General features: G+C 45.7%; 50 protein-coding genes. 25 read left to right on the top strand and 25 right to left on the bottom strand.

What is annotated here, in order from left to right:
* Positions 1-31 precede the first annotated feature (31 nt).
* From QUA53_RS20465 to QUA53_RS20475, 3 genes are all read right to left on the bottom strand, one after another.
* The gene (locus QUA53_RS20465; RefSeq protein ID WP_445304973.1) at positions 32-211 is read right to left on the bottom strand and encodes a DUF5615 family PIN-like protein; all 180 of its coding nucleotides are present in this window, start codon (positions 209-211) and stop codon (positions 32-34) included.
* Positions 212-214: 3 nt separating this feature from the next.
* Positions 215-556: a DUF433 domain-containing protein gene (locus QUA53_RS20470; RefSeq protein WP_333099550.1), complete on the bottom strand. Its 342-nt coding sequence runs from the start codon at positions 554-556 to the stop codon at positions 215-217.
* Between the two features lie 61 nt (positions 557-617).
* Positions 618-1940 carry a dihydroorotase gene (locus QUA53_RS20475; RefSeq protein WP_333099549.1) on the bottom strand — a complete coding sequence of 441 codons (1323 nt, stop codon included), beginning with the start codon at positions 1938-1940 and terminating at the stop codon, positions 618-620.
* A gap of 89 nt (positions 1941-2029) precedes the next feature.
* Here QUA53_RS20475 and lepB point away from each other — a divergent pair, with 89 nt between their 5' ends.
* Positions 2030-2638 carry a signal peptidase I gene (lepB, locus tag QUA53_RS20480; RefSeq protein ID WP_015174642.1) on the top strand — a complete coding sequence of 203 codons (609 nt, stop codon included), beginning with the start codon at positions 2030-2032 and terminating at the stop codon, positions 2636-2638.
* 107 nt (positions 2639-2745) lie between these two features.
* On the opposite strand, the gene QUA53_RS20485 is transcribed toward lepB, so the two are convergent.
* Positions 2746-4269, bottom strand: a complete 1524-nt coding sequence (locus tag QUA53_RS20485) for a peptide ligase PGM1-related protein (protein WP_333099547.1) — start codon at positions 4267-4269, stop codon at positions 2746-2748.
* Between the two features lie 364 nt (positions 4270-4633).
* Positions 4634-6250 (bottom strand): glycosyltransferase family 39 protein, encoded by a 1617-nt coding sequence (locus QUA53_RS20490; RefSeq protein WP_333099545.1) that lies wholly within the window; start codon positions 6248-6250, stop codon positions 4634-4636.
* 317 nt (positions 6251-6567) lie between these two features.
* On the opposite strand from QUA53_RS20490, the gene recA reads away from it, so the two are divergent.
* Positions 6568-7707, top strand: coding sequence for a recombinase RecA (gene recA / locus QUA53_RS20495; protein WP_333099543.1), 1140 nt, complete (start codon positions 6568-6570; stop codon positions 7705-7707).
* A gap of 174 nt (positions 7708-7881) precedes the next feature.
* Here recA and QUA53_RS20500 read toward each other — a convergent pair whose 3' ends face one another.
* On the bottom strand, positions 7882-8319 hold the full coding sequence (locus tag QUA53_RS20500) for a hypothetical protein (protein ID WP_333099541.1): 438 nt from the start codon (positions 8317-8319) through the stop codon (positions 7882-7884).
* A gap of 300 nt (positions 8320-8619) precedes the next feature.
* Between QUA53_RS20500 and QUA53_RS20505 the strand changes: the two genes are divergently transcribed.
* Entirely contained in the window at positions 8620-10104 is a 1485-nt protein-coding gene (locus QUA53_RS20505; RefSeq protein ID WP_333099539.1) for a NarK family nitrate/nitrite MFS transporter, read from the top strand.
* A gap of 123 nt (positions 10105-10227) precedes the next feature.
* Here QUA53_RS20505 and QUA53_RS20510 read toward each other — a convergent pair whose 3' ends face one another.
* Positions 10228-10947, bottom strand: coding sequence for a hypothetical protein (locus QUA53_RS20510; RefSeq protein ID WP_333099537.1), 720 nt, complete (start codon positions 10945-10947; stop codon positions 10228-10230).
* Between the two features lie 570 nt (positions 10948-11517).
* On the opposite strand from QUA53_RS20510, the gene QUA53_RS20515 reads away from it, so the two are divergent.
* The gene (locus QUA53_RS20515) at positions 11518-11991 is read left to right on the top strand and encodes a Coq4 family protein (protein ID WP_333099535.1); all 474 of its coding nucleotides are present in this window, start codon (positions 11518-11520) and stop codon (positions 11989-11991) included.
* 29 nt (positions 11992-12020) lie between these two features.
* Positions 12021-12245 (top strand): helix-turn-helix transcriptional regulator, encoded by a 225-nt coding sequence (locus tag QUA53_RS20520; protein WP_333036912.1) that lies wholly within the window; start codon positions 12021-12023, stop codon positions 12243-12245.
* Positions 12246-12393: 148 nt separating this feature from the next.
* On the opposite strand, the gene QUA53_RS20525 is transcribed toward QUA53_RS20520, so the two are convergent.
* The 3 genes from QUA53_RS20525 to QUA53_RS20535 all read right to left on the bottom strand — a co-directional run bounded on the left by QUA53_RS20525 (position 12394) and on the right by QUA53_RS20535 (position 15358).
* Complete coding sequence (locus QUA53_RS20525) at positions 12394-13290, bottom strand: alpha/beta hydrolase (RefSeq protein WP_333099533.1); 897 nt, start codon at positions 13288-13290, stop codon at positions 12394-12396.
* Positions 13291-13507: 217 nt separating this feature from the next.
* Positions 13508-14950 carry a D-alanyl-D-alanine carboxypeptidase/D-alanyl-D-alanine endopeptidase gene (gene dacB, locus QUA53_RS20530; RefSeq protein WP_445304974.1) on the bottom strand — a complete coding sequence of 481 codons (1443 nt, stop codon included), beginning with the start codon at positions 14948-14950 and terminating at the stop codon, positions 13508-13510.
* Between the two features lie 81 nt (positions 14951-15031).
* The gene (locus QUA53_RS20535) at positions 15032-15358 is read right to left on the bottom strand and encodes a (2Fe-2S) ferredoxin domain-containing protein (protein ID WP_333099530.1); all 327 of its coding nucleotides are present in this window, start codon (positions 15356-15358) and stop codon (positions 15032-15034) included.
* 206 nt (positions 15359-15564) lie between these two features.
* On the opposite strand from QUA53_RS20535, the gene QUA53_RS20540 reads away from it, so the two are divergent.
* The 4 genes from QUA53_RS20540 to QUA53_RS20555 all read left to right on the top strand — a co-directional run bounded on the left by QUA53_RS20540 (position 15565) and on the right by QUA53_RS20555 (position 19002).
* A complete protein-coding gene (locus tag QUA53_RS20540) occupies positions 15565-16065 on the top strand; it encodes a CBS domain-containing protein (protein WP_333099528.1) in 501 nt (166 codons plus the stop codon).
* Between the two features lie 145 nt (positions 16066-16210).
* The gene (gene nblB / locus QUA53_RS20545) at positions 16211-16885 is read left to right on the top strand and encodes a phycobilisome degradation protein NblB (RefSeq protein WP_333099526.1); all 675 of its coding nucleotides are present in this window, start codon (positions 16211-16213) and stop codon (positions 16883-16885) included.
* A 509-nt stretch (positions 16886-17394) separates the two neighbouring features.
* Positions 17395-18666: a CAP domain-containing protein gene (locus tag QUA53_RS20550; RefSeq protein WP_333099525.1), complete on the top strand. Its 1272-nt coding sequence runs from the start codon at positions 17395-17397 to the stop codon at positions 18664-18666.
* Between the two features lie 108 nt (positions 18667-18774).
* Positions 18775-19002, top strand: a complete 228-nt coding sequence (locus tag QUA53_RS20555) for a hypothetical protein (protein ID WP_333099524.1) — start codon at positions 18775-18777, stop codon at positions 19000-19002.
* On the opposite strand, the gene QUA53_RS20560 is transcribed toward QUA53_RS20555, so the two are convergent.
* Positions 18960-20600, bottom strand: a complete 1641-nt coding sequence (locus tag QUA53_RS20560; protein WP_333249047.1) for a bifunctional diguanylate cyclase/phosphodiesterase — start codon at positions 20598-20600, stop codon at positions 18960-18962. The genes QUA53_RS20555 and QUA53_RS20560 overlap by 43 nt on opposite strands.
* A gap of 441 nt (positions 20601-21041) precedes the next feature.
* Here QUA53_RS20560 and QUA53_RS20565 point away from each other — a divergent pair, with 441 nt between their 5' ends.
* On the top strand, positions 21042-21569 hold the full coding sequence (locus tag QUA53_RS20565) for an adenylate kinase (RefSeq protein WP_333099521.1): 528 nt from the start codon (positions 21042-21044) through the stop codon (positions 21567-21569).
* Between the two features lie 99 nt (positions 21570-21668).
* On the opposite strand, the gene murQ is transcribed toward QUA53_RS20565, so the two are convergent.
* Positions 21669-22583 carry an N-acetylmuramic acid 6-phosphate etherase gene (murQ, locus tag QUA53_RS20570; protein ID WP_333099554.1) on the bottom strand — a complete coding sequence of 305 codons (915 nt, stop codon included), beginning with the start codon at positions 22581-22583 and terminating at the stop codon, positions 21669-21671.
* A gap of 167 nt (positions 22584-22750) precedes the next feature.
* Positions 22751-23125, bottom strand: a complete 375-nt coding sequence (locus QUA53_RS20575) for a DUF3110 domain-containing protein (RefSeq protein WP_333066613.1) — start codon at positions 23123-23125, stop codon at positions 22751-22753.
* A gap of 458 nt (positions 23126-23583) precedes the next feature.
* Between QUA53_RS20575 and QUA53_RS20580 the strand changes: the two genes are divergently transcribed.
* The 5 genes from QUA53_RS20580 (at position 23584) to QUA53_RS20600 (ending at position 32585) form a co-directional block, all read left to right on the top strand.
* On the top strand, positions 23584-30249 hold the full coding sequence (locus QUA53_RS20580; protein ID WP_333099520.1) for a translocation/assembly module TamB domain-containing protein: 6666 nt from the start codon (positions 23584-23586) through the stop codon (positions 30247-30249).
* A 56-nt stretch (positions 30250-30305) separates the two neighbouring features.
* On the top strand, positions 30306-31535 hold the full coding sequence (locus tag QUA53_RS20585) for a clostripain-related cysteine peptidase (RefSeq protein ID WP_333099519.1): 1230 nt from the start codon (positions 30306-30308) through the stop codon (positions 31533-31535).
* Positions 31536-31700: 165 nt separating this feature from the next.
* Complete coding sequence (locus tag QUA53_RS20590) at positions 31701-32066, top strand: hypothetical protein (protein WP_333099518.1); 366 nt, start codon at positions 31701-31703, stop codon at positions 32064-32066.
* A 190-nt stretch (positions 32067-32256) separates the two neighbouring features.
* Complete coding sequence (locus QUA53_RS20595; RefSeq protein WP_333099517.1) at positions 32257-32460, top strand: hypothetical protein; 204 nt, start codon at positions 32257-32259, stop codon at positions 32458-32460.
* 2 nt (positions 32461-32462) lie between these two features.
* Complete coding sequence (locus tag QUA53_RS20600; protein WP_333099516.1) at positions 32463-32585, top strand: DUF4351 domain-containing protein; 123 nt, start codon at positions 32463-32465, stop codon at positions 32583-32585.
* A 133-nt stretch (positions 32586-32718) separates the two neighbouring features.
* On the opposite strand, the gene QUA53_RS20605 is transcribed toward QUA53_RS20600, so the two are convergent.
* From QUA53_RS20605 to QUA53_RS20625, 5 genes are all read right to left on the bottom strand, one after another.
* Positions 32719-33222, bottom strand: coding sequence for a DUF2243 domain-containing protein (locus tag QUA53_RS20605; RefSeq protein ID WP_333099515.1), 504 nt, complete (start codon positions 33220-33222; stop codon positions 32719-32721).
* Between the two features lie 18 nt (positions 33223-33240).
* The gene (locus tag QUA53_RS20610) at positions 33241-33429 is read right to left on the bottom strand and encodes a hypothetical protein (RefSeq protein WP_333099513.1); all 189 of its coding nucleotides are present in this window, start codon (positions 33427-33429) and stop codon (positions 33241-33243) included.
* 116 nt (positions 33430-33545) lie between these two features.
* Entirely contained in the window at positions 33546-34028 is a 483-nt protein-coding gene (locus QUA53_RS20615) for a hypothetical protein (protein WP_333099512.1), read from the bottom strand.
* Positions 34028-34438, bottom strand: a complete 411-nt coding sequence (locus tag QUA53_RS20620) for a hypothetical protein (RefSeq protein WP_333099511.1) — start codon at positions 34436-34438, stop codon at positions 34028-34030. The genes QUA53_RS20615 and QUA53_RS20620 overlap by 1 nt, the downstream gene beginning before the upstream one ends.
* Before the next feature lie 57 nt (positions 34439-34495).
* On the bottom strand, positions 34496-35782 hold the full coding sequence (locus QUA53_RS20625; RefSeq protein WP_333099510.1) for a serine/threonine-protein kinase: 1287 nt from the start codon (positions 35780-35782) through the stop codon (positions 34496-34498).
* Between the two features lie 294 nt (positions 35783-36076).
* On the opposite strand from QUA53_RS20625, the gene ispG reads away from it, so the two are divergent.
* Together ispG and ctpC are read left to right on the top strand one after the other, a co-directional pair.
* Positions 36077-37297 (top strand): (E)-4-hydroxy-3-methylbut-2-enyl-diphosphate synthase, encoded by a 1221-nt coding sequence (gene ispG / locus QUA53_RS20630; protein ID WP_015174611.1) that lies wholly within the window; start codon positions 36077-36079, stop codon positions 37295-37297.
* 336 nt (positions 37298-37633) lie between these two features.
* Positions 37634-38989, top strand: a complete 1356-nt coding sequence (gene ctpC / locus QUA53_RS20635) for a carboxyl-terminal processing protease CtpC (RefSeq protein ID WP_333099508.1) — start codon at positions 37634-37636, stop codon at positions 38987-38989.
* 529 nt (positions 38990-39518) lie between these two features.
* Here ctpC and QUA53_RS20640 read toward each other — a convergent pair.
* The gene (locus QUA53_RS20640; protein WP_333099506.1) at positions 39519-39725 is read right to left on the bottom strand and encodes a DDE transposase family protein; all 207 of its coding nucleotides are present in this window, start codon (positions 39723-39725) and stop codon (positions 39519-39521) included.
* Positions 39726-40024: 299 nt separating this feature from the next.
* Between QUA53_RS20640 and QUA53_RS20645 the strand changes: the two genes are divergently transcribed.
* Positions 40025-42595, top strand: a complete 2571-nt coding sequence (locus QUA53_RS20645) for a heavy metal translocating P-type ATPase (RefSeq protein WP_333099505.1) — start codon at positions 40025-40027, stop codon at positions 42593-42595.
* Positions 42596-42694: 99 nt separating this feature from the next.
* On the opposite strand, the gene QUA53_RS20650 is transcribed toward QUA53_RS20645, so the two are convergent.
* The gene (locus QUA53_RS20650; protein ID WP_190659999.1) at positions 42695-43042 is read right to left on the bottom strand and encodes a hypothetical protein; all 348 of its coding nucleotides are present in this window, start codon (positions 43040-43042) and stop codon (positions 42695-42697) included.
* Positions 43043-43147: 105 nt separating this feature from the next.
* On the opposite strand from QUA53_RS20650, the gene tmk reads away from it, so the two are divergent.
* The 4 genes from tmk to QUA53_RS20670 all read left to right on the top strand — a co-directional run bounded on the left by tmk (position 43148) and on the right by QUA53_RS20670 (position 46946).
* Positions 43148-43816 carry a dTMP kinase gene (gene tmk / locus QUA53_RS20655; RefSeq protein WP_333099504.1) on the top strand — a complete coding sequence of 223 codons (669 nt, stop codon included), beginning with the start codon at positions 43148-43150 and terminating at the stop codon, positions 43814-43816.
* 251 nt (positions 43817-44067) lie between these two features.
* Positions 44068-45030, top strand: coding sequence for a DNA polymerase III subunit delta' (locus QUA53_RS20660; protein ID WP_333099502.1), 963 nt, complete (start codon positions 44068-44070; stop codon positions 45028-45030).
* 27 nt (positions 45031-45057) lie between these two features.
* A complete protein-coding gene (msrA, locus tag QUA53_RS20665) occupies positions 45058-45543 on the top strand; it encodes a peptide-methionine (S)-S-oxide reductase MsrA (protein ID WP_445304972.1) in 486 nt (161 codons plus the stop codon).
* 566 nt (positions 45544-46109) lie between these two features.
* On the top strand, positions 46110-46946 hold the full coding sequence (locus QUA53_RS20670) for a metallophosphoesterase (RefSeq protein WP_333099500.1): 837 nt from the start codon (positions 46110-46112) through the stop codon (positions 46944-46946).
* A 160-nt stretch (positions 46947-47106) separates the two neighbouring features.
* On the opposite strand, the gene rppA is transcribed toward QUA53_RS20670, so the two are convergent.
* The 3 genes from rppA to QUA53_RS20685 all read right to left on the bottom strand — a co-directional run bounded on the left by rppA (position 47107) and on the right by QUA53_RS20685 (position 48907).
* Positions 47107-47793 (bottom strand): two-component system response regulator RppA, encoded by a 687-nt coding sequence (gene rppA, locus QUA53_RS20675; protein ID WP_333099498.1) that lies wholly within the window; start codon positions 47791-47793, stop codon positions 47107-47109.
* A 52-nt stretch (positions 47794-47845) separates the two neighbouring features.
* Entirely contained in the window at positions 47846-48496 is a 651-nt protein-coding gene (locus tag QUA53_RS20680; protein WP_333099497.1) for a glutathione S-transferase family protein, read from the bottom strand.
* A gap of 153 nt (positions 48497-48649) precedes the next feature.
* Positions 48650-48907: a hypothetical protein gene (locus tag QUA53_RS20685; protein ID WP_333099496.1), complete on the bottom strand. Its 258-nt coding sequence runs from the start codon at positions 48905-48907 to the stop codon at positions 48650-48652.
* A gap of 198 nt (positions 48908-49105) precedes the next feature.
* Here QUA53_RS20685 and hisG point away from each other — a divergent pair, with 198 nt between their 5' ends.
* Complete coding sequence (hisG, locus tag QUA53_RS20690; RefSeq protein ID WP_333099495.1) at positions 49106-49750, top strand: ATP phosphoribosyltransferase; 645 nt, start codon at positions 49106-49108, stop codon at positions 49748-49750.
* Positions 49751-49907: 157 nt separating this feature from the next.
* Here the strand turns inward: hisG and QUA53_RS20695 are convergent, their stop codons facing one another.
* A complete protein-coding gene (locus tag QUA53_RS20695; RefSeq protein ID WP_333099494.1) occupies positions 49908-51365 on the bottom strand; it encodes a response regulator in 1458 nt (485 codons plus the stop codon).
* 598 nt (positions 51366-51963) lie between these two features.
* Positions 51964-52161: a hypothetical protein gene (locus QUA53_RS20700; RefSeq protein WP_333099493.1), complete on the bottom strand. Its 198-nt coding sequence runs from the start codon at positions 52159-52161 to the stop codon at positions 51964-51966.
* 184 nt (positions 52162-52345) lie between these two features.
* Here QUA53_RS20700 and QUA53_RS20705 point away from each other — a divergent pair, with 184 nt between their 5' ends.
* A complete protein-coding gene (locus QUA53_RS20705; protein ID WP_333231765.1) occupies positions 52346-52570 on the top strand; it encodes a helix-turn-helix transcriptional regulator in 225 nt (74 codons plus the stop codon).
* 313 nt (positions 52571-52883) lie between these two features.
* Positions 52884-54331 (top strand): DUF262 domain-containing protein (locus QUA53_RS20710; protein ID WP_333099489.1); only part of this gene is annotated, 1448 nt, incomplete at its 3' end.

The raw sequence follows: 54331 nt of genomic DNA on the forward strand, positions 1-54331 counted from the left end.
ATATGTTTTAGCCTATTATACCTTCTTTTGTCTACCCCCCTTGACAATTTGCACTTTTTCTTAACTTGTCACAAATGGCAAAGGCTAATACTTCGGGGTCATCATCTCCGGCATTTCCTGCCTCTTGAATAGTCAGGGCATCGTGACCGAAATTTCGCAGCAAAGCCCCAACAGGAAACGGGAACTGTTCATCTGCATAGAGACGTGCCATAAATTATACTTCCTGCATCATTGCTGCTGCTTCTTCTCGGAGTGCTGTTTCAATTTCTTCGGAGTTAGCCTCAGCATAAGTCCAGACATTTACTAAGTTTGCAGCATTCAACTGGGGATAAAATTGTAGAAGTTCAGCATCACTTGAACCTTGACAGCGCAAACTCACGAACAGCCAAACTGGAAGTCGAGTTTTGGCAATGCAAGCATCGCCGCCACACACGTCGGGAGTTTTGGTAATTCCTGGCCAGCTATTGTTTAAACTTTCGGTTAAAAGCCGGATGGCTTCAGCTTTCTCACTCGGAGTTAAGGCCAGGAGTTGTGTTTTTAGTTCTTCGAGGAGCATGGGTAATATTGCCTTTGCGATGCAGGAATACCCAATTCTAACACTTGAGTTAAATTCAAGCTTACTCAGCGTCAAATGTCAAGGCTTCTCCCCTCACATTTGTATCCAATTTACCCTTCTCAAAAACAACTTTTCCTCCAACAACAGTCACAACTGGCCACCCAGTCAAACTCCAACCTTCAAAAGGACTCCAGCCGCACTTGGTCACCATTTCTTCTCGCACCACAGGTCGATACTTCTCCAAATCTACTAATACCAAATCGGCATCAAAACCAGGAGAAATCGCCCCTTTGTTGGGAATCTTATAAGCCTTAGCAACTGCCGCCGACATCCAATTAGCAACTTGTGCCACTGTACATCTTCCCTCTACTGCTTGCGTCAGCATCAAAGGCAAAGAAGTTTCGACTCCCGGCATTCCAGACGGCGTATTCGGATAATCTTGAGCTTTTTCTGCTAATGTATGCGGCGCGTGGTCGGTGGCGATAAAATCAATTACGCCGTCGAGTAAAGCTTGCCAAAGTATTTCGTTATCGCGGGGTTCGCGCAAAGGCGGATTCATCTGAGCTAAACTGCCAATTTTTTGATAGGCGCTGGTATTTAACAACAAATGCTGTGGCGTAACTTCTGCTGTCACCCAAGTCGGTTTTTCCTGGCGCAACAACTCAGCTTCATCCCCCGTTGAAAGGTGCAGAATGTGCAGACGCCGCTGATATTTATTAGAAAGTTTTAATGCTAGCTGAGTTGCCAATAAAGCTGCTTGGTTGTCTTGAATTTGCGAGTGCACGGCAACATCGGAAATCCCGGCAAATTCCTGACGCCTCTGGTTGATTCTAGCTTGGTCTTCTGCGTGCACGGCAATTAGTCGATCGCCTGCAGCAAAAATCGCCTCTAAAGTTGCTTCTCCATCCACCAAAAGCTGCCCGTGCATCGAACCCATAAACACCTTAATTCCCGGAGTCGGATTTGCAGTCAACAAATCCGGCAAATTCTCAGGCGTTGCACCAATAAAAAAGCCGTAATTCACCAAACACTTCTCGGCAGCGCGACTTAGTTTATCATCTAAGGCAGCTTGGGTTGTGGTCAGAGGTCGGGTATTCGGCATTTCCAGAAACGATGTTACGCCGCCTTTAGCGCAAGCGCAGCTAGCGGTAAATAAGTCTTCCTTGTGTTCTAAACCAGGTTCCCGGAAGTGTACCTGGGGATCGATTACTCCGGGTAACAGAGTTAAGCCTTTGGCATCTATTTCTCGATCGCCAGATTCGACAATTTCTGCAGCAACCTTGACAATTTTGCGATCGCAGATTTGCACATCTCCTACCAAAAACTCACCATTGGGCAAAAGAATGCGAGCGCGACGGATTAACAAACTTGATTTGGGAGTCATAAGATACCATTAATTGAGTAAACAGCGTGCTAGCATGGAAGCATTATTAAGTTTATAATTCGTATCCAGCTCAGTCACTACAATACCCTATGACTCGTCTAGACAAGTCAGCCGACGAAAAACCTCCGCAAGACACCGAAAATCCTTGGATCGAAGGAATTAAGACGATCGGCTTAGCAGCATTTTTAGCCTTTGGTATCCGCACCCTGGTTGCCGAAGCACGCTACATTCCCACCGGCTCGATGCTCCCAACCTTACAAATTAACGATCGATTAATTATAGATAAGGTCAGCTATCGATTCCAAGACCCCCACCGAGGAGATATTATCGTATTTATGCCTCCCGACCCGGCTAGTTTGTGCACGGGACAGCCGCCACCGATCAAAGATGCCTATATCAAGCGAGTGATCGGACTTCCAGGGGACACTGTGGAAGTCAGAGAGGGAAAAGTTTTTATTAACAAGCAGCCGCTACAGGAAAAATATATTGAAGAAATTCCGCAGTATCCCTACGGGCCTGTAGTTGTAGCTCCAAATTCTTACTTGGTGCTCGGCGACAACCGCAACGCAAGCTGTGACAGTCATTATTGGGGCTTTGTACCCAAGCAAAATATCATCGGTAGGGCAATTGTGCGTTTTTGGCCACTCAACCGTACAGGTTCGATCGACCCCACGCCCCTTTATCCCGCTAAAAATTAGCTACAACCCTCAGTAGGGTGCGCTAGGCGCACCTTACTACTACAGATTAATGAAGGTCAAAATTTAAAACTTGCTTAACTTCCGATCGTGCTGCCATTCCAGCAGATTTAGTACGATGTTTCGCGATCGAGAACTTTCACCACTTTGTTATACATCTCCTCTGCCTCTTGCTGCGAATTGCCGATACTCGTCAATCCCAATTTGCCAAACTCCGACAAACAACCCATTAAATGAAACACACTGCCCGTCTCTGTACCGCTGTCAAAGTGCAGTTGATTGTCAGCAATAATATCCATCAAATCGTTGGGTAATAATCCCCGATAGCGCTCTTTTTTCAAATTGTCTGAAGCGACATAATATTTCGGACGGCCCTGCTGGCTGTAAAATAATCCGGTAGTACGATCGTACCGACCGTTTGTTAACAGCTTCAAAGCCATAAAAGGATGAGTTGTGCCTCCTTTTCGTAAGTTAATTTCTATTGCTTGAAGATCCCATTTCCCATCGGATTGCTTTACAGCGAGAAAATCCACTCCAAATCTCTCTAAAGCCCCTTTTTTAGCTAAGTTTTGCCCGACTTTCCATCCCAATTCTTGCAACGCCAGTCGGTAAGATTCGTCCGCCGGAAATCGGCAACCCAAGAAAATTTGGCCGTCTGGGCCTCCTAAAATCTGGTCGTGAGTGGAGAGGATTTCTACTTCGCCACTGGGAATAATTCTGCCTTGAACACTGGGCGAGAACTTTTGTTCTCCTTCGATAAATGCTTCGGCAATTGCCCCTAATTCTGGAATGCGGCTGCTAAAATTTTCCCAGGTTTCGCCTGTGGATTGAAAGCGCAAATTATGGAAGCAATTCCCAATTGCCTTCGCTCTTTCTTGAGGCGCTTTACTTGTCAGGGAACGCAAATCTAGAAGTGCATTTCCTTCTCCCGAAAAACCTTCATTTAACTTAATTACCATCCGCTGCAAATCCGGCTGCCGTTCCCACAATTGAGCGGCAGCTTCTGCTAAATCTTCCGCATTCCAAACCAACTCGGAACCGTCAGGATAAGGCACGCCACATTCTTGGAAAATTTGCCTGCTGCCGCTTTTTGTTCCCCAATATAACAGATCGGGATCGCTGGCCCACAAAGGAATCCCCAATTTCACAGATAACTCGCGTTCTAAGGGCGTCGAGTTATAACAAACCATATAAGATTTTGTCGGCCGTACTGCTTGACGAATGCGCTCCATCAAGCGGGGGCGCTCTAAAATTTTCTGGGTGAGGGATTTGGCAGAAGCATCGTAAGCACTGAACAGCAAAAGCCGATCGCGCGCGTGAGAAAATGGAATTCCCGGCAGCAATTGCAGGTAATAATCCACAATCATCGGGTGCAAGGGCTCCGAGGTAATGTAAATTAAGCGCGTGCGGGGATTTCGCAGGCGAATCAATGAAAATAAATGTCGCTCTTCGTAGTGGTAAGCACCCTCAATTTTTCGCATTTCTTGCTGATCTAAGCTGACAGAAGGAATGATAATAATGTCACAATCTCCGCTGTCGAATTCTTCTATCGCTCGCCAACGTTCGCGTAATTCTGTCTGAAGATTGCGAAACTTCTGCGCCGATTCGGAAGGTGAATTATTTAACTCTTGCATTGCGTTTTATCCTAAGTATTCAAATAATTATTGCTGATGATGTCGGGTGTGTCAGCCCCAATAGTTGAGATAACTCACACAGTTTTTTTTCTAACGCACCTTACCGGGAATATTGACAAAAATGCCCAAATAGTGATTTAAGGTGCGTCAGTCGAAATATTTGAGGCAACTCAAACAGTTTTTTCTGACCCCGCCCAAAAACCTATACCGGACCATCTACTCCTGTCGTGAATATCTAAAAATTTTAGACCAAAGTTTAATCTCCCAGATTCATCTGTGGAATAAATCTAAAATCTAAAATCTAAAATCTAAAATCGACTGACGCACCCTACCGGGGACGATATTCGATTTCTGTCAATCTGTTCTAAGAAGCTCGCCGCGCTCGAAAAAGTCTGGCATACTGCAAAATTGGCTCTAAGCGGCGTTGATTTTGCTTGAGTGCCGATCGCAATTTTTCCGAAGGGCGGAACACAAAGGGAGCTGAATATTTGTTCAGCATCTCCATATCTGGCGACTGGCTCAGCAGCATCAGCCTCACGTCTTTGTCAAGCAAATAACTCAGAGAAAGCAAATCTCCCATGTTCGTAAAATCGTTGCCGCGATCGCTAATTACAATTGTATCTTTAATCGACCGATTAGCTATCGCCTCTTTGTTAATAATTTTCGCAACTTCAGCATTAAAATAGCTCAAGTCTTTGCTCCACCAAGTATCAGAAAAAGCGCTGACCGTACAAGAGGCTACACTTGCTGTAAATACCAAGGCTAAAATGACTTGCCAAAACCGCTGCTGAGTTTTCAGGTAACTGGCGAGCAAGTAAGCAACTGCTAGCTGCACTCCGGGAAAGCAGGAAATCAGATAGCGGCTGACGGCGGAACGTTTGCCACCTATGATTAGATCCGGTAATGCCAGTATCAAAAAAGGTATAAAAATTGATGTTAAAATAAACAGCCAAGTTGAACTGCTAGCCTGGCGACAGATTTTGTAAAGGGCTGCCGCAATTAACAGCAAAAATGGCAATCTCAGCAGATAAGTCAAGATATTATCAAACCCGAAGTCGAAGTCAAAAAATAAGGCTGTAAAGCTGAGTGTCCACAATTTAACAAGATACAGCCAACCCGGAGATACTCGCGTCCAATCTGTCGTAGAGGAGGCACGTTCCAGGTTTGTCGCCAGCACGTAAATCCAGGGGATATACAATATTAAAGCTGCTGTTACTGCTAAGAAAAATTGGGAATTAGTTACGTGACCTGGCAATTTTGTTCTTTTGACAAACAACCAGTAAGAAATTATAAAAACTCCGTGTCCGATGAGTGTTAAACTGAAGAAAGGGTGAGTGTAGAAACCAAAGGCGATCGCCAGCGAGTAAAATACCCAATCTTGCCAACCCCGCAACCGCACTGCTCTCAGCAGCAGCCAACTGCTGCCAATAACTGTCGCTGTCAGCAAACTGTACTGCCTTGCTGTCTGAGCAAACAATATGTCAAAGGGAGATAAAGCCAAAAGTGCTGTTGCTAATAACGCAGCCAAATTCGAGGCGAAAAGTTCCTGAGCTAAAGCGTACATCAAAGGCAACGACAGCAAACTCAATAGTGCTGGCAAACTGCGAGATGCTGTTAGAGAACTGCCAAATTGCTGCATCCACCAACGAGCCATGAGAAAGTATAAAGGCGGATGCTGCGGGTCTTCTAGTGCTAAAGAACGAATTGTGTCTGCTTCTGTACTTCCGGGTTTAATCCTCTGATATTTTTGCAATTCTGGTGCAGGAACAATCCGGTTTTGGAATAGTTCGTCGTCGATTTCTTGGCGTGTGAAACCAGCGGCGCGGATTGATGTGTAAGCTTCGTCGTGCCAGTACAGTTTGCGATCGATCTCAAAAAACCGAAATCCGATACCAAGTAAAATGCCGATCGCCAATAAGTTCATCAGCCAGCGGGAATTTTTGGTATTAACAGATGTGTCTTGATGTGTTGTAGATCCCATGCTTGTCCTAATTGTGGCGATTCCCTCCGGGATAGCTACGCTTCACGGAATTTGGAACTGTAGACCATCGTAAACCGCACTCCCAGAGCGATCGATACCCCGTACAGACCCCAACAGACGATCATTCTACCCTCTGCCGGATGCCGAATACCTCTACATCAGTGCCTTGTGAAAGCTGGCTCAGGCTCAACCACCTCGAAAATCAAGAATCTTCAACCAGATCCTTCCAGAACCTCCAGACCCCAAAAATAACTGCTAACATACGTGTTGTACAGTTAATCAACAAGCTCCGCAAGGGGTCTACCCGCATACCGCAAATGGCAAAAAAAGAAACGTCTATAAAAACTTCCACTGAAAACTCAGAAAAGCAAAAAGCCTTAACTTCCGTACTCTCCCAAATCGAGCGCAGCTTTGGCAAAGGAGCGATCGTCCGATTGGGAGACTCCACTCGCATGAGGGTAGAAACCATTCCCACCGGAGCCCTGACACTGGACATTGCTTTGGGCGGCGGTTTGCCAAAAGGCCGAGTCATTGAAATTTACGGCCCGGAAAGTTCCGGTAAAACCACTCTAGCCCTCCACGCGATCGCCGAAGTCCAAAAATCCGGCGGTATCGCAGCCTTCGTCGATGCCGAACACGCCCTCGATCCCACCTACGCCTCAGCTTTAGGCGTCGATATTGAAAATCTATTAGTTTCCCAGCCGGATACCGGCGAAATGGGCCTAGAAATTGTCGATCAACTCGTGCGTTCCGTCGCCGTCGATATCGTAGTAATTGACTCCGTAGCCGCCCTCGTCCCCCGCGCCGAAATCGAAGGCGACATGGGCGACTCTCACATGGGTTTGCAAGCGCGCTTGATGAGCCAAGCTTTGCGGAAAATCACCGGCAATATCGGCAAATCCGGCTGTACCGTCATCTTCCTCAACCAATTGCGGCAGAAAATCGGCGTAACTTACGGCAACCCCGAAACCACAACCGGCGGTAACGCCCTTAAATTCTACGCCAGCGTGCGGCTCGACATCCGCCGGATTCAAACCTTGAAAAAAGGCACAGAAGAGTACGGCAACCGCACGAAAGTTAAAGTTGCTAAAAATAAAGTTGCTCCGCCTTTCCGCATTGCCGAATTTGACATTGTATTTGGCAAAGGCATTTCTACTTTAGGCTGTCTGACTGACTTGGCCGACGAAATGGGAGTAATTATCAAAAAAGGTTCTTGGTATAGCTATAACGGCGAGAACATAGCTCAAGGACGAGACAAAGTGATCCAACACATGGAGAAAAATGCCGACTTCAAAAATGAAATTGAGCAGCTAGTTAAAAAGAAACTTGAGACTGGTGCTGTGGTTTCTGCTAATTCTGTTGCCCCTGTTGACAATGAGGATGAGGATGCAGAAGATCTAGACAATGTAGAAGATCTAGACAATGTAGAAGATGTAGATGATTTGGAAGAAATCTAAATCTTTTAGTCAATAAATCCGATAGCTGTTAGAACCCCGACTTTTTAAAGAAGTCGGGGCTCTGTTTATTCTGTTTTTTTAAGATGTAGGGGTAAAGCATTTGAGAGAATACAAATAACCCCGACTTCTTCGATGAAGCCGGGGTTCTAAAATAAGAGTATTTCACCACGTTGTTTAATGTTGAGGAGTTTGGTGAAAGGAAATCTCTAAAACTTCTATCTGTTGGTTGAGAGCAGCAGAGCGCTTCTGAGCATATTTGTCGTGCAGAAAAATAGTTAAGCCTACACCCACTGGCAACACAAAATAGATAAATCCCAGCAACATCTGAGCAATTTCTTCTTGCGCTGCTGCATCGATTTGAGGCACAGCATTAGGTTGACTTGTCGTGCTGTTGACTGGCTGCTGATTGGATTGCTCGATCGCCTGTGCTTTTACTTGCGGTTGAGCTTCCTGGGCGATCGCCCCAGAAGCAGTTCCCAAGCATCCAGCCACTGCTACACATACTGTCAGGAAACTAAAAAGTCTTGATTTAACCTTTAATCCGTTGTTCATAGCACTGATTGAGTGGCGAGATCCTTGCTGGGTTTCTGTTTCGGTTAAGCGTACAAGCATTTTTACTTACCTGTTATTAAAATAAATTTAATTTCTGTATTCAAATATACTGTTTTTTTTATTTTAATACAATAAGTATTTATTACTAAAATTGTGTTTAAATGCAATATCTGCATAAATTCCATGCGCCAATAGGGGTTTTGCTCACAAACAGTAACTTTATATACAATTTTTCCTCTGGACATCCACTTGAATTGGAACGCAACATTAAAGCGCGATCGTAAATAAACCGTTACCCCAAACAGTTAGAAAGTCAACTCGAAATTAATAATCTGTATTATTTATTAGGACAAGTTATATATGCTTCAAGGGCTATTATCGTTCAGAGGGCCTTTTCGGATTCTGAACCTGAGTTGGTTTGCTTTTTTCTTAACATTTGTAGTGTGGTTCAACTACGCACCCTTCAGCACAACGGTGCAGCACGATTTGGGATTGACAGTTGGGCAAGCCAGAATCATCAGTCTGTGTAACCTAGCTTTCGCAATTCCTGCACGTATTATTATCGGGATGTTGCTCGATCGCTTCGGACCTCGCATCACCTTCTCTTCACTCCTGGTGTATGCAGCATTTCCGACTTTGGCATTCGCCTTTGCCCAGAACTTCAATCAATTAGTTTTGAGCCGTTTGGCAATGGGAATTGTCGGCGCTGGATTCGTAGTTGGCATTCGCTTAGTTGCCGAATGGTTTCCCCCAAAAGATATCGGCTTCGCTCAAGGTATCTACGGCGGCTGGGGCAACTTTGGCTCTTTTGCAGCAGAAGCAGCGTTACCCGCGATCGCGGCAGGAACAGCTTTTCTCTCAGTCGGACACACAAATTGGCGGCTGGCGATCGCCCTTACTGGAATTGCCACAGCAGTTTTCGGAGTCATTTTTTACTGCAACGTTCAAGACACTCCTCCCGGCAAAGTCTATCAGCGCCCGGCCCGCAACGGCGCAATGGAAGTCACCAGCGCCAAAAGCTTTTGGGCACTGTCGATGACTAATATTCCTCTATTTGGTGCCTTAGCTTTGATTGTGTGGCGCTTGCAGAAAGCAAATTTTCTGACTGCAAATGTGATGTACGCTATTTGGATTAGTTTGACAGCACTCTATTTAATTCAGGCTTACAAAGCCTGGGAAGTTAACCGAGAAGTTGTCACCGGTCAAAAACATTACCCACCTCAAGAACGCTATCAAATCAGTCAAGTATTCGTATTAGAACTAGCTTATGCAGTCAGCTTTGGTTCAGAGCTCGCTGTGGTTTCCATGTTACCAGAATTTTTTGAACACACCTTCAATCTAAATCATGCGATCGCCGGGCCTATAGCTGCTACCTATCCGCTGATGAACTTGGTCAGCCGTCCAGCGGGAGGCTTAATTTCTGATAAAATCGGCAGCCGCAAGTGGACGCTGACAGTCATGACGGGCGGAGTGGGATTGGGGTATTTAATTATGAGCCAAATTAGCGCCAACTGGCATTTAGCAATTGTAATTATCATGACCATGTTATGTGCCTTCTTTGTCTTCGCCGCAGCAGGTGCAACTTTTGGCATCGCGTCCTTAATTAAACGAGAAGTAACTGGTCAAATTGCCGGAAATATCGGTGCTTACGGCAGTGTCGGCTCTGTAATTTATGCGACTATTTATAGCTTTCTGCCCCAAACAGTGGCAGGCAACCGCAGCTTCTTTGAGCTACTCGGAATTGCTGCTGTAATTGTGTGCTTCCTTTGTGTTTTTATCCTAAAGGAACCAAAGGTTATTGAAAGCCAAGATTTGGCAGAAGAAGCTATGCTACTGGGCCACTAAATTGCAAATCACGTTTTAAGTAGAACAAGTTAAAAAAACAGAACACCCAGAAGCTTGACTTCTTTATTTAATTAAGAAGTCAGGCTTTGATATGAGCAGTAGTTTATTGATCGCTTTAGTCACTTACTGTGGCAAAGAAACTGGCTCGATGTACTGAGAATTAGCGCGCACATAACACCCTTGTCTTGTCAGCAACCAGGGTTGACCGTTCGCCATCGTAATAGCATTTGCTCCCCTGAGTTCAGCAGAAACTGTATCTCTATCCGCGCGGTAAACTTGTTGAATTGCTCCGTTTGCGGTCTTGCGGCAGTTGAGTTGTCCATCTCGCGAGGTGACTCGCCAAGCAGGCCAAGTTACAAAACCATTTGTTTGACTCGACCAAGTATTAGCATTGCTAGAAGTATAGTCGCCACTTGCATTAGGACGCGGTAAAGCTTCAACTAAATTTACTTTAAATGTCTGGCCCATAGAAGGACAATTTTCTCCTCCTTTCACCTTCCAAGTAACTTCGGCTCCCAATTGGTTGCTTCTTCCAACTTGACGCCTGACAATGGCAATATCTCCAGAACAAACAATTTTTCTGCCAGGGCCGGTCGCACTGTCTTTGAAAGTCCCATTGTAATAGTAAGAGCCGGCTGCTCCTTCAGAACGGGTAATTAGAATATTGCCCAAAAATTCCCGATTGCCTACTTTTGTCAAGTAAAAACCGCTGCGATTGTTTCCTTTTTCTGACAAGTTTAAAGTCGTTTTACCGTTAGGATTAACATAAGTGGTAGCGCTAGCAGCACCACACCAAATTAAGGAAATAACTCCTGCATAGAACCAAATATTCAGTCGTTTCATGGCAATACTTTTTATGAATTTATACAATTTATACTTTATTATAGCTAGCAGAAAAATACTTCACCAGTCGCTCAAATGAGTGACACTAATCTGAGCGACAGCGCACTCGTCTGACCCTGCGTGCGGACTATCCCCGGCATCAACTCTGCATAACTTCACCTTGCTTCAGATCCCTTCCGTTCTCTTCACTTGTCTGTACCTGCATCACTGGCCTTGCAAGCTTCAACTTCTGACTCATTGCAGGTTCCAATAATTAGCAGCAGAATAAATTTATATACGTAAGTAAAGGAGTTCAAATCACCTCTAGATACTGTGGATTTTACGGCTACTTCCGGGTGGGTCAAGTTGCCGCAAGTAACACTAGCCAGATTTGGGCAACTGGCAGATTTCACCTCTGAGCCTGTTTGTAAAGAAATGTAAAAGCTCCTGAAAGCCAATTACTGTGACAGAAAGTAAGCTTTCTAAGTTGAGTCGGTAAAAAAAGTCGTCTTGATTCAGCGCAAAAATGAACTTGACAAACACAAATTAATTTGCTCGAAACTTAAATCATTGTTGAAGGGATAATAAATTATGGCTGACGGTCAATTAGGAGTTATATTAAAGATGGCTCAAACAATTAATCCTCAAATTGAGAGCGATCGACACTTTGAAATAGACTTGGCAAAATTGCGCCAACTGCCAACAGGAACATTAGGGTGCGAAGTGGCGCGATTTCTAGACGAACAAGGCTTTGAGCCGATCGCATCGGGAGACTGGATTCAGCGAAACCACGACGTTTGGCACGTTCTGACTGGTCTTTCAGCTTCAACAGAAGATGAACTTGTACTTCAAGCGTTTACTCGCGCTCAAGTATTTCGTCCTTCTTGTGCGATTTTAGTGTTAGTTGGACTGATCGGTGGCAAATGCGCGATCGGACAAATTATCAAAGGCTTAAAACACGGAAAATTAGCCACTCGGTTAATTAATTGGGACGTTGCATCTGATTGGGAAACTCCTTTATCGGAAGTTCGAGAAAAACTCGGAATTCTACCCTTAATTGATTAGATTTTAACTCGTTACCTCATTGCAAAAGTATGCAAAGCAAAAGTTACAAACCGGAAATTAGCCTGAGTCCACGGGAAAGAGCGATCGCACAATTAGTAGCCCAAGGGCTGCCCAACAAATGTATTGCCAAAAATTTAAATATCAGTCACTGGACGGTTGCTACTTACGTGAGGCGGATTTTTATCAAACTCGGTGTTTGTTCCAGAACTGCGATGATTGCACTGCTGATCCAAGAAAATTTGCTCTGGGACTGATAAATAAGTAGCGTGCGTCAGCTAGCTGGAATTCTCTGGTAATCCAGAAACTCTAGGCACGACGCACCCTAAAAAAACCTATCCCTAGACAGATGAAAACCCGGTTTAGCTGTAAAACCGGGTTTTCATTTGCAATGTTTAAAACCTTCTATGCCAAAGCCACAGAACGAGAAGAATTTCTCAGAAAACTCAGCAATTCTCGATTCACCGTTTGCGGCGCTTCCTGCTGAATCCAGTGACCGCAGTGAGGAACTAATTTCAACTTAAACGGAGCAGTAATTAATCTGTCTAAACCTTCTACAAGTTTGTGGCTCAAAAACGCATCTTCTTCTCCCCAAAGCACCAAAGTAGGTACTGTCACAGGTTCTAATTTCTCCGCCAAATTCCAAAGCCTCTGCGGGTGAAACATCTGGCGGTAATAATTGATAGCGGCAGCTAATACTCCCGGCTTTTCTAAAGCAGTCTGATAAATCTTAGTTTCCTCAGCACTAAAAGATCCTTTGCGAACAGCTTGTCCTTGGAAAACATTGTGCACAAAATCTTTCAAGTTTTGCCGGATCAACCATTCCGGAATGCCGGGAACCTGAAACGCCAAAACGTACCAACTGCGGCGGATTTGATCTAAATTGCTCGCCATTTCCTGCACGAATCGCTGCGGGTGCGGAGCGTTTAAAATTGCCAAGCGGTTGAGTTGTTCGGGGAATTTTTGAGCTAAGTGCCACGCAATCGCCCCTCCCCAATCATGACCTACAACGTGAGCTTTTGTATAACCGAGGCTCGCAATCAAACCGCGAATATCCGCGCTCAGCGTATCTAAATCATAACCGCTTTCCGGCTTGTCGGAATCGTTGTAGCCCCGCAAATCCGGCACCACAACTTTAAAATGACGCGCTAAAGCAGGAATTTGATGGCGCCAAGAGTACCAAAACTCTGGAAACCCATGCAGGAGGAGAACGAGATCGCCTTCTCCTTGAGAAACGCAGTGCAGGCGGATGTTATTGGTTTCGACAAAAATGTGTTGCTGTTCGGAATCGAAAGAATTCATAGTTGGAAAGTTAGACTTATTTTCGGGAAGTACAGAACCCGCCGACTGGTAGCAGGCTAAAACGGCCCAATGCTGTTAATTTTTCTACTTTTATTGTAGCTGCTTTTCGATCCCCGTGGCTGCAATCTAATGAAACTTAAAACTTGTAGGGTTGTTGGGTGTCCGGTTTTTTAGGCGTAATTACTGAACGCACGTTTTTTACCTTAAATGTACTGTTTTAACAGCGGCGCAGGCGATTCAATAATAGCACAATTTCGTCCGTTGCCGATCGCATTTTTGCAGCCGATAGGTCCGATTGATTGACGATAATGCTAAATACCAACGGCTCGTAATTTGGAACTTCGATATACCCCGACAGTGCCGAAACTCCGCTCAAAGTTCCTGTTTTTGCTTGCAAAACTACGCGGTTTGGTGTATTATTAAAGCGATTTTTCAAAGTGCCGTTCTCGCCAGCGATCGGCAGTGACTGGCGGTAAATCGATGCGGCAGGTGAATTGGCCATAAATCTCAAAGTTTGCACCAAGGCTTCTGGGCTAATTAAATTGTGGCGGGAAAGTCCCGAACCGTCGGCTAATATGTAGCTGTTTGGATTTACTCCTAATTGAGTTAAAGACAGTTTTAACTCTTTCAAACCCATTTCACCTGTATCCTCTTGCTGCAGGGGCATCTTGTCTGTAACTTTTCCCAGCAATCTCAATAAAACTTCTGCATAAAGATTGTTGCTTTCCCGATTAGTTTCTCTCACCAATTGGGCCAGCGGCGGCGATTCAACGGTCGCTAATTCTTGATTTAAATTGCGAGAAGCTGATGCAACTAAAGTGTGTTTAACAGGAATTCCCTCAGCCGCCAGAACTTGCTGAAACTGCTGCAAAAAATTATTAGCGGGGTTGACAACTGCCACATAAGCTGATTCAGGTTCGCCACCAACTTTCAACTGTCCGCTCACTCGAATTATAGGTCGATCGAACTCCCTGCCAACATCAATAAACTCAGATTCGCTTTGGGCGACTGTTACTGAATTGTTCTGAAGTTGCCACTGATTTGCCAGCTTTGGTTCGGCAAAAGTAACTTTCAGAGGTTGCCCGATCGCCTGTGGGGACAAAAGAAGGTCGATCGCGTTTTGATTGAAAATTAAACTGTTAATCGGCGCTCCGTAACCTGCTTGGGCGTCTTCCCATTCCCAATTCGGATTGACTGCACTGCCTTGAAAATAGCTGTCATCGCCAATTAACTCGTTTACTTGGGTGATTCCTCGCTGCTTCAACTGCTGCGCCAAAGATTTCAACTGAGCCTCAGCAATGCTCGGATCTCCCCTGCCGGCAACGTACAAACTGCCATTTTCGCCGCTGTAAACCGATGTCTTAATCCGAAAATCTGCACCGAGTTTCTGCAAAGCAGCGGCTGTAGTTAGCAGCTTGGCATTTGATGCTGGAATAAAATATTTTTGGGCGTCGCGGCTGTAGAGAGTAGTAGTAGAAGATAGAGGTTGAATCAAAATGCCCCAGCGCGATCGGCTAAATTCGGGACGGTTGGCGATCGCATCTACTTGTGCCCCCAATTCCCCAGGACAAATATCCCCAGCAACCGCCGACATTTGAGCCGCAACCGCCGACGGACGCCCCAGCACCAGCACTAACAAACTAAGCGCAATTCCTTGGATTTTCAAAGTGGCAGTTCCTTAACAATAACTATTAAAATTAGATGCGCCAGAGCTTGGAAGTTTCACCGAATCAAGTCAATATTAATAATAATAACGCGCATGAATTCTCGGATTGAACAGCGCTTCTACAGGTTTTCCCTCTGTGAGGTGCTCTTCCACAATTAACGGTACATCACTCGGTTTAACTCGACAATACCAAATTTCGTCCGGGGTAACTCGTACAGTCGGGCCAGTGGTGCACTGTCCCTGACAGCTACAGGCCTCAACTTTCACCCCTGCAACTTGTTGAGCTTCAAAAGCAGCTAGCACTGCTGCTGAACCATTTTTCAGGCAAGATACATACTGGCAAACCAATACACAGCGCGCTTCTGGTTGGGAGTCTGGTTCTCGGGCTGGAGATTCTGGCATTGGTAAGGATTTATCCGCTCTTTAATATATCTTAACAATATTGTCAGGTCGATCGCCCGCTGGAGGGAGGCAAGTGGCAGAATTTTATAGTGCGATCGAAAAAAACAGCAAAATTCTGGCATTCAAACTTTTTCCTTCTTTACTACCTTCAAACCAATCCTTTCAGCAGAGCTGCCTTTCTTCAGTCTGTGTCACGCTTTCCCTATATGATCGATTTAGAGCAACAACTCAATCAACCGCTAATCATGCCAAAAACAGTAGCCGATGTAATGAGCCGCGAGCCGATTTTGGCGCGACCCGAAATGCCCTTGAACGAAGCGATTAAAATTTTAGCCGATCGACGCATTAGCGGTCTTCCCGTCGTAGATGAGAATGACTTGTTGGTAGGAGTCATCTCCGAAACCGACTTGATGTGGCGGGAAACCGGCGTAACTCCCCCCGCTTATATCATGGTGCTTGACAGCGTGATTTATTTGGAAAATCCATCTCGTTACGAGCGAGAACTCCACAAGGCTTTAGGACAAACAGTAGGAGAAGCGATGAGTAAAGAACCTGTTACCATCGGGCCCGATCAATCTGTCCAAGAAGCTGCCAAACTGATGCACGATCGCAGCATCCACCGATTGCCGGTGGTTGATACTGCCGGCAAAGTAATCGGCATCCTCACTAGGGGAGATATTATCCGATCGATGGCTGCCGAATCTTAAATTAACTGTTGCAGTTCCAGGACTGTATCAGAAAATGAGTCGTGAAGCGAAGCTATCCCGTAGGGAATCGCTCTTTCAATCTCCCTCGCTTTTGGCAATTACCAATTACCAAATCTAAAATCTAAAATCTAAAATCTAAAATCCGATGAGCATTACCCCTGAGTCTGTCGAACAATTGCTGAATTCCGAGGATTTTGGCGAAAGACTGCGAGCAGTCAACCAACTGCGGCAACTAGAACCCGCAATCGCCTATAAACTGATTCAAATTGCGATCGGCGATAAAAACGTCCGGGTTCGCTACGCAGCAGTCAGCCAGATATCAACCCTCGGTACGCAGAATCTGCCGAACGCTTTAGAGGTACTGCGAAACAGCCTGAACAACGACCCCGAACCCGACGTGCAAGCAGCAGCAGCCGATGCTTTGGGCGCATTGAAATTAACCGATGCTTTAGAAGATTTGCAGAAAGTTTATAGCAGTACCTCTGAATGGCTGGTGCAACTGAGCATCGTGGCGGCTTTGGGAGAAATGGGAGATCCGAAAGCCTTTCCGATGTTAGAAAATGCCCTGACTTCTGAAAACGAATTGATCCAAACCATTGCCATCAGCGCATTAGGTGAATTGGGAGATAAACGCGCGCTGCCGCTGCTGCTTCCCTACGCTTCCAATGCAGATTGGCAGATCCGTTACAGAGTAGCCCAAGCTCTTGGGCGGTTGGGCGGTACAGAAGCAGAGGAGGTTTTGGAAATTCTCGCCAAAGATGAGGTTGAACAAGTTGCTCAGGAGGCTAAAGCCGGACAAGAAAATAGTTTGAAATCTTGAGATTGCTTTGGCGATCGGGAAGAACTCTGCGCGGTTGTGAATTTTGAATTAATTTAGAATTTTTTGTGCGGATTCTAGTAACAACTTCGTTCGCGATCGCACACAGAATTCAGAAACCCGGTTTCTTCCTATATTGCTCGTTTTTGTCTGCAAAACTCGTAGAAACCGGGTTTCTAGCCAGCCAGCGGGCTGGGTGGAAGGTGCAAAGCTTACTAATCAGGAAAAATCTAAAATCTAAAATCTAAAATTGTATTGATGCCAATGGCGATCGCAAATTCCTTTGAAAATCTCCTTAAAGTCGATCGCACTCTTCCCGATACAAAGCAGAGTCTGCCTCTTGACATCCCCACTTTGACAAAAGCTATAATTAAAATAAAATAAATACAGTAGCGGCAGGGATTAACACAAGTATTGAATTGTACCCCACCAGCTAGCGATCGGGGAAACTATCGTTAAGACGGTAAGCCATCTACCAGCAAAACCAAGTCTTAAAACTCTCGATCATCCCCATGCTTGAACAACTACAAAATTCCGCTTCTCAATCCTCGGACATTTTAACAGGAGAGCGATCTGTCTCTCAAGTCGCACCAAATCCAATTAATCAAAACTTTATTTATAGAGTTTTAGAACTTACGAACTTAGAACGCAGTAAATTAGGTTTGTCCCCGCTAACCTTAAATACTCAGTTACTAAATGCGGCGGAAAATCACAGCCAGAATATGGCACTGCAAGACTTCTTTTCGCATACCGGGAAAGATGGTTCGTCATTAGGAAGTCGGATTTCTGCAACAGGCTATCAATTCTCAACGGCAGCAGAAAATATTGCTGCGGGTTATTCTACACCCGAACAAGTTGTATCATCTTGGATGAACAGCAGCGGCCACCGCGCTAACATTCTTAACCCCAATCTCAAAGAAATTGGCATCGGTTACTATTTCTTAGCCGACGATACTGGCACAGAAAATTGGAATCACTATTGGACGCAAGTTTTTGCGACTTCTCTTGACGGTAGTGTCAATCCCGCACCTACACCGACACCGACTCCCACACCAAACACTATATCTATTACTTCGCCAATACCCAATGCTAGAGGGGACGGCAGCCCGACGACAGCACCAAAAAATACAGCCAGCGACGGCAATTATTTCCTATCAGATAGTGCCGATAGTCAAATACCGACAAATGCTGCGGGATTGCCAATTTTTGCCCTTTCCGGCAAAGACAATTTCACCGGGGGAGAAGGTGCTGATAGCATTAATGGAATGCAGGGTGCGGATACAATTAATGGTGCAGGTGGCAATGACAGCTTATCGGGCGGTAAAGAATCCGATTCAATTGATGGCGGTGTTGGCAATGATTTTATCAGCGGCAATAACGATAACGATCGACTAATCGGATCTGACGGTAACAATACTATTCGCGGCGGCAAAGAAGATGATGTCTTGGTTGGCGGTAACAGCCACGATGTGTTGGCGGGCGATCGCGGTCAAGATATTCTGACCGGCGGTGCTGGAAATGATACGTTTATCCTAGCAGGAGGTTTGTCTGCGGCGGCTACTTTAATTAGTGCGGATGTAATTGTCGATTTTGGGGCTGGGGATAAAATTGGTTTGACCGACGGTATCGGGTTTGCAAACTTGACTTTTGAAGCTGTGAGTTTGCATTTGGATGGAGGGGCAAGCGTCGCTTCTACGGCGATTAAGTCGGGGAACAATTATTTGGGCATCGTGCAAGGTGTAAGTGAAAGTCAGCTTACATCTTCTGTTTTTGTCAACCCCTAAAAAACAGCATACCCTGATTCCCGACTTCTTGGAGAAGTCAGGAATCTAAAAACGAGAGCGCTTTACATTTAACTTTGAGAGTATAATCGGGTTGGCTGTTTTGAGAGATTGATTGTTATAAAGTCCTGGACGGAAAAACACGGCGGTACGATCGCCGTCAACTCAACCGCACGCATGGGTACTGAGTTTACGATCGCATTACCAGTAAAAGCCAACTTTCCGGTCAAGTCAGAGCTTTTTGCAAGCTTCCGTCATACCCTTCGGGTTGACGGCGAGTTCTTGACTGGTTCAGCTTATAAGTGGGTGGCAAGAGCGATAGATGCTGCATCAGACTGAAACGACTCGTTTAGCAGTTTGGTGATTGTATCAGCGTTAGCAGGGCGACTGAAGTAAAACCCTTGACCTTCATGGCAGCCTCGCGCTTGCAGGTAGTCACGCTGCTCCTTGGTTTCAATGCCTTCTGCGGTGATCGTTAACCGCAGACTTTTTGCCAGAGCAATGATGGCATCAGTAATGGTGGCGCTGTCCGGGTTAGACAGTATATCGTTGACAAAGGATCGATCGATCTTGAGCATATTAACCGGAAACCGTTGCAGGTAGTTGAGGGAAGAATAACCTGTGCCAAAGTCGTCTAGGGCGAGGGACACGCCAAGTTCTCGCAGTTGCGTTAAGATTTTGACCGATCGCTCAATGTCAGTCATCAAGGCAGTTTCAGTCACTTCCAGTTCTAAATACGCAGCTTCGAGTTCGGTCTGGGCCAAAATTTGGCGAACCATCTCAACCAGATTCGCCTGCTCAAATTGTCGAGCCGACAGATTCACCGAAATCCGCAGCGCTGGCAGCCCGGCCAGTTGCCAGCTACGGGTTTGAGCGCAAGCCGTTCGCAAGATCCATTCACCAATGGGCACGATCTCGCCATTGGCTTCGACGATCGGAATAAATTTTGCCGGAGAGACCAAACCCTCTGTAGAATGCTGCCAGCGAACCAGCGCCTCCGTTGCTGTCACCTGTCCGCTGTCGAGGTCGATCAGCGGTTGATAGTAAACCAGTAGTTCGTTACGCTCCAGCGCTCCGCGCAGGCTATTTTCTAGGATCAGTCGCTCCTGTAACTGAACGTTCATTTCGGGTGAATAAAACTGATAGTGACTCCGCCCTTGCTGGTTTGCCTGATGAAGTGCGAAGTGAGCTTGCTGAAGAAGTTGCTCTGCAGAATTGGTATTTTCTAAATGGTTCAATGTAATGCCAAGACTGGCGGTGAGGTGGATCGGTTGACCCTCTACAGAGAAAGGTTTTGCTAGCGTACTCAGCAGCAGTTGGGATAGCTTGACCACACTCTCCAGCGAGGGGAGTTCGCTGCGAGCGATCGCAAACTCACCATCGCCCAAACGCGCCAAGATATCTGACCGATCCATGCAGTTTACCACCCGTTGGGAAACGGCTCTAATTAGTAAGTCCCATATCCCCGGCTCCAACGCATGGCGCATTCCCGTGAAATCGTCGATCCCCAATACCAGCACTGCGACCAGGGGTGAGTGATTTTGAGATCGGGTTTGATTCAGGCGATCGCAGAATAAGTCACGATTTGGCAATCCCGTCAGTTCATCGTAGTGGGTAATGTAATGAATCAATTCATCTAGTTTGTAAAGCGTTTGTGAGGAATTTGCCATCAGCGTACCGACTTCATCAGTAAACTCTGTGGGTAAGTTCGGCAAAGTTCTTGTATCGAGGTAGTTTTGTAGAGCCTCCGAGGTTAAGATTACCGGAAGAAGGAGGTAGCGCAGCGTATAAAGGGTTGCTGCCGTACCCGCTAATGTCGCCAGCAGAGCAACCAGCAGAACCCCGACTGATGTCTCTACAGAGTAAGCGTTTGAGGTAAGAAACCAGACCATTAAGGTTAGCAAAGGAACGTGCGTGCCTAAAAATGCAACCACCATAATTTTGGCAGTGTAGCTTTTCTTCAGCCAGGGGAGATACGCCAAGAATGAGTATAGGTTAAGGTTATGTTTTGGTTGCATAGGACTCGGTTTGAAATTTCAAAGTGGGTAGAGTATCCAGCAGTCTGGTACTAGGTGCGTTAGCTTCAGAAACAGCTTTTTTAACTAAGGAGCGATCGCCTTAGATTTGACCGATATTTTACAAATCGATCGACAATACCGAACCGCGACCGCTTGTGTGATAAAATATCCAAGCGATCGCCAAACAACAAATATATATACTGACCCTAATCGCCTTTCTCAAGAACGTCAATGATCCGGGCCAAAAATTACCCAAATAGAGTTTTTTGAAAGCTATAAATTAGAGCGACCTTCAGCTTTTAGTCTGCTACTGATAACTAATGAATAATGACTAATAACTAAATTACTAAAAGGGTAACTATGAAAAAAGTAGCGGTGTTTGGCAACGCTGGAGGTGGTAAATCAACTCTCAGCAAGAGATTATCGGAAATCACTGGTTTGCCACTTTACGTCTTAGATAAGATTCAATATCAATCTGGGGGCGCTGAGGTTCCCAATGAAGAATATAAGCATACCCATGAGAAAATTTTGGCTGCTGACCGATGGATTATTGACGGGTTTGGTTGTATGGAAACCGTCTGGCTTCGACTCAACGAGGCGGATAGTCTGGTTTTTGTCGACCTGCCATTATACGTGCATTTCTGGTGGGTGACTAAACGGCTGATTACAGGTAAGTTTATACCGCCAGAAGGCTGGCCGCAAAACAGTCCGATATTGAAGAGTTCAATTAATAGTTACCGTGCTCTTTGGTTGTGTCACAAGTATTTGACTCCAAAATATCGCGAGTATGTCGATCGCGCTCAAAATACCAAAAGTGTTTATCACATCAGATCCACTGAAGAGATTTCACAATTTTTTGACTCGATCTTGCAAATGACTAATCACTAATGACTTGGGAATAGGGAATGGCGCATGGGGCATGGGGCACGATCGGCGAAAGGCATTGTGCTAACAAATCACCTCTCACTAATCACTAATGACTGATGACTATTGACGAATTGATGCCACAGCCGATCGCAAATTCCCTTGAAACTCGCCCAGAATTCGATCGCACTCTTCCTTTTCCAAATTAGTCCAGTGCATCATCAAAGCTAATTTAACCGACTTGCCGCTTTTTTCGAGCAAAAAACCCGCCTCCTCCCGGCTTAAATCAGTCAAATCCTGCAACATCCGCACAGCCCGATCGCGCAATTTCTTATTAGTCACGGCCACATCAACCATCCGATTGCCGTAAACCTTCCCCAGCTTCACCATTACCCCAGTCGAAATGATATTTAAAGCCATTTTTGTGACTGTACCGGCTTTCAAGCGCGTCGAACCCGCCACTACCTCCGGGCCAACCAACAACCGAATATCAACATCAGCCTCAAAATTCACTTGTTCGGCGGGTACGCAGGCCATAAACACAGTCTTCGCCCCCCGCTGGCGCGCCGCCTGCAAAGCGCCCGCGACAAAGGGCGTCGTACCTCCAGCCGTAATCCCGACAACCACATCTAAGTGGGTAATTTGACGGTGGGCGATCGCCTCGACCCCATCCTCAGCCCGATCCTCCAAATCCTCCGAACTCCGCACCAAAGCCCCCGCACCCCCGGCAATTATGCCCTGTACGAGTTCGGGCGGCGTGCAGAAGGTGGGGGGACACTCGGCTGCATCCAGCACCCCCAAACGCCCGGAAGTACCCGCACCGACGTAAAACAGGCGGCCTCCTAGACGCAGAGACTCGGCTGCAATGTCGATCGCTTGGGCTAACTGTTTGCGGGCACGGGCGATCGCGCTTAAGGTTTGGGCGTCTTCCCGGTTGAACAAGTCCACTAATTCGATCGAACTGAGTTGGTCTAAATTCTCGCTGTTGACATTCACCTGTTCCGTCAGCAGATGGCCCCGTTCTTCCAAATTCTTCATAATTTTTTCTGCGTTATTGGTCATGGGTCATGGGTCATGGGTTATGGGTTATGGGTCATGGGTCATTGATTTAGAGAGAAACCGCAGATAAACGCAGATAAACGCAGATGTTTTTCAAGATTACAGAGCTATTTTTGCAATTAGACTCTACTAATGACTGCTGACTCTCACAAAAGTCCTTCGAGTCGGCGGCGAATAGAATCCAGTTCGTTTTGGGAAACGTCAGAATCTGGATCTGGATCGGGTTCGGGCTCCGGCTGCCACTGAGTCTGTGTTACATTGTCTTCTGGCGGGATCGCCAGCGCGCCTGCAGGCACCAGTTCCCAATCATAATCAACACTGTCGCAGAACTCCTTAATTTCCTCCTCGTCGATCGCCTCAACCGTGGGCTCTGGGAAATCCTGAGCTTCCAACATCACGCCAAAGCGGGTGGCGTCGTCTTCTGACTCAAACATCAGAACTTTATTGCGATCGCCGAGTTGAATGGTATGAATTCCCTCATTCTCGGTGCGGGCATTGAAGAGTAAGACGAACACTCGCATAAGTTTTAAAGACCTTCTTAACCACCGTTTTTTTATCTTAGGAGCGATCGGGCAACCGATTTTAAATTTTATATTTTAGATTTTAGATTGACCACCGATCCTGCACTGGCGGGATCGAAAGGAATTGGGGCATTTGGACGACTTGGTTTGATATTTGAGATTTGAGATTGACCGCCGATCCCGCACAGCGGGGGGAATCTAGGGGATTTGGGGGAGCTGGAGGACTTGGTTTTAGGTGGTATTGCGTGTTTTGATTAAGTTCGGTAAAGGTTTCTGGAGTCTACTCTGGAGTGGGGGCGTGCCTTTTGCGTGCGTTCGACCCGGGGATCGGCACTTCCGACCTCACTTTTGAGTCTACCAAAGGCAGAAGGCACCCTGGCGAATCACACAGATTATACCTGTCTAAAATCGGCTGATTTCCTATAATTCCTGAATTCTCTGATTTTTGAGAAACACCCATGACTAACTCGGACGATAACAAAAATCAACTCGCACCCCGTCCCCATCGCCGCTGGTGGCGTCTGCTGCTGCTTAGCGGTACGGGATTAAGTATTCTCGCCTTGGTGGGGGCGGCCGTAGGATACCAGTGGGTGCGGGAAAAGTTAGCTCCTTTGGTGGAAACGGAAGTCAGTCAGTTGCTGAAGCGACCTGTGCAACTCGGACGTTTGGAGGGATTTTCTCTGACAGGTTTGCGGTTTGGCCGATCGACTTTACCTGCAACTCCTACCGATCCCGATTACGCTTCTACTGAAGCAGTGGAAGTGCAGTTTTCGGTTTTGCCACTGCTGTTCAACCGCACTCTCAAATTAGATATTACCCTAGTTAAACCCAGCGCTTATATCGAACAAGATGCTCAAGGCCGCTGGGTTAATATTCCAACAGCAGAGCGGAAATCTCCGGGTTTATTTAAAACTGAAGTTGAGGCAATTCGAGCTGAAAATGTCGCCGCAGTTTTGGTGCCGAGTCCCGCAGTCGGACAGAAAACTTCGGCTCCCATTTCTGTAAGCTTGAAAAATGGCAGCGCTCTATTTCGCGACCAAAATAAGCGCGTTCTCTACGAACTAAACGGTCAGTTTACTAACAGCGATAACTTTATACTTAAAGCTGATTCTATTTTACCGACCGCTCAAACTAACGTGCAGTTGCAAGGTCAAAATTTGCCTTTGCCCGACCTCGCTCGCTTGCTGAAACTTCCCCGCATTTATTTACAAAAAGGTCTGGCTAATGGCAATTTAACCGTGAAATTGCGAGACAATAAAGTATCGGAAATTACTGGAACCGCTAGTTTTGGAGGAGTGCAAGCGAGTATTTCTCCGCTGAAACAGATCGTACAAAATAGCAGCGGTCAGTTGCGGTTTCAGGGAACTAATGTGATTGTCGATAGTCTGGCGGCTAATTACGGTTTAATTCCGCTTAGAATAGCAGGAACAGTTGCCACTGGAACCAATTTTAATTTGGAGAACGCTAGCTTCAATCTGACAACGAACGTGCAACCAGTCGCTTTGGCAAGTGTTGTCAGTGCGGTGGAGACAGAGTTAGGGAAGAAAGTAGTATTACCCGTGGCTGTGGCGGGGGAAGTGAAGGCGGATGCCAAGCTGACTGGAACAGTTGCAATGCCGGTGCTGACAGGTGCGATCGCCTCGACAAAACCCGCTACAGTCGATCGCCTGCAATTAAACAATATTAGCACTAATTTCAAATTGGAACGGGGGAGAATGGCTCAAACCCCAAATCCCAATTCTCAATCTTCTATTCCCCCGTTTTCCTCTTTAGGTTTGACTTTGAGCGATATTTTGGTAGTGCCGGCGGCGGGTGGTAAAATTGGCGGGAAAGGTGAAGTCGATATTAGGTTGGGAAGTGAGAATTCCCGATCGGGTTTGGTGTTTGACTTGCAAGCTGAAAATGTACCCGGAGACGCGATCGCCCAAATTTACGCTCTCCCAATTCCTGCTGGTGTTAATATTGGCAATGTCTCCGCAAAAGCTCAAATTTTCGGCCCGTTAGACAACATTCAAGCGAGAGTTCAATGGCAAGCACCGCAAGGAACTTTTCCCGCAGCGGGCGAAATTAGAGCCGCAAGGAATTCGGCAGATTTGCAAAATACAGTTGTGAAAATTGGCAACGCTTCTGTTAACGTGGATGCTGCGCTAAAAGACCGTCAGTGGCAAGCTATCATCGAGGGCGATCGCTTGGCCCTCAAAAGTTTGCAGCAAGTTCTGCCAGACCTTAATTTACCTCCTGAAGTAGCGGGTTTGGTCAGCGGAACTGTGGAAGCTGCGGGAACTTTGGACGATTTGAGTTTAAATGCGATCGCTGCGACGGGCAAAGGAACGCTGAATATTGCTGACAGTATTGTTGATGTTAATGGCGAACTAGAATCGGGGAACTGGCAAGTTGTTGGCAACACTGAAAAAGTTGCTGTAAATCAATTAATTGATATTGGCTTGCCGTTTTTAACACGGGAAACGACCGCCAATCAAGACAATCTAAAATCCAAAATCCAAAATCTCAAATCGCTTGGCGGACAGCTAGCAGGTGAATTTCAAGTCGCGGGAAAAGTTGGCAATTTGACTGCTGGCGGAATCAATGTTAATGCCAACGGTAGGCTAAATTTTGCCGACAGTAATGTGAATTTACAAGGAGAATTGGTAGCGGGAAACTGGGAAGCAAAAGCAGAAACAAATCGCACTTCCATCAACCGCTTGGTAGATTTGGCACTGCCGATTTTAGATGTGGCTTCAGCATTCAATCCCGAAAATCAGCAATCGGCAAATCTCAACAATCTCAAATCCAAAATCCAAAATCTAAAATCGATTGACGGACTGCTATCGAGTCAAATTACAGCATCGGGAAGTCTTGACAATTTGACTGCTAGCAGCATCAATGCTAACGGCAGCGGCAGACTCAATCTTGCAGGCAGCAATGTTAATTTAAAAGGAGAATTGGTAGCCGGAAACTGGCAAGCAACAGCAGAAACCGATCGCACTTCCATCAGGCGCTTAGGAGATTTAGGATTGCCCCTGTTAGATGTTGGCTTAGCTTTCACTGCTGACAATCCTCAAACAGTCGCCAACCTCAACAATCTCAAATCCAAAATCCAAAATCTCCAATCGCTTGACGGACAAATATCGAATCAAATTCAAGCCAGTGGCAATCTTGATAATTCAACAGCCGCCGATATTTCTGTCAACAGCAGCGGCCAACTCAATATTGCCGACGGTACTGTTGCTTTTAGAGGTAAATTACAAGACAGACGCTGGCAAGCTTTCGCCGATGCCGATCGAGTTATTCTCAGCCGCTTAGAACAAACTGTTCGCAATCTCCAACTGTTTCCGCTAACGGCGACTTTGCCTAAAGGATTTGACGGCAGAGTTAACGGCGAATTCCAAGCAGCGGGCAGTTTGGATAACTTGACAGCCAAGGGAATTAGTGCTAGCGGAGAAGGACGGATTTTGGTCGATCGACTCGGGGCGATCGATACTACAGCCAAATTAGAAAACGGCAACTTGCAAGCATTGCTGGAAACCAACGGAATTGCCGTCAGTAATTTAGAACAAACCCTCAAACAAACCGGTTTGCTGACAGCGGATTTACCGCCAGAAATTAACGGAACCCTCGACGGCAAAGTCCGCATTTTGGGAACAGTAGACAATCTAACCGCCAACGGTATCACCGCCAACGGCGACGGACAAATTCGACTCGCCAACGGCGGAGGAATTGTCAATGCTAAAGGCCGCGCAGAATCGGGGAATTGGCGGGCGTCTATTGAGGGCGAGCAAATTGCTCTAAGTCCCTTCCAGCAAGCCTTTGAAGCGCAGCGACAAAGCTTGCAAACCGGAGGTGTAGTCTCCGGTGCCCAAAATCTCCCCCAGCTTAAAGGACTGTTTAACGGCAATATCAATTTATCCGGCCCGATTGCCGCTTCCCCACAAACAGTTCGCGCCGGCGGCAGTTTCCGCATCTCGGAATTGCCGTTTTTGAAACAACCTTTTGAGGCAGTATTTAATTGGGATGGCAAACGGGTGGAAATTGAGAACGCCACAACTCCAGGTTTGACAGCAAACGGCTTTGTTAACGTCGAACTCGGAGGTAAAGGAGGGCCCTCAATTTCTAACTTAGATTTGGATGTCAAACTCGCCAACTTTAACCTGGAAGCCTTACCAGCAGAACAGTTAGCATTTTTGTCTGCAATTGCGGACAAAAATTCCTCACAGCAAAACCCACCCCTGCGCGGCAATGTAGATTTTACCGGCAGCCTCACCGGAACCCTCGCCGAACTCAGCTTAGTGGGCGACGTGGAAGTGCGAAATTTAGCAGTAAATCAAATCGCTTTTGACCCGGTACTGGCGGGGAGTGTGAATGCGGATGCTGGGAAAAGTGTAGATTTGCGTTTGGCCGGCGCAAGCGACAAAATTGAAGTAGCTTTAAATCAATCTTTTCTGCCGACATCTTTCTTAATTCAACGCGGGGAATCTGTCGCTAGGGGCCAAACCGAGGGAGAAACTTTGCGAGTTAATTTAAGCGATTTTCCCCTGGCTGCTTTGAATCTCACACCGGGGAAAGAGGCCGGTTTGGGGCCGATAACCGGTACGGTTTCGGGACAAGTAAATGTGCCCGGTTGGAAGATGCCGTTAAATCCGGCGACTTTGCAAGCAAGCGGACAAATTGCGATCGCCCAACCGGCGATCGGCTACATTAAAGGTGACAGTTTCCAAGCCGAATTCAGCTACGCTAACGGCAGCGCCACTCTCACAAATGGCATATTCCGCCAAGGCAGCGGTCAATACTTAATTTCCGGCAATGTTCAAACAGGCGCCAACCCGCAATTTGCCGGGAAAGTTAACGTCCAGCAAGGCAATTTGCAGCAGGTTTTAACCGCTTTGCAATATTTCAATTTAGGTGACTTAGCTAGAGGCTTAAAACCTCCCGTTTACGGTGACAGCGGCGACGTGCAAACTGTAGCAGTCGGAGAACCGGATGCCCCGCTAATCGAACAGTTGCGCCGCTTGGCAGAAATTGAAACTATTTTGCAGCAGCAGCAGGCAGTGAAATCATCAGAAAAATTGCCTCCCTTATCTGAATTGCAAGGCACTTTTGGCGCGGAAATTGCTGTCGCAGGTTCTTTGCAAACGGGCGTGCAAGCTCAATTTAACGTGAAAGGCGATAACTGGCAGTGGGGAAGATATGTCGCTGAAAAGTTCAGCATTGAAGGCAGTTTTCAGGACGGGATTTTAACTGTTTTGCCTTTGGAAATTCGATCGGGCAAAAGTGCGATCGGCTTTTCGGGACAACTCGGGCAAAAAGCTCAATCCGGGCAGTTGCGGATAGAAAATGTGCCGGTGGAAGAGTTGGCAAAACTGGTGGAATTGCCTTTTGTGGATGTCACGGGAAATCTGAATTTGCGGGCGAATTTGGCCGGCAGTTTGGAAAACCCGCAAGCCACGGGAGAATTGAGTTTGGTTGAGGGTACGCTAAACGGAGAACCGATTAAACAAGCCGACGGCAGTTTCAGTTACAGCAACGCCCGCCTGAATTTTGGCGGCAGCGCTTTGGTAACTCAAACCGAACCGATTGAAGTGCAGGGAAGTTTGCCTTTTGAGTTGCCCTTTGCAGCCGTGAAAGCTGATAGCAATCAAATAGATGTGAGGGCGAATTTGCAAAATGAAGGTTTGGCAATTATTAATGTATTGACTCCGCAAGTGGCGTGGGTCAGCGGTCAGGGACAGGTGCAAATTCGCGTCGGAGGGACGCTGCAAGACCCTGTAGCGCAAGGAATCGCGAATTTTGAAAATGCAACCGTCCGGGCGAGAGCCTTCCCAGAACCGCTGACAGGGCTGACTGGGACGGTGCGCTTCGAGGGCGATCGTATTCGGGTAGAGGGAATTCGGGGACAGTTGAGTCAGGGGCAAGTTGTGGCCGCTGGCGTGATTCCGTTGTCTGTGCCCTTCGCCGAGGGCGATGTCGATGCGGATAATCCCCTGGCTGTCAATCTCGACAAGTTGGCAGTGAACCTCAGAGGATTGTACAGCGGCGGCGTAGTCGGTCAAGTGCAGGCAAGGGGCACGGCGAGGCGCCCGCAGTTGAGCGGTAATATTGAACTGTACAACGGCGAAGTATTTCTCCGGAGTCCCGGCGGCGGCACAACTGAGTTAGCTTCTTCCTCTTCTGCTTCCGATTCTGATTCGACATCTTCTGCTTCTCCTGCGACTGAGGTTTCTGCTTCCCCTGCGACTGAGGTTTCTGCTTCTCCTGCGACTCCGACTTCCCCTTCCTTTGAAGTTGGATTGAACGATTTGCGGCTGAATTTGGGCCGGGGAATCCGGGTCACAAGTGCGCCGATATTGAGTTTTCAGGCGACTGGGGGCTTGACGGTGAATGGAACTTTAGATGACCTTCGCCCGGAGGGTACGATTCGGTTGACCTCCGGGTCGGTGAATTTGTTTACGACAGAGTTTAGACTCGATCGAGGATACCCGCAGACTGCGACCTTTGTACCAACACAAGGACTCGATCCGACGCTGGATGTGAGATTAGCAACTTCGGTGCAGGAAGTAACGCGGTTCCGCACTCCCGGCACATCTGTAGCCTCTGAAATCGCAGACGAACCGACAAGTTTCGGCAATGTGCGGAGTGTCCGAATTCAAGCGTTGGTGCAGGGAAGGGCTTCTCAGTTGGCGGAAAGTCTGGAGTTGAGGAGTTCTCCGAGTCGATCGCAAACAGAGATTGTAGCGCTGTTGGGCGGCAGTTTCGTGCAGACTTTGGGACAAGGAGACAGTACGCTGGCGATCGCAAATCTAGCTGGTGCGGGTTTATTGAACAACATTCAATCTGCGATTACTAACGCCACAGGATTGAGCGAATTTCGCTTATTTCCCACTCGGATTAGAGGTAACGAAGCACAAACAGCTAGTTCGAGTTCAGGTGCGGGTTCTCTCGGTTTAGGTTTAGAAGTTGGGTTTGACATCACGCGCAATATTTCAGCATCAATCATTCGAGTTCTGTCAGCCAATCAACCGACAGAATTTACTGTGCGCTATCGAGTGAGCGATAAAATTTTACTCAGAAGTTCGAGTAATTTTCAAGGAGACAACCGCGTCACTGCTGAATATGAATTGAGGTTTTAGTTAGCAAAAAATACCGTTTACAAAAATCTGACTATCCTCAACCCGGAGCAGAGAAGGTGAAAAGAAGGGAAGCCATAAAACTGATAACAGTAAGTATTAGTTCTTTAACAGAGACAATATATCGCTCTGGAGACCAATATATGCTTGGAAGTACGGTAAAAAATCATTATGACTGGATATTACTATACTGGATGCCCTATGACAATAATCTCTCAAGATTCGGACAACCAATTCTTCAAATGCTAAGTAAAGGTGTAAAAAATAATAAGGTTTTGGTAGTCGTACAATCAGACTTTAGTGGAGCAGCACAAGTTTCTAGAAGTCTGATTAGCCAAGGTAAAGTTGATACGCAATACTTAGAAACAGCAGATAGTAGTAGTGCAGAAGTCTTGAGTGAGTATCTGACTTGGGCCCAATCTCAATTTCAAGCCAAACGCTGGGCTATTGTGTTTTTAGGTCATAGTGGAACGCTTATGGAAATCAGCCCCGACGAGCATCCCACGTCCCCTTTAATTTCAGAAATTAGATGGATGAATCTTCAAAAAATAAATCAAGTTATATTGAATTTTAACCGCTCTGTAAAGGGAAATATAGACTTATTATTTTTCCAAAATTGTAATAAAGGAAATATTGAAGTACACCATACCTTCCAAAATACTGCTAAGTATACGCTTTCATCTCAACTGCAACTTGGAGCGCCCAATTACTATTATGAGCAATTGTTAAGCCATTTGAGCGATTATCCAGACATTGATGGTTCTCAGCTAGCTAAAAAGATTATGGATTATGAACAGCCTGATATGTACCATAGTTTGACATTAACTAACAATCATTATTTCCGCTATTTTACCGAAAAAGTTAATGTTGTGATTGATTCTATTTTGCAAGCAGATATTGCGCCAGTGAAAGTTTTTATATCCTCAATTTTAGGACCTGAAGTCAATTTTTCCAATAACACTACTGTAGTAGTTTATCGTAACTTTGGAGAAACCTTTGTTGATTTCGCAAATTTTTTACAAAAACTTACCGAATTATCAGGTGCAAGTCCGTCAGCCTGTAACGATTTATTGTTATTTTTCAATAATTTCCTTATTCAGAGAGTGCAACAGCATGGTGAATTACTTGACTCAAGAATTAGACATAAGTATAAAAGCTTATCAGGTTTAGGCTTGTTCTTACCTAGAAATCGGCAGAAACTGGAAAAGTATTTGTATTTATCGGTTTATTCAGACTTAAAGCTTGTAGAGCTTTTTGAGGCAGTTGTATTCGAGACAAAAAAGAACTAAAGGGATTGGGGATATTTTACTTTTCCGAATTGACAGAAGCAGTCTGGGAGGTAAAATAACAGCCAGCATTCGCTCCCAATTACCACTTCCGAATGCTATAATATAAATAGCAGAATTAAAGCCCTGCTGCCAACCCCGCACACAAGGTTATAGGAGTTAAGTCAAATGGCAAACAAACTCCAAGTAAAAACAGAGTCGATCGGCTACAGCGACTTTTACTGGAACCGCTTTAGTCCGAGAGTTGCGACTATCAGCAGTGTCCGCAATGCCAATCACTGGGACGGCGGATTTATCACCTATATTGCATTTCCCACAAAAGTAGAAGCTACAGCAGCAATGAAATATTTGCTCTTGCATCAAAAAGCTGCTGATGTCGATATGCGGAAAGCCAAGCGAATGAAAGCAAAAGGCATTCGGTGGGAACTCAAAATTCGGGGTTTAGCTTTTAATGAAGTGCTGAAGCTTGCGACGATGGATATAACTGGAAAGCTAGTTATGTCGCCGGCAGCTACTACTCAAGCCACAGGCTGATAATTGAAAAACTTCGTAGTTGCGCTAAGGGTGGTAAAGCGCAACTACCAACCTAAAAATCCCTAAAATATTGCATTTTCCTTCTTCCTTCTACAAGATGCGTTTCATCAGCCCCAAAGCAGACTTTGCATACAAAAGAATATTTTGATCTTCCGGACATCCAGAAATTTTAATCAGCTTCCTAAATGCAATGCTGTATAGCGGAGAACCAACCATCCAAGAAATAGAAATCATTGACCTTTATTCAGCAGGAAGCGTTACAGGATTGAAAGACACTTACCTGGATGTCAAAGCCAAGATTGTCGGCAACAAAACCGTGGTTGTGGAACTTCAGGTACTCAACGCCGCCACCAAGGAATCGAACAGGGTAAAATTGAGGGGGAAAGAGGATTAATTATGCGTCCGATCGTGCGGCGGGTGGGTGATGTTAAACTGGAAGTTCAAACTCGCATCCAGGGATTATCTGCGGAACAGTTAGATGATTTGCGAGAAGCTTTTTTGGATTTTAGGAGTCAATAGGATTTGATTGTCTGGTTGGAGTCGGATGCTGGATGAACTGATGAGTTAAAAAGAGACTCAACGGTTGAAACGGTCGAGCCTCATCGCGGATTTTTAACGGGGATTTAGTAGAATTCTCAATCTCTGCATTCATTTAAACTTTAGTATCTGCGGGAACTTCACTCTGTACCAGAGTCCAACCTAACAGCGCTAAAATAAGACCCAGAGCCAGAAATCCTAAATCCCAAGCTAACTCGTTGATACCTGGTTTGACGTGGTGGATTCCCAAAATTTGATGGTCAACAATGCCTTCAACAAAGTCAAACAATCCAGCACCAATTAATATTGAACCCAAAAAAGTAGGAGTTGACAAAGGAACATCTTTGCGCTTCACAGCACTCCACAAACAGAAGATTCCCGCCACTGTTATCAACCAATCCGCAGCGTGAAACAATCCATCTCCGAGGGTATTTAATTCTAGACCGGCAACGGTAGCATCGGTTTTAACGCTGCTAAACATATGGTGCCACTGGAGGAGTTGGTGCAGCACAATGCCGTCAAAAAAGCCGGATTGACCGATACCGAGGAGAATTCCTGCGATAATGAGAGGTCGGCGGTTGTTAACAGCGGTGGCTGGTGAGTTTGTGCGATCGTCCAATAGAAAACCTCAGATGCTTTAACTGCTGAACCCTAGCCTGTGAAGAGAGTTGCAAGTACATTTTTTAGTTTTGCTGGGGAGGAGGGGCGATCGCATCATCCGCGAGAGAGATTTCTGGAGTGAAGTGCGATCGCGCCTTGATTTTTGATGGATGATGGGAAAGTGCGATCGAATCTTGCCTGCAATAACTTCTACAACACCATCCACATACTAATTGATAGTTTTAATTACATTAAACCTCAACATATTTGCATAAAGTCCTGGCTTCAGGAATAGACGAACCCGATTGACGCAACTCTTCTAAATGAAAAACTATTGCTGCTTTAATTTGCTGTTCGACTTCCTCGATTGTTGTTCCTGTTCCTAGGCATGAGGCGCTCTCTGGTAAAATAAGCAGAAGAATTGCTTTCGGATTTCCCGATGGGAATTAAATCTCGATTGTTGTTCCTGTTGCTAGGCATCTGGGTACCTCGGGCAACATAAGCAAAAGATTTGCTTTCTGATTTCCGGAGGGGAATTAAATAAATTCTAATTCTGCTTTGACTATCTGCTTTTGGGTTTGCCAACACCATAGACCCTTCTGGCGTCAATTCCCATCTGTCGCGAGGCGAATTTGTTTCTACATATCGTTTAACCAAGCCATCAACAGCCAGTTTTTTTAAGACAACCATCATGTCAGGTTCTCGCGGTACATCTCTACGGGAAAGTGCACTCGCGAGTTCGTACCAACTCCACTTTCCTTGACCTTTAGCTACTAATTCCAGCAGCACTAATTCAAGCTGGGTTAATTGAGTTAGGTTTTTCATCAAAATTCCTCTACGCTCGGATGAAATAAAACGCCGAATCCTTCTTTTAATTTATAATCTTCCAGAGTAGCTGTGTGAGCATTGTTCCAAAGTTCATAAGCCTCATCCGGGTCAGCGGGTTGTCCAGTTGGGTAGCCAAGCTTTTTATACCTGAGATACTCGCGTAACTCGTGAGTATAAAAGCGTAAATCAACAGGCTCAGCTACAAGGGTTTGGGTGGTGATACCTCTTAACCTTTCAACCATTCTTAGCTCAGCTTCACCAACGGGATTAAATCTGCGAACATGAGCTTCAACTAAGGCAACGCCTTTATCAGTAATTTTAACATTTTGATAAGATAAGTTGAGAATCTTTCCGCCAGCTTTCGAGGGATTGAAGGGTCTGCCACTTATTGCACCTTTTTCTATCATTTTATTCAAGTGGCTTTAATCTATCCGTAGTTAACAAAGTTCTGAAACCTTTAGATGTTAAACTCTACAAGTCTCGACGCGAGAGAAGAGACTTAACAAGCCACAAGCTAACCCCTTACGTCCTCGGCCTGGGAGGTGACCTTCTGGTGCTTTGGTGTTGAATTTGAGATCTCTATAATCCAACCCGTTACTATTCACACGCCAACCTAACCTATCTAGGAATGCTTCCCATATTTTACTATCAAATTCCCTGGTTCCCCCCAGACTTTGATAAATGCGCTTCTGCACCGAAAAGCCGAAGCGCTGATTACTGTATTTTACCCAAAGTTGGTCAATCGTTCGTAAGTCTTCACAGGGGAATCGATCGATATCTTCATCCCTCAGCCAGCCTTCACTTGTTCTATCCGCTACTTCCAGCATTTTTTTTACCGTTTCCAGATCCGCCTCTTTCCATTCTTCGCTAGCCAATAGCCGATCGAGTTGACGATAATCGACTCCTTTTGCTGAAATCAATTTTACAGGTTGTGACATGGTGGCTTGTGGAAGCATAGCCAACCATTGTTGCACTGAGTGAGGCCGATTTGTCACATCCATTTCCATCCCTTTCATAATTGCCTGATGCACCGCATCGCTAATATTAGGATTAATCTCAAACGGCGGCCTTAAAGGATGATTTAAAGCCCTCATAAATGCAGCAGTTGGCGGTGTTCTCGTTAGCAGATAGTATAGCGTTGCCGCCAGAGCATAAACATCTGTGTACTCAGCAAATCTGCCACTTTCTCCGTACTGTTCGGGAGGCGCAAAACCATGTGTTAATCCAAAAGTCATTTGCTGAGTGCGATCTGGAATAAAACCCCGTGCCAAACCAAAATCAATCAAAACAGCATCTTGATTGTCACGCACCATAATGTTTGGTGGCTTGATATCCCGATGTAATAAACCTTTTTCGTGAACTACTATTACGGCTTCTCCTGCTTTGCGGATGTAGTTTAAAGCTTCAGTTTCTGACAAAATACCGCGCCTTTCCACCCATTTCCACAAATCTTCTCCTGCCACATATTCCATCGCAATACAAGGCAAATCACCGTCAATGAAATAGGTGTCTATTTGCACAATATTTGGATGCCTGCACAAAGATAGCAGTAGTGCCTCTTGCAGGAATCTTTCCCGATACCGGGCAAAATCTGGATCGCTCAATAATTCATCTTTCAGCGTTTTGATGACAACCGGCTGCCTGTTTTGCGCCTTCTGCGCTAGGTACGTGACCCCAAAGCCGCCCTCACCTAACTTGCCTTCAATGATATACCGATCGCCATTTAACCCCTGCCCCTGTGTCCAAACCATTCTCCTCACCGCCAACCAATATTAATTTTTATCTCGGCCTAGCCTGTATTTTAACTGTATTTTTTAGGTTGGGTTTAGTTCCACCAGCCCAACTTCAGTTAGCCTTCCCGGTGATGGTTGGCTTTTAGTTCGATCGCCCTTTTCCGACATAATTCGATCGACAAATTCGCAGCAATCTCATTAAGAATCATAAATCGTAAAACCTCTTTGTCCAAACAGACCCTTTCTATGGCAACCTGAAAAACAGCAGACACATTTTTATAGACCTTAGTAACAAAACTCTACCAACCAGTTATGCAAACTCTGCCGAACCCCACTAAAACCGCATCTAGCCAACCGATTTTCGACACCACCATCAAACGCCGCAAAACCCGGCCCGTCAAAGTCGGTAGCGTCACCATCGGCGGCGGCAACCCCGTCGTCGTACAATCGATGATTAACGAAGACACCCTCGACATCGACGGTTCAGTCGCCGGAATTCGGCGCTTGCACGAGATTGGCTGCGAAATCGTCCGCGTCACCGTGCCCAGCATGGCCCACGCCAAAGCATTAGCCGAAATCAAGCAAAAACTGCACGCCACCTACCAACCCGTGCCCCTCGTGGCCGATGTCCACCACAACGGCATGAAAATTGCCCTCGAAGTGGCGAAACACGTAGACAAAGTGAGAATCAATCCCGGACTTTACGTGTTCGAGAAGCCGAAAGCCGACAGAACCGAATACACCGACGCCGAATTCGCGGAAATTGGGGAAAAAATCCGCGAAACCCTGGAACCTCTGGTGATTTCCCTGCGCGACCAAGGCAAAGCTTTGCGAATCGGCGTCAATCACGGTTCCCTCGCCGAACGGATGCTTTTTACTTACGGCGACACGCCCGAAGGCATGGTAGAATCGGCCCTGGAATTCATTAAAATTTGCGAATCCCTCGACTTCCGCAACATCGTACTCTCCCTGAAAGCCTCCCGCGCGCCGGTGATGGTGGCTGCTTACCGCTTGATGGTGCACCGGATGGACGAACTCGGCATGGATTACCCGCTGCATCTCGGCGTCACGGAAGCAGGAGACGGGGAATACGGCCGCATCAAATCCACCGCAGGCCTCGCACCTTTGTTAGCTGACGGTATCGGCGACACCATCCGCGTCTCGCTGACAGAGGCCCCAGAAAAGGAGATTCCCGTTTGCTACAGCATTCTGCAAGCCTTGGGACTGCGGAAAACGATGGTTGAGTATGTCGCTTGTCCTTCCTGCGGTCGCACTTTGTTTAATTTAGAGGAAGTGTTACACAAAGTGAGAGAGGCGACGAAGCATCTCACGGGTTTGGATATAGCAGTAATGGGCTGTATTGTCAATGGTCCGGGAGAAATGGCTGATGCTGATTACGGCTACGTCGGGAAGCAACCGGGTTATATTTCGCTGTACCGGGGCCGGGAAGAAATTAAGAAAGTCCCGGAAGACCGAGGCGTGGCAGAATTGATTGATTTGATTAAATCGGACGATCGCTGGGTCGATCCTTAATAGCTGTCGTTAGCGCAGCCCTCGGAGAGGATCGTCCCTAATGCGTGTTTTTAAACCCGGAGATCCCCCCTAACCCCCCTTAGTAAGGGGGGGACAAGAGCGCTCAAAGTCCTTGTTAAGGGGGGACAATAACGCTCAAAGTCCCCCTTCTTAAGGGGGATTTAGGGGGATCGAGACTTTGATACAAACGAAAGAGATAGAGGGTTTCAGTCTTAAGTTGACACCGCAGAACTCGGCAAAGTGGAATAATATATGTACGCCAAACGCGAGCCGGCCTTGCCTGTGTTAGATTGAGCGTAATTATTCTGAACTCTTTTCCTCCCGCGCGTCAGACAAATGGTTATAACAAAACGAGGGCTTGTTCTAAGTGCAGCAGCAGTGGTACTCACTGCTGTAACTCTTGCGAACACTGGTTGCAGTTCTAAATCTCTGGCTTCTTTTCGGGGAAGCCCTAAAGAGTTGGTTGATGAAGTTTGGCAAATTATTGACAAAAGTTATGTAGATGGCACTTTTAACCAGGTTGACTGGAAAGCGGTGCGGAATGATTATTTGAACCGGACTTATACCAGCGACGAGGAAGCTTACAAAGCAATTCGGGAAATGCTGAAGAAGCTGGACGATCCTTATACGCGGTTTATGGACCCTCAAGAGTTCAGAAATATGCAGGTTGACACTTCTGGGGAACTGACAGGAGTTGGGATTCAGTTGACTCAAGATGAGGAAACCAAAAAGTTGGTGGTGATTTCGCCGATCGAAGATACCCCTGCTTTTACTGCTGGTATTCTGGCAAAAGATATTATTACTAAGATTGACGGCAAGAGCACCGAAGGCATGGATACGAATCAAGCGGTAAGTTTGATTCGCGGCCAGGTGAATACTGAAGTGACGCTGACAATTTTGCGGGGAAGCAAGGAATTAGAATTTAAGCTGAAACGCGCTAAAATTGAAATTCATCCTGTGCGGCAGTCGGTGCAGAAAACTCCCATCGGAGAAGTCGGCTATATTCGCTTAAATCAGTTCAGTGCGAATGCTGCATCGGAAATGCGATCGGCAATTAAGGAGTTGGAACAGAAAAAGGTAACGGGCTATATTTTAGACTTGCGTTCCAATCCCGGCGGGTTGCTGTACGGAAGTATTGAAATTGCTCGGATGTGGCTCAAAGAAGGTACGATCGTCTCAACGGTCGATCGAGTCGGTGAAGCCGATAAACAAACGGCAAACAAGGCAGAGCTCACAGACAAACCGCTAGTTGTGCTGGTAGACGGCGGTTCCGCAAGTGCTAGCGAGATTCTATCCGGTGCTTTGCAAGACAACAAACGCGCGGTTTTGGTGGGAACAAAGACGTTTGGTAAAGGTTTAGTTCAGTCAGTACGCGGCGTGGGAAATGGTGCCGGTTTGGCGGTGACAATTGCCAAGTATTTTACTCCCAACGGCACTGATATCAACCACGCCGGGATTGAACCGGATTTTAAGGTAGAACTCACCGACGCTCAAAAACAGGAATTGAGGCGCGATCGCGATAAAATTGCTACGACGGCCGATCCCCAGTACGCCAAAGCTATGGAAGTTTTGACACAGCAAGTTACTGGTAAAACAGGGAACAATAAGGCGGAGTCGAAACCGAATGCAGCGCCCCCTAAACCGAATGCGGCGCAAGCAAAACCGAGTGCAGCACCTTCTAAATCTAGGTAGAAAACCTGTGTAGGGTTTCAGTTAAAAAAAGCATTCGGGGGAAGATTTACGGCTAAAAGCCCAGATTTTAAACTCGAATGCTTCGCTATTTTTTGCAATCCGTCATTGCGAGTCAATCGATTTTAGATTTTAGATTTTAGATTTTAGATTGAAGCATTGACCCCAGGGATAAATTCGGGACACAAGTTTCATCGGATACAGGTTTTTTATTTCTGGACGGATGAATCCGGGGGCTTGTATCCTGGATGCTTTCGGTCATCTCAAGTCCGGTGGCATCGTCGGGCGTAAAATTCCGTCAACAGTCAACAATCCCGGACGGTGCCACCGGCATTGATCTAATTCATCTGCGTTAATCTGTGTTGCATCTGCCTTCATCTGCGGTTAAAAAAGATAATTTATTCACTGCAGATGATAATGGATTGACGCTGATTCACGCAGATGATGACAAGAGAGATATCAAGAATTCCGATGCTAACAGATTTGAGATCGCGTTAGCTTTCGCGATGCGGAGGAAAGTAATAGTAATTCGTCATTGCGGTTGGCATTTGCCGGCGCGAATTAATCCGATGCGGCGGGCGATGGCATCTTCGGTAGAATCGTAAGGGCCCCACTTTTCAATAATACTGGGGTTTTGTTCTTCAAGTTGCGCGATCCTCTGCGAGGGCTCCGCCAACGGCAAAATTTCGCAATTACCCGCAGGACGTTTGACAATATAAAATTTTGGTGTTTCTGTCATAGCTAAATTCGTCAAATAAAAGCTGGATACTAACTAGGCAATTGGCTCATTATATCAAATAGCGAAACGGCAATGCCGTGTCCCAAGTGTGTCTTAGCATTAAACTCGCCGTCCTACAGTAGTTGAAACCCCTCCCCGACTGCGGATTTAACCGCCTGCAACTAATAAGAATAAAAAAAAACTAACACTTTGGGAAGATGCCACAATCTTTATTTATGATAAATATATAGACATTTGTCTAAACAGTGCATTAAACCCTTTCTGAAGTGGCGAAATATTCTAATCAATACCAAAAAACCATGCAATTTCTACCCAAAACAATCCCCGAAATTCAACCAGAAATCATATCAGTTAAAGAATCACCGCCAGAACTTGTTACTTTCGATGTCGGCGGGATGAAATGTGCCGGCTGCGCGAAAGCTGTGGAACGCCAACTCATGCAATATTCAGGCGTAATTTCAGCTTGCGTTAACTTAGCCGTAGAAGTCGCCACGGTTGAGTGTCAACCGGGGACTGTCGATGCAGAGGCTTTAGCGAAAAAGTTGACTGATAATGGATTTCCCTCTCAGTCTCGTTTAGGTGAAAATCAGCGGGAAGCAGAAGCGGCAACAATTGAACGGCGACAGCAAGAAATTCGACAGCAAATCAAGCAATTGACGATCGCCCTAATCCTAATTATTTTATCCGGTTTAGGTCACGTACTCGGCACAAAAGCCCCAATTCTCAGCAATATTTGGTTTCACTGGGGACTCGCCACCCTAGCTTTGCTGCTACCGGGCCGTTCGATTATTGTTGACGGGTGCCGCAGTTTGTGGCGAAATGCACCCAATATGAATACTTTGGTAGCTTTAGGCGCTGTCACAGCTTACACCGCTAGCAACGCGGCGCTGCTGTTTCCACGGATGGGATGGGAATGTTTTTTTGACGAACCGGTGATGCTGCTTGGCTTTATTTTGTTGGGCAAAACTCTCGAACAGCAAGCCAGACGCCGCGCTGCATCAGCTTTACAAGCTTTAATCGCATTGCAACCGGCAAAAGCCCGCTTAGTTGATTTTAAACTTTCGAGTTTAGATTTGCGATCGCAAGAATTGCCTTTAAACTCGACATCAGAGGTCTACGATCCACAATACATAGAAATTCCCGCCGATCGCGTCCGAGTCGGAGAATGGCTGCAAGTTTTGCCCGGAGAAAAAATACCAGTAGACGGCGAAATTTGCGAAGGTAAAACAACCATAGATGAGTCGATGCTGACTGGTGAATCGCTGCCGGTTTTGAAGCAGCCAGGAGATACAGTTGCGGCGGGAACTATCAATAAATCCGGAGCAGTTGTGATGCGCGCAACTCGCACCGGTAAGGAAACAACTGTAGCTCAAATGGTGGCTTTGGTGCAGGCAGCCCAAACTCGCAAAGCGCCGATTCAAAATTTAGCTGATACTGTCGCGGGATATTTTGTCTATGGGGTAATGGCGATATCGGTTTTAACTTTCCTATTTTGGTATTTTGCCGGGACTCATATTTGGCCTTCTGTGCTTTTAGGACACGGGGCGATGGATATGGGACACGGGGCAATGAATATGGGAAATGAATTGCCAATTATCCATTATCAATCGCCTTTGCTCTTAAGTTTGAAATTGGCGATCGCCGTTTTAGTCATTGCTTGTCCTTGCGCTTTGGGACTGGCTACCCCAACTGCAATTTTAGTCGGTTCTGGCATCGGGGCGGAGCGCGGACTTTTAATTCGCGGTGGTGATGTTTTAGAACGGGTGCATCAATTAGATACGGTGGTTTTTGACAAGACGGGTACTCTGACAACCGGAAATCTCACACTCACAGATTATTTGCCGATTTTCCAGAATTCGGAGTGGGATTTGAACTCAGATATTAATGTTGGTAACAAACAAGATGTTTGTTCCACAATTGAGGGAGTTTCTGGTAACAGCCAAGATGCCTGTTCCACAATTGAGGGAGTTTCTGGTAACAGCCAAGATGCCTGTTCCACAATTGACTCAAAACTGCTGCAAATTGCGGCGGCGGTGGAAAGGGGCGCTTCTCATCCCATCGCCGCAGCGATTTTGCTGGAAGCTCAACAGCAAGGTTTGCCGCTGCTAGCTGCTGAGGATTTCTGCACGGAACCTGGTTTCGGGGTTTCTGCTGTGGTGGAGGGCCGGCGGGTGTTCGCGGGGAATGCTGAGTGGATGAAGAAGCAGGGGGTCGCTGTGGCGACGGAATTGTCGGGGTCTTTGCAAGGCAAAACGGCGGTTTACGTGGCTTCTGGGGGCGTTTTGCTGGGGGTAATCGGGCTAAAAGATACTCTGAGGCCAGATGCTAAGGCGGCGGTGGAACGTTTGCGGGGCATGGGATTGCGGGTGATGATGCTGACGGGGGATACGGCGTCTGCGGCGGCGACGACGGCGCAGCAGCTAGATTTGGCGACGGCTGATGTTTTGGCCGAGGTGCGGCCGGAGGGGAAGGCGAGGGCGATCGCGGCTTTGCAAGCCCAAGGCTGTAAAGTGGCTGTGGTGGGGGATGGTATCAATGACGCGCCGGCTTTGGCTCAAGCTGATGTCGGTATCGGTTTGCACTGCGGCACTGATGTCGCAGTTGAGACTGCTCAAATTGTGCTGATGCGAAATGCTTTGATGGATGTTGTTGAGTCGATCGAGCTGGGGCGCGCTACTTTTAATAAGATTCGCCAAAATTTATTTTGGGCTTTTGGTTACAATACTCTGGGAATTCCGGTTGCAGCCGGTCTTTTGCTGCCTGCAACCGGAATTCTACTCAGTCCTGCGGCGGCCGGAGCATTTATGGCGTTTAGTTCTGTTAGCGTGGTTACAAATTCTTTGTTTTTGCGCCGGGGATTTAGAACTTAAATTTAGGGATTGCATATAAAAGTCAGAGGTCATTGGTCATTAGCCACCAACTAATGACTAATGACTAATGAGTGAGGACTAATGACTAATGACTGATGGCTACAGTGCCATACTTTCCAAGAGTCGCCAGTTATTGTTGTTCATAATTGAACGACTAACTAGCTCGAACATTTGACGGCAGTGGTTGTTGGTTTGCAGGGGCAGTTCCTCGTTTTTAATCACGAAGTTCATGCGAACCTCTGAGTCGCTAGCCGTGTTTTTCTCAATTAGGACTTCTGCGGTGACAAGTTTGGCAATGGAAACTTGACCGGGAAGCTCGCGAGCCATGACGGAATCTCCTGTATTGTAGATAATATCAAGATTGCATGACTCTAAAATTTCAATCAGGGACTGACGGAGACGGTCGATCGGAACGGCAACGATAAAAAAACCAGTATAGCGAGCCATAGACAACTCCAGCCGTGAGGCATTTAGACTTTATTATCATACCGAACCTAGAAGAGATGAACAGAACAATATGGATTTATTTTATTCCGGTGGGAAGTTAGGGCAATGAAGGGCAAACTTATCGTGTTTGAGGGGGTTGAAGGTGCGGGTAAAACTACGCAAATGCAGCGGCTGATAGATTGGTTGCAAGCAAGTTGCTTTCTGACAGTCCGGTTGGTGGCGACTCGCGAACCGGGGGGTACTGAGTTGGGAAGGGGACTGCGACATTTGCTGCTAAAACAAGATTCGGGAGAATTGGTATGCGATCGAGCAGAATTAATGATGTATGCTGCCGATCGCGCTCAACACGTTGAAACTTTTCTCAAACCCGAGTTATCGAAGGGAACGATTGTTTTATGCGATCGCTTTACTGACTCTACGATTGCTTATCAGGGCTACGGCCGCGGTCTTAAGTTAAATTTAATTAAGCAGTTGAATGAAATTGCCACCGGCGGCTTGGAAAGCGATCTGACTTTGTGGCTCGATATTAATGTGGAGATGGGTTTGGCGAGGGTAAGGGATCGGGGAGGGTGCGATCGGATCGAGCAAGCTGATTTGAAGTTTCACCGCCTTGTGCAGCAAGGTTTTGCGGAGTTAGCCGAGGAAAATAAATCTCGAATTGTCCGGATAAATGCCGATCGCCCTGAATATGAAGTCGCTCAGGAAATCCAAACTATTGTAACTCGCAGGTTAGAAGCTTGGGGATATTTAAATAATACCTCTTCTGAAAATTAGGGTTACATCATATCTAGAAACACTACAATGCCGTACCCTGCTCCAGGAACTTACAACTTAACATTGTTAACTCAAAACAATTATTGAGCCGTCCATTAAACCAAAATAACCTTTTTGTATTATAGCAACCACCACCGACGCTTAAGATGTTCTTAATTGGTGACACCCTAGATTTTATTCCTTCATCCTTCTTCCTGATATCCGTTACATCCCTTACATAATACGTTGCCGAACTTCCTTCTTCCGCAAACATGAATTATTTCACATCATTAATCGGACAAGAGCGACCAGTAGAATTGCTAACACAAGCAGTCGAGCGAAACCGAATTGCTCCTGGTTATTTATTTGTCGGCTCTAACGGCATCGGCAAAAGTTTAGCTGCTCAGTCTTTCATCGAGCTTTTATTCTCAGCCAATCTTGCCGAAACCCGATTAATAGCCTCCGTGCAAAATCGCGTGAGGCAGCGAAATCATCCAGACTTGCTCTGGGTAGAACCAACTTACATGAACCAAGGTAAACGGCTTACGCCAAAGGAAGCAGAGGAAGCCGGTTTAAAGCGGAAAGCACCGCCACAAATTCGCTTAGAACAAGTTCGAGAAATCGGTGAATTTCTCAGCCGACCACCGCTAGAAGCTGGGCGTTCAGTCGTAGTTTTGGAACAAGCAGAAACAATGGGTGAGGGAGCCGCTAACGGCTTGCTGAAAACATTGGAAGAACCGGGAAAAGCAGCGCTAATTTTAATTGCTCCGACAGTGGAAGCTTTGCTGCCAACTTTGATTTCCCGCTGTCAAAAAATCCAGTTTTCTCGGCTGAATACCCAAGCAATGGCACAAGTTTTGCAGCAAGCCGGATTCGCGGAGATTTTGGATCGTCCGGAGGTACTGGGGATGGCTCAGGGCAGTCCTGGGGAGGCAATTGCTATTTGGCAGCAACTGCAATCAATGCCAGAGGATTTGCTGCAAAAGGTGAAGCAGTTACCTCAAAATCTGGGGTCTGCTTTGGAATTGGCCAAGGAAATTGATAAAACTTTAGATACTGAATCTCAGTTGTGGTTAATCGATTATTTACAGCACTGTTACTGGCAACAATTTTTGGCAGGGAGAATTAGTCGATCGCCCTTAGAGCCCTTGGAAAAAGCACGACAATATTTGCTAAACTACGTACAACCGCGATTGGTTTGGGAATGCACGCTAATGGGAATATGTCAAGCATAACCTAGTGCCGAGTTTGAGCGCAATACGATGAGTAACACGATGGAAAAAGCCACATTTGCAGCAGGTTGTTTTTGGGGAGTTGAACACAAGTTTCGCGCCGTTGTGGGTGTAGTCTCGACTGCTGCGGGCTACACCGGAGGTCACTGGCCGAACCCGTGCTACCTGGATGTTTGCGCCAGAGTCACGGGTCACACTGAATCTGTGCTGGTAGAGTACGATCGATCGCAGGTGAGTTACGAAGCACTGCTAGATGTATTTTGGAACTGTCACGATCCTACCCAAATCAATCGCCAAGGCCCCGACAGAGGCGAACAGTACAGGTCTGTAATTTTTTATCACAATTGGGAACAAGAAAAAGCCGCTCGCGCCTCCAAAAAAAAATTGCAAACTTCCGGTAAATACGACAAAGATATTGCCACCGAAATCAAACCTGCTGCTGAATTTTATATGGCAGAGGATTACCACCAGCAATATATTGAGAAGAAGCGAAATTTGTCAAATTTTATTAGTTAAAAAGTAGGCAGACGCGACCCCAAATAAAAGATTTTACGGGCGGCTAAGGCAATAATATAAACGAGCGACAGTTTATTATTAATGCAAAACCCAGTCTCCCCCAAGCCATGTTTATTTCCACCTACTCAGTAATAAATCATTAGTGATGAGATAGTGTTTGCTAGGGGCAATCACCCCTTGTAAGCCTATGCGATATGCGAGATAAATTTCAGATTGGACAATTGCTAAAAGAATATAGATTCGGTTTTGGAATGCGAGTCTGAGGAGGATTGATAGCGTTTTAAACAGATTGTTACGCAAGTCATAATATTATAAAAATGCTGTAGTAGTTGGGGACGTAAGACCCAACAATTTTGCAATAAATCCTAAAGAAAGATTGGGGATTTAGGTTTCAATTCTCTTGACTTAATACCACTTTTTGCATCTATAATTGTAGTCATTAGTCAGCAATTATTAGTCATTAGTCTGATGACAGGGGGAAAAGGGAAGAATATCTACTTTTGCAGTCTTGCCTGTTTATTTGCTAAGCTAGAGTTGGCGCTCTGTCATCAATAAACCTTAGATTTATGCACAGGTTATTAACTGGGAAACTGCGAATAGAGTATTTAACAATACCAATCGCTAATCTTCCAGCAAATCTATCCGGTACTAAAATTGTACAGCTTACTGACTTTCACTATGACGGGGTTCGGCTGTCGGAATGGTTGCTAGAAAAGGCGATTGCTGCAGCTAATGAAGCTGAACCCGACATGATTTTTTTAACCGGTGACTTTATTACCTACGATCCCGCACCTATTTACACCTTAGTGGAGCGATTGAAAAACTTGCACAGTCGGGTGGGAATTTACGCGGTTTTGGGCAATCACGACCACTATTGGCCGGGAGCAAAGAAAGAGGTTGCTAATGCTTTAAATAGCGTCGGGATTCTGGTTTTGTACAACGAAGCAATCTATCCCTTGGGGCCCCAATTGGCTTTAGTTGGGCTAGCAGATTTTTGGTCGGGCGATTTTGCGCCTAAACCTGTAATGGCATCAATAAATCCCGCCATTTCTCGGATTGTATTGTCTCACAATCCTGATACTGCTGAAAAGCTGCAAAATTGGCGGATTGATTTACAGTTGTCTGGGCACACTCACGGCGGTCAAATTGTTATTCCTGGTATCGGCCCTTTGTACGCTTGGGTGAGAAAAATTGGCTATTTGATTCCTAAACGAATCCGAAAGTTCATTCCTTATCTTTCGGCTTGCGATCGAGTAGTTACTCACTGGGAATGGGCTAGCGGTTTGCATCAGGTTGGGAGTAATTTGCTGTACGTGAATCGGGGTTTGGGAACTTATTCGCCGGGAAGGCTATTTTGTCCCCCGGAGGTGACCGTAATTACTTTGGTTTGTCAAGATATGTAAGGGCGGGTTTAGGGTGCACACTTTCCCGATAATAGATAATATAGCAGAGGGAAAAAAGAAGAAGGAAGTTCGGCAACGAGCACTGTACAAGATGTAATGGATGTCAGGGAGAAGGAAGAGGGAAGAAGCAAGAAGGTTTTTTGTACAATGTCTATTATTTTTAATTTGCTTCTCCAAAGCGATAGCCTCTGCCGTAGACTGTTTGGATTAGCACAGATTCACCCGGTGCTTCTATTTTGCGCCGCAGCAGGCGAATTTGAGCGGCTAATACATTGCTGCTGGGTTTTTCGGTTTCAGTCCATAAATACTGGTGTATTTGTTCGTGTGTTAGCAATTGACCGGGGTGGCGCATTAAGTATTCTAATAACTGACATTCTTTTTCTGATAAATCAATTGTGCGATCGCCCCGATAAGCTAATTGATTGTCGTAGTCTAGCTGTAAATCTGCAACTTGCAGCCGTCCGACAGCAACCTCGGCATCAAAAGTAGGAGGCCGCCGCAGCAATGCGCGGACTCTGGCTAGCAGTTCTCGCAGTTCAAAAGGTTTGACTAAATAGTCGTCTGCACCGGCGTCGAGTCCTTGTACGCGATCGTCTACGGTATCTTTGGCGGTGAGAAATAGCACTGGCGTACTCCTTCCTTGCGATCGCAACTTCTGGCAAATTGCCAGTCCGGTTTGTCTCGGCAGCATCCAATCCAAAATTAGCAAATCGTAATTTCCCTGCATTGCTAAATTGCTGCCACTTGCTCCGTCAAATGCCACATCAACTGTATAACCTTCGCGGGTTAAGACTCGACTCAAAGGGTCAGTTAACTCAACTTCATCATCAACTAAAAGAATCCGCATCCTGATTTCAAATTTGAGATTTGAGATTTTAGGTTAAGTAAACTGATTTTTCCTAGATTTTAATGTGTGGAATACTTTCCGTTTCGCTGCAAGCTGCTGCTATCCATTCCTCGATGGCAGGCAAGGCCAAAATCGCATCTGCATAAGCTTTTGCTACTGAATCTAATTTGACTCCGTAGGTGACAAAACGCATGACAACGGGGGCAAACATAGCGTCAACAATTGTGAATTTTCCGAACAGCATATTGCCACCTGTCCCGAATTTTTGGCGGCATTCGCGCCAAATGGTAAAGATGCGATCGATATCTGCTTCGACACCGGCAGTCATCCCTTCTCCCGGATAGCGGTTGCGGCAGTCCATCGGCATATTTTCGCGCAAATTTTGGAACCCCGCGTGCATTTCGGCGGCAATGGAACGGGCGATCGCCCGTTCCGCTACATCTGTCGGCCACAAATCATTTGCAAAGCGATCTGCAACGTATTCGCAAATTGCTAAAGATTCCCACACTTTTAAGTCGCCGTCGATTAAAACTGGCACTTTTCCCGAGGGAGAATAGCGCCGAATTTCTTCATTGGTTGTCGGCCAGTCTAAGGGGATTCTCACCTCGGCAAATTCCAGTCCAGCTTGTTTCATCGCCAGCCAAGCGCGCAGCGACCAAGAGGAATAATTTTTGTTGCCGATTACCAGAGTCAATTTCGTCATAGTTTAGCTTTCAGCTATTTGCAATCGCCAGTTAAATTCTAATTTTTAGACTTGAATACACAAAGGTGTGATACACAATGACGATCCTCTTCGAGGGCTTCGCTAACGGGCGCTCTGCCCGTTTTCTGCACCAGCCTCTGCAAGCATTTTACATTAACAGCCTCCCACCGTTCCGCGTTTTTCTGCAAACTGCGATCGGGGGGCGCGATCGAACACGCTTGATTGCACATGGAGCGAGAAGCCTCTGTCCCTGGGAACGCTAGCCTGGTTAGCGCTCGGTACAGCTACTGTATAGTCCATTTCCTCCCGCTCTACACCACCGCCTGAGAGGATTTCATCTACTGTAATCTTTTTCAGGGAATCCGCGTCTACACTGTGAAAATTTTCGTCAAATTCTTGATGGTTTTCCATACCGACCGCCGTTTAAAAAATTGACTCAATAAAAAATTACTAAATATAATATATCCTCAAACAATGGATCGAGCAATACCCGAAATTTATTTTTCGCTCTGAACTCTATGTGTTATTCTGAGTTTGGTAAAAGCTGTTTCTGCTTAGGCCGCGATCGCCCCCTTTCCAAATTAAGAAATTTACCCTCTAAAAATTGACATGATTACTGTTGCACTTCCCAAAGGTGGATTGTTAGGAGATAGCATTCGGCTGTTTAAATCGGTTGGATTAGACTTCAGTGCTTTTCTCGATTCCTCTAACCGACAACTTCAAATTTATGACCCTACAGGCACTGCCAAAGCTTTGCTAGTAAGGACGCATGACGTACCGGTTTATGTGGAATACGGTCAAGCAGATTTGGGAATTGCTGGCTATGATGTTTTGCGGGAAAAAAAGCCGAAAGTTGCCAATTTAATTGATTTAAAATTTGGCAAGTGTCGGCTGTCGGTGGCAGTGAAAGAATCTAGTTCTTACCGACGAACGGTGGATTTGCCTCCTCACGGTAGAGTTGCTTCTAAGTTCGTCCACTGTGCAAGAGAATATTTTCACAATTTGAATTTGCCGGTGGAAATTGTGCCGCTTTACGGTTCTGTGGAGTTGGGGCCGATTACGGGTATGTCTGAGGCTATTGTGGATTTGGTTTCGACTGGCAAAACTTTGCGAGAAAATGGTTTGGTGGAAATTGATGTTTTGTTTGAAAGTTCAGCTTATTTGATCGGTCATCCTCTGAGTTACCGTTTGAATGCCGGAGGTGTGAATGAGTTGATCGAGAAGTTGAGAGAGCAAGTTTTGACTGCTGTTTGATGCTAACTCCAATTAGAGTAGACTTATTGCATAAATCTTTCATTAATAGGGAAAGCACAGACGCAACGTAGATGCAATGCAGGATAGTTAGCAACTTTTGCAATAGGTCTAAACTATTGTGGGCTGGACACGCCAGCCCGCCCTAAAAGTTAAATCTTTATGAAGTGCTACTCGCAGGTATAAAACCTAGTTTTTCCTGGCAGCGATTTATATAAAAACGGACGACTGTATCAGCAGGGTTTTGTTCGATTAGTTGCTGAAAATATCCCAAGGCGGCGACAAATCTTTCGGATTGCCATCCTTTAATTCCTTTGTCAAATAAACCCTGGGTAAGCTGCTTTGCCTCCGAGTCGGGACAGGAGGCACTCCAGATTTCGTAGATTTCAATAGCTCCCTGCTTGCCGCGCGGCGTGACTCGATCGATCCAGCGATAGTAATAATTGTTGCTGGGCAAATGGCTGTCAGCAGCAGTCGCCCCAGAAGTAGAAATAATACTCTCCTGTGTTTCCCCTTCTAAGTCGCACTTTAATAATAGACTTTCTTTTGAGTGGGAGTTGGAACTTATGCCATTTAGAAATTCTCTCGCATGAACAATGGCATTTTCGCTAACAATAATTTGGCAACCGTATATTTTAGTTAAATTTTCTAACCGAGAAGCTGTATTTACCACATCGCCGATGACTGTAGAGTCCATGCGGCGATCGGAACCCAAAGTGCCGATCATGCCGATACCTGTGTTAATTCCTGTACCAATATTGACTGGAGATTCTAAATTGTATTTGTGGCGACTGGCATTAAATTCTTGCAAAGTTTCTTGCATTGCTACTGCGGCTTCTATCGCATCCATGGCGTGAGAATTGGGCTTGTCAAATACTGCCATGATTGCATCGCCTAGGTATTTGTCAATAAACCCGCTGTGAGAGGTTATGCACTCGTTCATTTTAGTAAAAAAAGCGTTCAACCATTCAAAAGTCTCGCGAGCTTGTTGAGATTCGGCGATCGTAGTAAACCCGCGAATGTCACAGAATAAAACAGTCAGCTCTTCTTCTGTGGCATTGCCCAACTGAATAGATTCTATTCCTTGCGGCGCAATTCGCTCGAGAATTTGCTCTGGCACAAATAGCTGAAATTTTTCTGAAAGATATTCGTTTGCTTCCCAAGCTGCGGCGATTTGGCGTTTGCTTTGCTCTTTTACCTGCTGGTTGAATTGGGAAGATACAGCTTGCGATCGCATTTGACTCAACTGCAAAATATTTTCCACTTTTGCCAGAAGCAAGCGACTGTTAAAAGGCTTTGTTAAATAATCATCGGCCATCATTTCTAACCCTTTGATGCGAGAGGTATCGTCATCGAGGGCAGTTAAAAAAATCACCGGTACAGTTTGCAATGCCGTATCCTTCCGCAGGATCTCGCACACATCAAAACCGTCCATCTCCGGCATCATAATATCTAGTAAAATTAAATCGGGTCGAGAGGCGCGGGCAAGGGAGAGCGCTTCATGACCAGATAGCGCTGATACTGTAGCGTATCCTTTCATGAGCAATAACTCTTCCAGTAAAATCAGATTAGCTGGCTCGTCATCAACCAACATGATGCAGGGCGACTTGTTTGACATGGAATAGGATAGGTAAAGTTTGGCCACCGATCGGCAAGGAGGAAGGATTTAGGTATTTAGCTACGATTGACGTACGATCGCCTAGAAATCGGATTTTTTCCGAAAATACTGCATGCAGACTTTTAATCGGGGTAAAAAACCCGGTTTCTTTAGTCTAATAGCGTCCAGAACTGATTGTGCTGTGTTCTTTAGTCTTTCCCCTCGTTTCTGAACAGAGATGTCCCCGATCAATCGCCGAAATAGTTGAGTTAGGTTACTATAAGTTGATTTTACATTCAATCTAAAATTTCTCTACTATTGAGTTTAGCGTTTCGCATCATGAAATGTAATAAATTACACCTCTGTGGCAGTGAACCCAGCATTAGTGGCAGTTGGAAAAGTAGGAGGCCCAGCAGTGGCAAATACAATAGTGCGATCGAAGACAGCCTCACGTAGGGCTGTTTTCTTTTTCCCTAATAGTCCTGGACGCACGGGTGGTCAGAAACCGAGTTTTTTTACGAAAATCCTCGGCTGTAGTCCGCAGATTAGGTAAAAAACCCGGTTTCTTTGTCGGGAGTGCGTAAGTTCTGCCTAAAAAACCGATTTCTACGATCCGTTATCACTCCTGATGTGTCAAATCAGTGCGATCGGGCAAAGCAAACACAACTTTCAATCGGATATCGGGGACTCGCTGGCGACACAACTGAAGATGTCCGTCGGCATCCGATCGATTGCGGTATCGCCCGACAATCGCCCATTGCAAATTGGGAAGCAAACGGGCAACCGCCCAAGGCTTCAAGCACTCTTTATAGGTCATAATTGGTTTATCTCCATTGCATAAGGGAGCCACAGCCAGCGCGGACACTTGGTAGGTAGAGGCGCTGGCTTTTGACTTGATTATTCATTTTATAGCGCTAGCGCATATACGTCAATACATACGCTTAAATACATAGGTGTGAAAATTCTAGTTCTGACACTCAAATACTCATAAGCTAATGGGTATGTATCGAGTAAAAGTTAGAGTCAAAGAGCTTTGCGAAGAGCGGAACTGGAGCCTTAACGAACTAAGCAGACGTTCTGGTGTCACATACACTACCGTTCGCCGTTATGCAATGCAGCCAATGGCGAAGATAGAAATAGACGCAGTTAGCCGTATTAAGGAAACGTTTGGCTGTTCTTGGGATGAGTTGTTGGAATTGCTTGGAGATAATTCTTTTGAGGAGTGAGTGCGATCGCTTGTTCATTTTTATAGGAGGGATGAGGGGTGCGATCACTATCTGGACGATTGCTTTGAGCGTGGAAATGAAATTAATGTTAATTTTTTCAGCTTCTTGCTGAAATTGTGATCTCTACTAAGCGTCAATTTGTGCCTTATCTGATGAGTACGCTGTAATGCTTGCACAAATAAGAAAGAAAATAGCTAACCCTATTATGAGGTGTGTGATATCATACTTGTATGAGAGAAACAGAACTAGCGTCTAACTATTAGCTCAATGGCTGCAATTAGAGTTAAATATTCATAGTGAAAACAGAGATATTATGAGCATTACTCCAAAAGGTATAAGTGTATTAGAGTTGTACCGACTTTATAGAACGAAAAAGTTAATCGTCAACCGTAGATATCAACGCAAGCTTGTATGGACAAAAGCGGAAAAGGCTTGTCTCATAGAGAGTTTATTACTGAATTATCCAATTCCATTGATTTTACTTGGAGAATTCAAAAGTAGTGAAGGAGAAGATATATATGAAATAATTGATGGAATGCAAAGACTTAATGCAATATTCAGTTTTATTGAAAATCAGTTTACCGTTCAAGAAAAATATTTTGATTTAACTAAACATCCCTTTGCCAATCAGTTATGTCAGGAAGGTGTATTTAAACCTACATATCCTGAAAACAAGCCACCAAGTTTTTTGGATAATGATGAGTGTGCTAAATATTTAGAATATTCCCTAGCGGTCACAATTTATAGAGCAAATTCGATTACAGAAATTGAAGATATTTTTAACCGAATCAACTCCAATGGTAAACATTTATCAGCTCAAGAAGTAAGACAGGCAGGAGTGACAACAGAATTTTCAGGATTAGTGAGACAACTTGCTTCTGAAATTCGTGGTGATGTCTCCAAGGAAGAACTGCCACTCACAGATATGCCCGAAATTAGTATTGATGCTAAATCGATCGATCTAGGCTATGGAGTGCTTGCGGAAGATACATTTTGGTGTCATCAAGGGGTTTTACGTGTTTCTGGTTTACGGGACAGCGAGGATGAGCAGCTAATAGCAGACATAATACTTTCTGTAGCATTGGGAAAGCCTTTTGCAGCTAGTAAAGAAAACTTCGACTCTTACTATGGAAAAGGTGAAGATAATAATTTAGATGAAATCCAACTAGGAATTGCTAAATATGGATCAGACAATCTGAAACAAGATATTAAAACGGTTCTATCCCACATCAAAAATGCAATTAAAGCCTCAGCAGTCGATAACGAAAAAAACTTTTTAAGAAATATATTGAGCCGTCGTCCAGGAGTGGGAAATCCAGTAAAAGAACCTTTTTATACGTTGTTTATGACTTTTTACGATCTTATTATAAAAAACTCACAAGAGCCATTTGACTATGAGCAAATTTTTAAGGCTGTATCGGGCTTGATTGAGAAGATTAAAATGAGTCCAACTACCACAACAGCAAATAGAACTCACAACCTAAATCTTACTAAAGGCTTGGTGCAAAATTATTTTAAACCATCAAATAGTTCGACTCGTAGTAGTGGGTCATATGCTGTAGATTTTGAAGTTTACTTGAGACGCTCAAAAACTGAGGCTCCTAATTATGATTTTAAACAAGGGCTTTATAGTTTAGACGAAAAGAATAGAAAATTTGATGATGAAAATTTTGATAAAATTCTACAACCCACATTCCGCAGATGTGGGTGGAATTTTTTTATCAGTTGTGAAAAGTTGGAACCCCAAAGTTTTTCCGTTTA

It is taken from the genome of Microcoleus sp. Pol12B3, from assembly GCF_036701355.1.
In the GTDB taxonomy this organism is placed as follows: domain Bacteria; phylum Cyanobacteriota; class Cyanobacteriia; order Cyanobacteriales; family Microcoleaceae; genus Microcoleus.

What these genes read in the sequence shown, in the direction of transcription:
- ispG (WP_015174611.1), top strand. Translation starts at nt 36,077, where the DNA reads ATGCAAACTCTGCCGAACCCCACTAAAACCGCATCTAGCCAACCGATT.
- QUA53_RS20680 (WP_333099497.1), bottom strand. Translation starts at nt 48,496, where the DNA reads ATGACGAAATTGACTCTGGTAATCGGCAACAAAAATTATTCCTCTTGG.
- QUA53_RS20595 (WP_333099517.1), top strand. Translation starts at nt 32,257, where the DNA reads ATGCTGTATAGCGGAGAACCAACCATCCAAGAAATAGAAATCATTGAC.
- rppA (WP_333099498.1), bottom strand. Translation starts at nt 47,793, where the DNA reads ATGCGGATTCTTTTAGTTGATGATGAAGTTGAGTTAACTGACCCTTTG.
- QUA53_RS20470 (WP_333099550.1), bottom strand. Translation starts at nt 556, where the DNA reads ATGCTCCTCGAAGAACTAAAAACACAACTCCTGGCCTTAACTCCGAGT.
- QUA53_RS20485 (WP_333099547.1), bottom strand. Translation starts at nt 4,269, where the DNA reads ATGCAAGAGTTAAATAATTCACCTTCCGAATCGGCGCAGAAGTTTCGC.
- QUA53_RS20660 (WP_333099502.1), top strand. Translation starts at nt 44,068, where the DNA reads ATGAATTATTTCACATCATTAATCGGACAAGAGCGACCAGTAGAATTG.
- QUA53_RS20700 (WP_333099493.1), bottom strand. Translation starts at nt 52,161, where the DNA reads ATGACCTATAAAGAGTGCTTGAAGCCTTGGGCGGTTGCCCGTTTGCTT.
- QUA53_RS20625 (WP_333099510.1), bottom strand. Translation starts at nt 35,782, where the DNA reads ATGGTTTGGACACAGGGGCAGGGGTTAAATGGCGATCGGTATATCATT.
- QUA53_RS20670 (WP_333099500.1), top strand. Translation starts at nt 46,110, where the DNA reads ATGCACAGGTTATTAACTGGGAAACTGCGAATAGAGTATTTAACAATA.
- QUA53_RS20565 (WP_333099521.1), top strand. Translation starts at nt 21,042, where the DNA reads ATGAAAAAAGTAGCGGTGTTTGGCAACGCTGGAGGTGGTAAATCAACT.
- QUA53_RS20510 (WP_333099537.1), bottom strand. Translation starts at nt 10,947, where the DNA reads ATGAAACGACTGAATATTTGGTTCTATGCAGGAGTTATTTCCTTAATT.
- QUA53_RS20535 (WP_333099530.1), bottom strand. Translation starts at nt 15,358, where the DNA reads ATGCCAGAATCTCCAGCCCGAGAACCAGACTCCCAACCAGAAGCGCGC.
- ctpC (WP_333099508.1), top strand. Translation starts at nt 37,634, where the DNA reads ATGGTTATAACAAAACGAGGGCTTGTTCTAAGTGCAGCAGCAGTGGTA.
- QUA53_RS20560 (WP_333249047.1), bottom strand. Translation starts at nt 20,600, where the DNA reads ATGGTGGTTGCATTTTTAGGCACGCACGTTCCTTTGCTAACCTTAATG.
- QUA53_RS20465 (WP_445304973.1), bottom strand. Translation starts at nt 211, where the DNA reads ATGGCACGTCTCTATGCAGATGAACAGTTCCCGTTTCCTGTTGGGGCT.
- QUA53_RS20615 (WP_333099512.1), bottom strand. Translation starts at nt 34,028, where the DNA reads ATGAAAAACCTAACTCAATTAACCCAGCTTGAATTAGTGCTGCTGGAA.
- murQ (WP_333099554.1), bottom strand. Translation starts at nt 22,583, where the DNA reads ATGAAGAATTTGGAAGAACGGGGCCATCTGCTGACGGAACAGGTGAAT.
- nblB (WP_333099526.1), top strand. Translation starts at nt 16,211, where the DNA reads ATGAGCATTACCCCTGAGTCTGTCGAACAATTGCTGAATTCCGAGGAT.
- QUA53_RS20600 (WP_333099516.1), top strand. Translation starts at nt 32,463, where the DNA reads ATGCGTCCGATCGTGCGGCGGGTGGGTGATGTTAAACTGGAAGTTCAA.
- QUA53_RS20500 (WP_333099541.1), bottom strand. Translation starts at nt 8,319, where the DNA reads ATGCTTGTACGCTTAACCGAAACAGAAACCCAGCAAGGATCTCGCCAC.
- QUA53_RS20620 (WP_333099511.1), bottom strand. Translation starts at nt 34,438, where the DNA reads ATGATAGAAAAAGGTGCAATAAGTGGCAGACCCTTCAATCCCTCGAAA.
- QUA53_RS20645 (WP_333099505.1), top strand. Translation starts at nt 40,025, where the DNA reads ATGCAATTTCTACCCAAAACAATCCCCGAAATTCAACCAGAAATCATA.
- QUA53_RS20475 (WP_333099549.1), bottom strand. Translation starts at nt 1,940, where the DNA reads ATGACTCCCAAATCAAGTTTGTTAATCCGTCGCGCTCGCATTCTTTTG.
- QUA53_RS20540 (WP_333099528.1), top strand. Translation starts at nt 15,565, where the DNA reads ATGATCGATTTAGAGCAACAACTCAATCAACCGCTAATCATGCCAAAA.
- QUA53_RS20520 (WP_333036912.1), top strand. Translation starts at nt 12,021, where the DNA reads ATGCAAAGCAAAAGTTACAAACCGGAAATTAGCCTGAGTCCACGGGAA.
- QUA53_RS20685 (WP_333099496.1), bottom strand. Translation starts at nt 48,907, where the DNA reads ATGGAAAACCATCAAGAATTTGACGAAAATTTTCACAGTGTAGACGCG.
- hisG (WP_333099495.1), top strand. Translation starts at nt 49,106, where the DNA reads ATGATTACTGTTGCACTTCCCAAAGGTGGATTGTTAGGAGATAGCATT.
- QUA53_RS20490 (WP_333099545.1), bottom strand. Translation starts at nt 6,250, where the DNA reads ATGGGATCTACAACACATCAAGACACATCTGTTAATACCAAAAATTCC.
- QUA53_RS20550 (WP_333099525.1), top strand. Translation starts at nt 17,395, where the DNA reads ATGCTTGAACAACTACAAAATTCCGCTTCTCAATCCTCGGACATTTTA.
- tmk (WP_333099504.1), top strand. Translation starts at nt 43,148, where the DNA reads ATGAAGGGCAAACTTATCGTGTTTGAGGGGGTTGAAGGTGCGGGTAAA.
- QUA53_RS20590 (WP_333099518.1), top strand. Translation starts at nt 31,701, where the DNA reads ATGGCAAACAAACTCCAAGTAAAAACAGAGTCGATCGGCTACAGCGAC.
- QUA53_RS20705 (WP_333231765.1), top strand. Translation starts at nt 52,346, where the DNA reads ATGTATCGAGTAAAAGTTAGAGTCAAAGAGCTTTGCGAAGAGCGGAAC.
- msrA (WP_445304972.1), top strand. Translation starts at nt 45,058, where the DNA reads ATGAGTAACACGATGGAAAAAGCCACATTTGCAGCAGGTTGTTTTTGG.
- QUA53_RS20525 (WP_333099533.1), bottom strand. Translation starts at nt 13,290, where the DNA reads ATGAATTCTTTCGATTCCGAACAGCAACACATTTTTGTCGAAACCAAT.
- QUA53_RS20640 (WP_333099506.1), bottom strand. Translation starts at nt 39,725, where the DNA reads ATGACAGAAACACCAAAATTTTATATTGTCAAACGTCCTGCGGGTAAT.
- QUA53_RS20575 (WP_333066613.1), bottom strand. Translation starts at nt 23,125, where the DNA reads ATGCGAGTGTTCGTCTTACTCTTCAATGCCCGCACCGAGAATGAGGGA.
- recA (WP_333099543.1), top strand. Translation starts at nt 6,568, where the DNA reads ATGGCAAAAAAAGAAACGTCTATAAAAACTTCCACTGAAAACTCAGAA.
- QUA53_RS20580 (WP_333099520.1), top strand. Translation starts at nt 23,584, where the DNA reads ATGACTAACTCGGACGATAACAAAAATCAACTCGCACCCCGTCCCCAT.
- lepB (WP_015174642.1), top strand. Translation starts at nt 2,030, where the DNA reads ATGACTCGTCTAGACAAGTCAGCCGACGAAAAACCTCCGCAAGACACC.
- QUA53_RS20515 (WP_333099535.1), top strand. Translation starts at nt 11,518, where the DNA reads ATGGCTGACGGTCAATTAGGAGTTATATTAAAGATGGCTCAAACAATT.
- QUA53_RS20505 (WP_333099539.1), top strand. Translation starts at nt 8,620, where the DNA reads ATGCTTCAAGGGCTATTATCGTTCAGAGGGCCTTTTCGGATTCTGAAC.
- QUA53_RS20695 (WP_333099494.1), bottom strand. Translation starts at nt 51,365, where the DNA reads ATGTCAAACAAGTCGCCCTGCATCATGTTGGTTGATGACGAGCCAGCT.
- QUA53_RS20650 (WP_190659999.1), bottom strand. Translation starts at nt 43,042, where the DNA reads ATGGCTCGCTATACTGGTTTTTTTATCGTTGCCGTTCCGATCGACCGT.